General features: G+C 71.7%; 61 protein-coding genes (2 of these 61 cut by a window edge). 29 read left to right on the top strand and 32 right to left on the bottom strand.

Annotated features, from left to right (window positions below; all coding sequences use genetic code 11):
• From IE99_RS0120460 to IE99_RS0120445, 4 genes are all read left to right on the top strand, one after another.
• Positions 1-758: the 3' portion of a dihydrolipoyl dehydrogenase family protein gene (locus tag IE99_RS0120460; protein WP_245623286.1), read on the top strand. The gene continues 574 nt to the left of window position 1, outside the view; only the last 758 of its 1,332 coding nucleotides appear in the window; its start codon lies beyond the left edge, outside the window; its stop codon occupies positions 756-758.
• Between the two features lie 55 nt (positions 759-813).
• Positions 814-1,005 (top strand): hypothetical protein, encoded by a 192-nt coding sequence (locus tag IE99_RS0120455; RefSeq protein ID WP_030173143.1) that lies wholly within the window; start codon positions 814-816, stop codon positions 1,003-1,005.
• A 187-nt stretch (positions 1,006-1,192) separates the two neighbouring features.
• Positions 1,193-1,813, top strand: a complete 621-nt coding sequence (locus IE99_RS0120450; protein WP_030173140.1) for a TetR/AcrR family transcriptional regulator — start codon at positions 1,193-1,195, stop codon at positions 1,811-1,813.
• A gap of 92 nt (positions 1,814-1,905) precedes the next feature.
• A complete protein-coding gene (locus tag IE99_RS0120445; RefSeq protein WP_030173137.1) occupies positions 1,906-2,139 on the top strand; it encodes a DUF3107 domain-containing protein in 234 nt (77 codons plus the stop codon).
• A gap of 4 nt (positions 2,140-2,143) precedes the next feature.
• On the opposite strand, the gene IE99_RS0120440 is transcribed toward IE99_RS0120445, so the two are convergent.
• Positions 2,144-2,932: a hypothetical protein gene (locus IE99_RS0120440; protein ID WP_157610411.1), complete on the bottom strand. Its 789-nt coding sequence runs from the start codon at positions 2,930-2,932 to the stop codon at positions 2,144-2,146.
• Between the two features lie 418 nt (positions 2,933-3,350).
• Here IE99_RS0120440 and IE99_RS0120435 point away from each other — a divergent pair, with 418 nt between their 5' ends.
• Positions 3,351-4,961, top strand: a complete 1,611-nt coding sequence (locus IE99_RS0120435; protein WP_084219705.1) for a DEAD/DEAH box helicase — start codon at positions 3,351-3,353, stop codon at positions 4,959-4,961.
• A 13-nt stretch (positions 4,962-4,974) separates the two neighbouring features.
• Here IE99_RS0120435 and IE99_RS0120430 read toward each other — a convergent pair whose 3' ends face one another.
• Entirely contained in the window at positions 4,975-5,661 is a 687-nt protein-coding gene (locus IE99_RS0120430) for a glycerophosphodiester phosphodiesterase (RefSeq protein ID WP_030173129.1), read from the bottom strand.
• Between the two features lie 69 nt (positions 5,662-5,730).
• On the opposite strand from IE99_RS0120430, the gene IE99_RS0120425 reads away from it, so the two are divergent.
• On the top strand, positions 5,731-6,612 hold the full coding sequence (locus IE99_RS0120425) for an alpha/beta fold hydrolase (protein WP_030173126.1): 882 nt from the start codon (positions 5,731-5,733) through the stop codon (positions 6,610-6,612).
• A 198-nt stretch (positions 6,613-6,810) separates the two neighbouring features.
• Here IE99_RS0120425 and IE99_RS0120415 read toward each other — a convergent pair whose 3' ends face one another.
• Positions 6,811-7,311: an ATP-binding protein gene (locus tag IE99_RS0120415; RefSeq protein WP_051712888.1), complete on the bottom strand. Its 501-nt coding sequence runs from the start codon at positions 7,309-7,311 to the stop codon at positions 6,811-6,813.
• The gene (locus IE99_RS0120410) at positions 7,308-7,538 is read right to left on the bottom strand and encodes a hypothetical protein (protein WP_157610410.1); all 231 of its coding nucleotides are present in this window, start codon (positions 7,536-7,538) and stop codon (positions 7,308-7,310) included. The genes IE99_RS0120415 and IE99_RS0120410 overlap by 4 nt, the downstream gene beginning before the upstream one ends.
• 279 nt (positions 7,539-7,817) lie before the next feature.
• On the opposite strand from IE99_RS0120410, the gene IE99_RS0120405 reads away from it, so the two are divergent.
• From IE99_RS0120405 to IE99_RS0120390, 4 genes are all read left to right on the top strand, one after another.
• A complete protein-coding gene (locus IE99_RS0120405; protein WP_245623285.1) occupies positions 7,818-8,654 on the top strand; it encodes a helix-turn-helix domain-containing protein in 837 nt (278 codons plus the stop codon).
• A 29-nt stretch (positions 8,655-8,683) separates the two neighbouring features.
• Positions 8,684-8,944 carry a DUF397 domain-containing protein gene (locus IE99_RS0120400; RefSeq protein ID WP_084219704.1) on the top strand — a complete coding sequence of 87 codons (261 nt, stop codon included), beginning with the start codon at positions 8,684-8,686 and terminating at the stop codon, positions 8,942-8,944.
• Positions 8,941-9,423: a GNAT family N-acetyltransferase gene (locus IE99_RS0120395; RefSeq protein ID WP_030173110.1), complete on the top strand. Its 483-nt coding sequence runs from the start codon at positions 8,941-8,943 to the stop codon at positions 9,421-9,423. Before IE99_RS0120400 ends, IE99_RS0120395 begins: the two co-directional genes overlap by 4 nt.
• 213 nt (positions 9,424-9,636) lie before the next feature.
• The gene (locus IE99_RS0120390; RefSeq protein WP_030173107.1) at positions 9,637-10,281 is read left to right on the top strand and encodes a GNAT family N-acetyltransferase; all 645 of its coding nucleotides are present in this window, start codon (positions 9,637-9,639) and stop codon (positions 10,279-10,281) included.
• A 30-nt stretch (positions 10,282-10,311) separates the two neighbouring features.
• Here IE99_RS0120390 and IE99_RS0120385 read toward each other — a convergent pair whose 3' ends face one another.
• Positions 10,312-13,689 (bottom strand): DUF4132 domain-containing protein, encoded by a 3,378-nt coding sequence (locus IE99_RS0120385; protein WP_037559776.1) that lies wholly within the window; start codon positions 13,687-13,689, stop codon positions 10,312-10,314.
• A 163-nt stretch (positions 13,690-13,852) separates the two neighbouring features.
• On the opposite strand from IE99_RS0120385, the gene IE99_RS0120380 reads away from it, so the two are divergent.
• On the top strand, positions 13,853-14,761 hold the full coding sequence (locus tag IE99_RS0120380) for an oxygenase MpaB family protein (protein ID WP_030173101.1): 909 nt from the start codon (positions 13,853-13,855) through the stop codon (positions 14,759-14,761).
• Positions 14,762-14,860: 99 nt separating this feature from the next.
• Here the strand turns inward: IE99_RS0120380 and IE99_RS0120375 are convergent, their stop codons facing one another.
• From IE99_RS0120375 to IE99_RS0120360, 4 genes are read right to left on the bottom strand one after another with little or no spacing between them, the layout of a single operon-like run.
• Positions 14,861-15,739: a RecB family exonuclease gene (locus IE99_RS0120375; protein WP_030173098.1), complete on the bottom strand. Its 879-nt coding sequence runs from the start codon at positions 15,737-15,739 to the stop codon at positions 14,861-14,863.
• A 2-nt stretch (positions 15,740-15,741) separates the two neighbouring features.
• On the bottom strand, positions 15,742-16,449 hold the full coding sequence (locus IE99_RS0120370) for an MBL fold metallo-hydrolase (RefSeq protein WP_030173093.1): 708 nt from the start codon (positions 16,447-16,449) through the stop codon (positions 15,742-15,744).
• Positions 16,450-16,459: 10 nt separating this feature from the next.
• Positions 16,460-17,314, bottom strand: a complete 855-nt coding sequence (locus IE99_RS0120365; RefSeq protein WP_030173090.1) for a PHP domain-containing protein — start codon at positions 17,312-17,314, stop codon at positions 16,460-16,462.
• A complete protein-coding gene (locus tag IE99_RS0120360; protein WP_030173087.1) occupies positions 17,314-17,982 on the bottom strand; it encodes a DUF6758 family protein in 669 nt (222 codons plus the stop codon). The genes IE99_RS0120365 and IE99_RS0120360 overlap by 1 nt, the downstream gene beginning before the upstream one ends.
• A gap of 83 nt (positions 17,983-18,065) precedes the next feature.
• Here IE99_RS0120360 and IE99_RS0120355 point away from each other — a divergent pair, with 83 nt between their 5' ends.
• Positions 18,066-18,464 carry an NUDIX hydrolase gene (locus IE99_RS0120355; protein WP_030173084.1) on the top strand — a complete coding sequence of 133 codons (399 nt, stop codon included), beginning with the start codon at positions 18,066-18,068 and terminating at the stop codon, positions 18,462-18,464.
• Here IE99_RS0120355 and IE99_RS0120350 read toward each other — a convergent pair.
• Both IE99_RS0120350 and IE99_RS0120345 read right to left on the bottom strand, forming a co-directional pair.
• The gene (locus IE99_RS0120350) at positions 18,393-19,712 is read right to left on the bottom strand and encodes a CPBP family intramembrane glutamic endopeptidase (RefSeq protein WP_051712885.1); all 1,320 of its coding nucleotides are present in this window, start codon (positions 19,710-19,712) and stop codon (positions 18,393-18,395) included. The genes IE99_RS0120355 and IE99_RS0120350 overlap by 72 nt on opposite strands.
• A 54-nt stretch (positions 19,713-19,766) precedes the next feature.
• Positions 19,767-20,717, bottom strand: coding sequence for an HpcH/HpaI aldolase/citrate lyase family protein (locus IE99_RS0120345; protein WP_030173078.1), 951 nt, complete (start codon positions 20,715-20,717; stop codon positions 19,767-19,769).
• A 75-nt stretch (positions 20,718-20,792) separates the two neighbouring features.
• On the opposite strand from IE99_RS0120345, the gene IE99_RS0120340 reads away from it, so the two are divergent.
• A complete protein-coding gene (locus IE99_RS0120340; RefSeq protein WP_245623284.1) occupies positions 20,793-21,341 on the top strand; it encodes a hypothetical protein in 549 nt (182 codons plus the stop codon).
• A 9-nt stretch (positions 21,342-21,350) separates the two neighbouring features.
• On the opposite strand, the gene IE99_RS0120335 is transcribed toward IE99_RS0120340, so the two are convergent.
• Positions 21,351-22,238 carry an RNA polymerase sigma-70 factor gene (locus IE99_RS0120335; protein ID WP_051712908.1) on the bottom strand — a complete coding sequence of 296 codons (888 nt, stop codon included), beginning with the start codon at positions 22,236-22,238 and terminating at the stop codon, positions 21,351-21,353.
• Positions 22,239-22,293: 55 nt separating this feature from the next.
• On the opposite strand from IE99_RS0120335, the gene IE99_RS0120330 reads away from it, so the two are divergent.
• Positions 22,294-23,628: a magnesium transporter MgtE N-terminal domain-containing protein gene (locus tag IE99_RS0120330; protein WP_030173069.1), complete on the top strand. Its 1,335-nt coding sequence runs from the start codon at positions 22,294-22,296 to the stop codon at positions 23,626-23,628.
• Positions 23,625-24,116, top strand: coding sequence for a DUF1003 domain-containing protein (locus IE99_RS0120325; protein WP_037559775.1), 492 nt, complete (start codon positions 23,625-23,627; stop codon positions 24,114-24,116). The genes IE99_RS0120330 and IE99_RS0120325 overlap by 4 nt, the downstream gene beginning before the upstream one ends.
• A gap of 30 nt (positions 24,117-24,146) precedes the next feature.
• Here IE99_RS0120325 and IE99_RS0120320 read toward each other — a convergent pair whose 3' ends face one another.
• Complete coding sequence (locus IE99_RS0120320) at positions 24,147-24,623, bottom strand: MarR family winged helix-turn-helix transcriptional regulator (protein WP_030173062.1); 477 nt, start codon at positions 24,621-24,623, stop codon at positions 24,147-24,149.
• Positions 24,624-24,747: 124 nt separating this feature from the next.
• Between IE99_RS0120320 and IE99_RS0120315 the strand changes: the two genes are divergently transcribed.
• Entirely contained in the window at positions 24,748-25,887 is a 1,140-nt protein-coding gene (locus IE99_RS0120315; protein WP_030173058.1) for an Mrp/NBP35 family ATP-binding protein, read from the top strand.
• 69 nt (positions 25,888-25,956) lie between these two features.
• Here the strand turns inward: IE99_RS0120315 and IE99_RS0120310 are convergent, their stop codons facing one another.
• From IE99_RS0120310 to sigE, 5 genes are all read right to left on the bottom strand, one after another.
• Positions 25,957-26,307, bottom strand: coding sequence for a sec-independent translocase (locus IE99_RS0120310; RefSeq protein WP_030173055.1), 351 nt, complete (start codon positions 26,305-26,307; stop codon positions 25,957-25,959).
• Positions 26,308-26,498: 191 nt separating this feature from the next.
• Positions 26,499-28,406, bottom strand: a complete 1,908-nt coding sequence (locus IE99_RS29520) for a S1C family serine protease (protein ID WP_051712883.1) — start codon at positions 28,404-28,406, stop codon at positions 26,499-26,501.
• Between the two features lie 84 nt (positions 28,407-28,490).
• Positions 28,491-29,588 (bottom strand): sigma-E factor regulatory protein RseB domain-containing protein, encoded by a 1,098-nt coding sequence (locus IE99_RS0120300; protein ID WP_030173048.1) that lies wholly within the window; start codon positions 29,586-29,588, stop codon positions 28,491-28,493.
• Positions 29,585-30,385, bottom strand: coding sequence for an anti-sigma factor family protein (locus IE99_RS32760; RefSeq protein WP_211258872.1), 801 nt, complete (start codon positions 30,383-30,385; stop codon positions 29,585-29,587). Before IE99_RS32760 ends, IE99_RS0120300 begins: the two co-directional genes overlap by 4 nt.
• A gap of 113 nt (positions 30,386-30,498) precedes the next feature.
• On the bottom strand, positions 30,499-31,161 hold the full coding sequence (gene sigE / locus IE99_RS0120290) for an RNA polymerase sigma factor SigE (protein ID WP_245623283.1): 663 nt from the start codon (positions 31,159-31,161) through the stop codon (positions 30,499-30,501).
• 244 nt (positions 31,162-31,405) lie between these two features.
• Here sigE and IE99_RS0120285 point away from each other — a divergent pair, with 244 nt between their 5' ends.
• Both IE99_RS0120285 and IE99_RS0120280 read left to right on the top strand, forming a co-directional pair.
• On the top strand, positions 31,406-32,008 hold the full coding sequence (locus tag IE99_RS0120285) for an O-methyltransferase (RefSeq protein ID WP_051712881.1): 603 nt from the start codon (positions 31,406-31,408) through the stop codon (positions 32,006-32,008).
• Positions 31,987-32,667: a hypothetical protein gene (locus IE99_RS0120280; RefSeq protein WP_084219701.1), complete on the top strand. Its 681-nt coding sequence runs from the start codon at positions 31,987-31,989 to the stop codon at positions 32,665-32,667. Before IE99_RS0120285 ends, IE99_RS0120280 begins: the two co-directional genes overlap by 22 nt.
• A 67-nt stretch (positions 32,668-32,734) precedes the next feature.
• Here the strand turns inward: IE99_RS0120280 and IE99_RS0120275 are convergent, their stop codons facing one another.
• A complete protein-coding gene (locus IE99_RS0120275) occupies positions 32,735-34,198 on the bottom strand; it encodes a leucyl aminopeptidase (protein WP_030173033.1) in 1,464 nt (487 codons plus the stop codon).
• 112 nt (positions 34,199-34,310) lie between these two features.
• Entirely contained in the window at positions 34,311-34,478 is a 168-nt protein-coding gene (locus tag IE99_RS31370) for a DUF3117 domain-containing protein (RefSeq protein WP_083980698.1), read from the bottom strand.
• 158 nt (positions 34,479-34,636) lie between these two features.
• Between IE99_RS31370 and IE99_RS0120265 the strand changes: the two genes are divergently transcribed.
• Complete coding sequence (locus IE99_RS0120265) at positions 34,637-35,428, top strand: PaaX family transcriptional regulator (protein ID WP_030173029.1); 792 nt, start codon at positions 34,637-34,639, stop codon at positions 35,426-35,428.
• Positions 35,412-36,206: an enoyl-CoA hydratase-related protein gene (locus IE99_RS0120260; protein WP_030173025.1), complete on the top strand. Its 795-nt coding sequence runs from the start codon at positions 35,412-35,414 to the stop codon at positions 36,204-36,206. Before IE99_RS0120265 ends, IE99_RS0120260 begins: the two co-directional genes overlap by 17 nt.
• 24 nt (positions 36,207-36,230) lie before the next feature.
• Here the strand turns inward: IE99_RS0120260 and IE99_RS0120255 are convergent, their stop codons facing one another.
• A complete protein-coding gene (locus IE99_RS0120255; protein WP_030173016.1) occupies positions 36,231-36,806 on the bottom strand; it encodes a DNA-3-methyladenine glycosylase I in 576 nt (191 codons plus the stop codon).
• A gap of 9 nt (positions 36,807-36,815) precedes the next feature.
• The gene (locus IE99_RS30530) at positions 36,816-37,205 is read right to left on the bottom strand and encodes a hypothetical protein (RefSeq protein WP_157610408.1); all 390 of its coding nucleotides are present in this window, start codon (positions 37,203-37,205) and stop codon (positions 36,816-36,818) included.
• A gap of 160 nt (positions 37,206-37,365) precedes the next feature.
• On the opposite strand from IE99_RS30530, the gene IE99_RS0120245 reads away from it, so the two are divergent.
• Positions 37,366-37,671 carry a hypothetical protein gene (locus IE99_RS0120245; protein ID WP_051712878.1) on the top strand — a complete coding sequence of 102 codons (306 nt, stop codon included), beginning with the start codon at positions 37,366-37,368 and terminating at the stop codon, positions 37,669-37,671.
• Between the two features lie 9 nt (positions 37,672-37,680).
• Here the strand turns inward: IE99_RS0120245 and IE99_RS0120240 are convergent, their stop codons facing one another.
• From IE99_RS0120240 to dapE, 4 genes are all read right to left on the bottom strand, one after another.
• Complete coding sequence (locus tag IE99_RS0120240; RefSeq protein WP_030173010.1) at positions 37,681-39,003, bottom strand: alkaline phosphatase PhoX; 1,323 nt, start codon at positions 39,001-39,003, stop codon at positions 37,681-37,683.
• 118 nt (positions 39,004-39,121) lie between these two features.
• Entirely contained in the window at positions 39,122-39,715 is a 594-nt protein-coding gene (locus IE99_RS0120235; protein ID WP_030173008.1) for an LOG family protein, read from the bottom strand.
• On the bottom strand, positions 39,712-40,518 hold the full coding sequence (locus IE99_RS0120230) for an LOG family protein (RefSeq protein WP_030173006.1): 807 nt from the start codon (positions 40,516-40,518) through the stop codon (positions 39,712-39,714). Before IE99_RS0120230 ends, IE99_RS0120235 begins: the two co-directional genes overlap by 4 nt.
• Positions 40,519-40,550: 32 nt before the next feature.
• On the bottom strand, positions 40,551-41,609 hold the full coding sequence (gene dapE / locus IE99_RS0120225) for a succinyl-diaminopimelate desuccinylase (protein WP_030173003.1): 1,059 nt from the start codon (positions 41,607-41,609) through the stop codon (positions 40,551-40,553).
• A 35-nt stretch (positions 41,610-41,644) separates the two neighbouring features.
• On the opposite strand from dapE, the gene IE99_RS0120220 reads away from it, so the two are divergent.
• Positions 41,645-42,325 carry a 4'-phosphopantetheinyl transferase family protein gene (locus IE99_RS0120220; RefSeq protein ID WP_030173000.1) on the top strand — a complete coding sequence of 227 codons (681 nt, stop codon included), beginning with the start codon at positions 41,645-41,647 and terminating at the stop codon, positions 42,323-42,325.
• 68 nt (positions 42,326-42,393) lie between these two features.
• Here IE99_RS0120220 and IE99_RS0120215 read toward each other — a convergent pair whose 3' ends face one another.
• Positions 42,394-43,230, bottom strand: coding sequence for a 2,3,4,5-tetrahydropyridine-2,6-dicarboxylate N-succinyltransferase (locus tag IE99_RS0120215; protein WP_030172997.1), 837 nt, complete (start codon positions 43,228-43,230; stop codon positions 42,394-42,396).
• 44 nt (positions 43,231-43,274) lie between these two features.
• Here IE99_RS0120215 and IE99_RS0120210 point away from each other — a divergent pair, with 44 nt between their 5' ends.
• From IE99_RS0120210 to IE99_RS31365, 6 genes are all read left to right on the top strand, one after another.
• The gene (locus IE99_RS0120210; RefSeq protein WP_245623282.1) at positions 43,275-44,150 is read left to right on the top strand and encodes a hypothetical protein; all 876 of its coding nucleotides are present in this window, start codon (positions 43,275-43,277) and stop codon (positions 44,148-44,150) included.
• 72 nt (positions 44,151-44,222) lie between these two features.
• Positions 44,223-46,664: an EcoAI/FtnUII family type I restriction enzme subunit R gene (gene hsdR / locus IE99_RS0120205; RefSeq protein ID WP_030172991.1), complete on the top strand. Its 2,442-nt coding sequence runs from the start codon at positions 44,223-44,225 to the stop codon at positions 46,662-46,664.
• Between the two features lie 85 nt (positions 46,665-46,749).
• Entirely contained in the window at positions 46,750-47,352 is a 603-nt protein-coding gene (locus IE99_RS0120200; RefSeq protein ID WP_030172988.1) for a type IV toxin-antitoxin system AbiEi family antitoxin domain-containing protein, read from the top strand.
• On the top strand, positions 47,349-48,215 hold the full coding sequence (locus IE99_RS0120195; RefSeq protein ID WP_037559774.1) for a nucleotidyl transferase AbiEii/AbiGii toxin family protein: 867 nt from the start codon (positions 47,349-47,351) through the stop codon (positions 48,213-48,215). The genes IE99_RS0120200 and IE99_RS0120195 overlap by 4 nt, the downstream gene beginning before the upstream one ends.
• 5 nt (positions 48,216-48,220) lie before the next feature.
• A complete protein-coding gene (locus tag IE99_RS0120190) occupies positions 48,221-49,708 on the top strand; it encodes an HsdM family class I SAM-dependent methyltransferase (RefSeq protein WP_030172982.1) in 1,488 nt (495 codons plus the stop codon).
• The gene (locus tag IE99_RS31365; RefSeq protein WP_084219700.1) at positions 49,705-50,847 is read left to right on the top strand and encodes a restriction endonuclease subunit S; all 1,143 of its coding nucleotides are present in this window, start codon (positions 49,705-49,707) and stop codon (positions 50,845-50,847) included. Before IE99_RS0120190 ends, IE99_RS31365 begins: the two co-directional genes overlap by 4 nt.
• Before the next feature lie 52 nt (positions 50,848-50,899).
• Here the strand turns inward: IE99_RS31365 and IE99_RS31360 are convergent, their stop codons facing one another.
• The 3 genes from IE99_RS31360 to IE99_RS0120185 are packed head-to-tail and all read right to left on the bottom strand — an operon-like array spanning position 50,900 to position 52,135.
• A complete protein-coding gene (locus IE99_RS31360) occupies positions 50,900-51,094 on the bottom strand; it encodes a DUF397 domain-containing protein (RefSeq protein ID WP_245623281.1) in 195 nt (64 codons plus the stop codon).
• A gap of 2 nt (positions 51,095-51,096) precedes the next feature.
• Entirely contained in the window at positions 51,097-51,234 is a 138-nt protein-coding gene (locus IE99_RS31355; protein ID WP_084219699.1) for a DUF397 domain-containing protein, read from the bottom strand.
• Between the two features lie 19 nt (positions 51,235-51,253).
• The gene (locus IE99_RS0120185; RefSeq protein WP_030172979.1) at positions 51,254-52,135 is read right to left on the bottom strand and encodes a helix-turn-helix domain-containing protein; all 882 of its coding nucleotides are present in this window, start codon (positions 52,133-52,135) and stop codon (positions 51,254-51,256) included.
• A 149-nt stretch (positions 52,136-52,284) separates the two neighbouring features.
• Between IE99_RS0120185 and IE99_RS0120180 the strand changes: the two genes are divergently transcribed.
• Positions 52,285-52,482 carry a hypothetical protein gene (locus IE99_RS0120180; RefSeq protein ID WP_030172976.1) on the top strand — a complete coding sequence of 66 codons (198 nt, stop codon included), beginning with the start codon at positions 52,285-52,287 and terminating at the stop codon, positions 52,480-52,482.
• 163 nt (positions 52,483-52,645) lie between these two features.
• Here the strand turns inward: IE99_RS0120180 and IE99_RS0120175 are convergent, their stop codons facing one another.
• Positions 52,646-53,299, bottom strand: coding sequence for a JAB domain-containing protein (locus IE99_RS0120175; RefSeq protein ID WP_030172973.1), 654 nt, complete (start codon positions 53,297-53,299; stop codon positions 52,646-52,648).
• A 138-nt stretch (positions 53,300-53,437) separates the two neighbouring features.
• A protein-coding gene (locus tag IE99_RS29505) for a GmrSD restriction endonuclease domain-containing protein (protein ID WP_169744458.1) crosses the window boundary here: on the bottom strand, positions 53,438-53,834 show its end. The gene runs 1,181 nt beyond the window's last position; the window shows 397 of its 1,578 coding nt (coding positions 1,182-1,578); its start codon lies off the right edge, out of view — the gene reads right to left on this strand; it ends in the stop codon at positions 53,438-53,440.

The following is a 53,834-nucleotide window of genomic DNA, read 5'->3' as shown; positions in this document are numbered from 1 at the left end:
CCGAGGCGCCGTTCGCGGGCGACGTCCTCACGGGCGTGCTCCGCCGGATGGGCGTCGACCTGCGGCTCGGCGCCGCGCTGAGCCAGATCGAGCGCAAGGAGACCGGGCTGCGGCTCTGGCTGTCGGACGGCGGGACGATCGACGCCGACCGCGTCCTCGTCGCCGCCGGTCGGCGCCCCCGCGTCGAGGGCCTCGGGCTGGAGGAGCTGGGCGTCGCCCTGTCCCCCGGCCACGGGATCCCGGTCGACGGGACGTGCCGCGTCCCGTCCGAGAGCGGCCGGATCTGGGCCGCCGGGGACGTCACGGGCCTCGCCCGCACCGCGCACGCCGCCCGCTACCAGGCGCGCGTCGTCGTGGAGAACATCCTCGGCCGCCCCAGGGAGGCCGACTACCGGGCGATCCCGAGGGTCGTCCACACGACGCCCGCGGTGTACGCGGTGGGCATCGCGCCCGCGCAGGCGGAGGAACGCGGCATAGACCTGCTCACCGCCGGGTACGACCTCGCGGCGACGGCCCGGGCGGCGGTGGACGCCGACGACCGCGGCCGGGTGGAGCTGTACGCCGACCGGTCGCGCGGGGTGCTGGTCGGCGCCGCCGCGGCGGGGCTCCATGCCGAGGAGTGGATGAGCGAGATCGCGCTGGCCATCCGCGCGGAGACGCCGCTGAGCCTGCTCACCGACGTCGTCCACGCGTTCCCGACGTACGGTGAGGCGGTGGAGGCGCCCCTGCGGGAGCTGGCCGGGCACATGCAGACCTGACGGGCCGGCGCCGGGAGGCCGCGGCCGTGGACGAAGCTCTGGAAGGACGCGCGTGATGAGCGAGACCGAGAACGTTGACCAGCCACCCGTCCCCGACGACGCTCCCGAAGCGGACGCGGCCGAACAGCGCGCCCCCACGGAGGAGGAGGGCGCGGAGTGGCCCGACCACGTCCCGTTCGACGCGAACGAGGCCGACGCCGCCGAGCAGAGCCGGGAGATCCCCCTGGACGAGGACGACTACCGCTGAGATTCCCCTCCGCCGATCACCCGGAGTGCGACCGGGGAGGCCGACGTCGGAAATAGACTGACCTGGGCGAAGGAACGTCAGCGGTCGTTGTTAGTGACCAGCGAGGTTACCCGCGCGTAGGATGATGGGATCGTTTTCCCGCGACGGACACCCGGCCGTCGCGCCGACCGGTGATCGGAGAAGTGTGGTGACCGCGACCCCGGACGCCCGCCCCCGCGGCACGAGGCTGCCGCGAATGGCGCGCCGCAGGCAACTGCTCGGCGCGGCCCAGGAGGTGTTCGTCGCACAGGGGTACCACGCCGCGGCGATGGACGAGATCGCCGAGCGTGCGGGCGTGAGCAAGCCCGTCCTCTACCAGCACTTCCCTGGCAAGCTGGAGCTGTATCTGGCCCTGCTCGACGAGCACGCGGAAGCCCTGGTGCAGACCGTGCGCGGGGCCCTGGAGTCCACCTCGGACAACAAGCTCCGCGTCCAGGCCAGCATGCAGGCCTTCTACGACTTCGTGGCGGGCGACGGCGAGGCGTACCGGCTCGTGTTCGAGTCCGACCTGCGCAACGTCGCGCCCGTCCGGGCCCGCGTCGACCGCGCCAACCAGCAGTGCGCCGAGATGATCGCCCAGGTGATCGCCGAGGACACCGGCGGCTCCGCCGAGGAGGCGTTCCTGCTCGGCATGGGCCTGGTCGGGATGGCCGAGGTCAGCGCCCGCTACTGGCTGTCGCAGCACCGCGCGATCCCCAAGGAGACCGCCGAGACGATCATCGCCCGGCTCGCCTGGCGCGGCATCTCCGGTTTCCCGCGCACGGGCTGAGCCGTTCCTGGAGCGCCGGCGATCTCCGTGCCACCATCGGGGACGGGACGGCCCGCCGCCGGGCGGGCCGCGCCGGACGACGGGAGCATCGCGTGCAGGTTCGCATCGGCGTGCAGTTCGTGCCCAAGGAGCTCGTGGTCGACACGGCGGAGTCCGCCGACCAGGTCGAGCGGGCGCTCCGGGAGGCCCTGGCCGCGGAGGGCGGCGTCCTCGTCCTGAAGGACCGCCGGTCCGGCCGGGTCGTCGTGCCGGCGGACCGGGTCGGCTATCTGGAGATCTCCGAGGACGAGGAGCGCAGCGTGGGGTTCGGCACCCAGTACACGTGATCGCTCATTTCGCCTTGGCGGCGGCTTCGATCTTCGCGTAGAGGCCGGGGACGATCAGGTCCTTCACCTTGTCGTAGGGCGCGGTGAAGGCGAAGTTGTTGCAGTCGGTGCCGGTCGTCGACCAGATCAGCTCGATGCCCTGCGGGGTGAACAGGATCCCGGCGGGGGCGGGCGAGGCGATCGGGTCGCCGTCGCGCTTGCCGGGCGACAGGTCCGCGACCTGGGGCGGGTCGAGTTCGCAGTCCGCCCAGTCGTCCTTGGGGCCGCTGAGCCGCTCCCACAGCGTCTTCATGCCGGACGGGGTGAGGGCCGCGGAGGTGAGGACGTCCTTGGGGCCGAGTTCCTTGCCCGCCTCGACGTCCACCGTGACGGGGACGGTCGGCAGGCCGCCCTCCCCCTCGTAGCAGGGGATCATCTGGATCGCGTTGGCGGCCGACACCACCTCGCCGCGCAGCCCGAACCGCACCTTGGTCTGGATCGTGCTGGACCGGCCCTTGCACTCGGCCTTCTGCTCCGGCAGGAGCGTCGCGGCGGCCCAGTTCACCGCCCAGTCGAGGGGGCCGCGGAACGCCGCGTTGAGCCGCTTCGCCGCCGCCGCGTCCGCCATCCCGGTGATCTCGACACGCTCGGCGTTGTTGAGTTTGACCAGCTTGTCCGGGTAGGCGGTGTTGTCGCGCTGGACGATCGGCCCGGCCGCGGGCGTGTCCGCGCCGGAGCCGCCGGACGAGCATCCCGCCGCCGCGATCGCGGCGGCGGCCGCCACCGCCGCCATGCCCGTGATTCGTGCCCGCATCCGCCCCATCCTTCACAACGACCACCGGAACACCCCGCGATCTCGCGGAGATCCAAGGATGTCAGGGTTCGGCGGCGCCGGGAGCCCGGCCTTCCACTTCAAAGGATCTTCATCCCGCCGATTGTCCGGATGTGGCCGTCGCGGCGGTGCCGCCGGCCGGCCGCTCCGGAGGTCGTCCCGTCCCGGATAATCCCTGGCGGACGGGGCATGGAATACACCGGATCGCCCCGACGTTGGGACATGTGATCGGCTATTGGTGTAAGGAATCGATGGTCGGTACACTGCGTGGCGGAGTGTGACCGCACGCAGCCACAATGAGTGACTGCTTTCAACCCCTGACTGCGGTCGCCGAAGAATGTGACTGACGGCTGGTCCCTCCCGCGCGAGCGCGCGGCCATCGGCACGACCGGTGGGCCCGATGACGAGCCCGACCGGCACCGAGAGCCGCGCCGCACCCGGGAGCGTGGACCCCGCATATTGGAGGCTGGAAGCCCTGACTACCTTTCGTGACCTCGGGGTCGTACCCGAGATAGCCGACGCCCTCGCCGCAGAGGGCATCGTGGAAGCGTTCCCCATCCAGGAACTCGCCCTGCCGATCGCGCTGGGCGGGCACGACATCATCGGCCAGGCCCGCACGGGCACCGGCAAGACCCTCGCCTTCGGCGTCGCGCTCCTGCAGCGCATCGAGCACGGCGGCCGCGAGCCGCGCGCGCTCGTCGTCGCCCCGACCCGCGAGCTGGCCCTCCAGGTCACCGACGACCTCCTGGTCGCCGGCGGCAAGCTCGGCAGCCGCGTCCTGTCCGTCTACGGCGGGCGCGCGTACGAGCCGCAGATCTCCGCCCTCAAGGACGGCGTCGACGTCGTCGTCGGCACGCCCGGCCGGCTCCTCGACCTGGTCAAGCAGAAGCACCTCGACCTGTCCAAGGTCGAGATCCTGGTGCTGGACGAGGCCGACCGCATGCTCGACCTCGGGTTCCTGCCCGACATCGAGCGGATCATCGACCGGATCCCGGCGCAGCGGCAGACGATGCTGTTCTCCGCGACCATGCCCGGCGAGATCGCCGCGCTGTCGCGCAAGTACCTGACCCGCCCGACGAACGTCCGGGCCGAGTCCCACACCGAGTCCGAGGCGACCCCGCAGGTCGTCCAGCACGTCTTCCAGGCCCACCAGATGGACAAGCCGGAGATGGTCGCCCGCCTGCTGCAGGCGGAGGGCCGCGGCCTGAGCATGGTGTTCTGCCAGACGAAGCGGACCTGCGACCGCGTCGCCGCCGAGCTCGTCTCGCGCGGGTTCGACGCCGCCGCCGTCCACGGCGACCTCGGCCAGAGCCAGCGCGAGCGGGCGCTGCGCGCGTTCCGCAACGGCAAGATCGACGTGCTGGTGGCCACCGACGTCGCCGCCCGCGGCCTCGACGTCGACGACGTGACCCACGTCATCAACTACGAGTGCCCCGACAGCGCGGACACCTACGTCCACCGCATCGGGCGGACCGGCCGGGCCGGCAAGGAGGGCGTCTCGGTGACGCTCGTCGACTGGTCCGACCTCACCCGCTGGAAGCTGATCAACAGCTCGCTCGACCTGCCGTTCCCGGCGCCGGAGGAGACCTACTCCACCTCGCCGCACTTCTTCGAGGCGCTCGCCATCCCCACCGGGACCAAGGGCCGCCTGCCGAAGGACCAGCGCGGCGAGCGCGCCGGCCTGGCCGCCGAGGAGCTCGAGGACATCGGCGAGACCGGCAAGACCCGCAGCCGCGACGACCGCGCCGACCATGCCGACCATGCCGACCGTGCCGACAGCGACCCGGACGAGCGTCCGCGTCCGGCCCGCCGCAAGCGGAGCCGCAACCGCACCCGCGGGGGCAGGCCCGTGCAGGCGGGGCAGGCCGCCGCCGAGCCGGCGAAGCCCGCCGACACCGACTCCGAGCCCGCCGCCGACGCGGTCGCGACCGAGCGCAAGCGCAGCCGGAGCCGCCGCCGCACCCGCGGGGGCAAGCCGGCCGCGGCCGGCGAGACGCAGCCGACCGCCTGACCTCGCTGCGAGATCACGACCCCTCTCGTGATCTCGCGGCGCGCAAGGCCAATGCCGTCCCCGGGTGGTCGGTGATCAGCACCGCGACCCGGGGATCCGCCAGGAACCGCCGCATCGACGGCGCGGCGTTCACCGTCCAGATCATGGCGGGGAACCCGGCCCGCGCGCACTGCCGCAGCACCCCGGCCCGCGCCAGCCGGTGGTTGAGGGCGACCATGTCGGCGCCCGCCCGGCGGATCAGCCGCACCGGGACGAAGTCCCGGTGGGCGCCCCGTTCCCGCAGCCCCCGCCCCACCGACAGGGCCGTGGTGACCTGCGGGAACCGTCGTTTGATCTCGACCAGCGAGGAGATCTCGCGGGTCGTCACCACGAACCGCCCGGCCCCGAAGATGCGCAGCGCCAGCGCCACGGTCTCGTGCTCGCAGCCGCGCTCCTTGAGATCGAGATGCCCGCGCGCCCGCCCGGCGATCAGCTCCATGGCCTCGTCGACCCGCGGCAGCGGTGACAGCTCCCTGGCCCGCGCGTACGGGATGCGGCCGAGGTTCAGCCCCCCGATGTGGGGATCATGGTGGACGACGAGCCGCCCGTCGCCCGTCCGCCGGATGTCGATCTCCACGTACTCGGCCCCGGACGCCACCGCGTCCGCGAGGCCCGCGAAGCCCGCCTCGTCCCGCCGGTGGGCGGAGATCGCCGGTTCCACACCGTGGACGCTAGCACCCCGTTTCGTCCGTGGCCGACCCCGGACATCCGTTTAGTATGGTGGCCCTCCGTGAGCACGCCCCGGTTCCTGAGCCTGCCCCCCGGTGCCCTGCGGACGACGATCGAGACGTCCCGCGGCCCCTTCGCCGCCCTGGAGGCCCTTCCCGGGTCGGGTGTCGCCGAGCGCTGCCCCGCCCTCCTCGTTCCCGGTTTCACGGGCAGCAAGGAGGACTACATCGCCGTCCTGCAGACCCTCGCGTCGTCCGGCCGCCGCGTCGTGGCGATCGACATGCGCGGCCAGTACGAGTCCCCGGGTTCGCCGGACGACCCCGCCGCCTACACGCTGGCCGCCCTGGGCGAGGACATCACCGCCCTCATGGAGGCCCTCGGGCCCGACCCCGTCCATTTGGTGGGGCACTCGTTCGGCGGGCTCGTCACCCGCGAGGCAGTCCTCGCGGGCCGGGCGCGGCCGGCGTCCTTCACGCTGATGAGCTCCGGGCCGTCCGCCCTCACCGGCCGGTCCGCCGCGAAGGCCCAGGCGCTCCGCGACGCCCTCCCGGAGCTGGGCATGGCGACGATCTGGGAGATCTCCCTGGAACCCGGCTATGTCGGAAGCGGCGTCGCCGCCGACATCGTCCGGTTCCTGGAGGGCCGCACACTGGGCAACTGCGAGAACGGCCTGGTGCGCATGGCGGACCAGCTGCTGACGGCCCCTGACCGGGTGGAGGAGCTGGCGAAGTACGCGAAGGCCGAGCACCTGCGCGTGCTCGTCCTGTACGGCGAGGACGACGACGTCTGGTCCCCCGAGATCCAGGCCGCCATGGCGGAACGCCTCGAAGCGCACAAGGTCGTCATCCCGAGCGCCGCCCACTCCCCCGCCTGGGAGGCCCCCGAGACGACGGCGCAGGCCCTCCTCAGCCACTGGATCCAGTCCGAACGCGACCACCGCTGAGGCTTCAGAACCGGACGAAGTAGAACCAGAGCTTCCCGGCACCACCCTTGTGGGCGGACTCGCGGACGAGGAGCGCCGGCGGCGACACGGCCGCCCGCGCCGATGTACACCGATCGCGTCCTCCGTCAGGTTGACGTCACGATCCCGGCCGCTCCACAGCCCCTCACCGCTGACGGCGCCCTTCCGCCACAGCGGGCGTCAGCCGTCCCCGGGGTGGGCGGTACCGCTGGACGGAGCCGGGCACTCCTCACGCGTCCCGTCGTATCGGGCCTGTTCCGGGACGAGAGACGTCTGGTGCAGGGGGTCGGGGGCGTGCGCGATCTCGAACCAGACCCGGAGGCGCCCGTCGTCCAGCGCCTCGAAACCCCACGAACTGCTGAGCGCTCGCATCATCGGGATGCCCCGGCCGTGCTCGCCGCACGGGTCGTCCAGGTCATGCGGGACGGCCCCGCCGCCACCGTCGATGACCTCGACGCGGATGGTCCCCGCGCAGAGGAAGACGTCGACCTCCACGACATCGCCCGTCCCGTGCACGATCGCGTTCGTCAGCGCCTCCGAGAGCAGCAGGACGCCGTCGTCGCACACGCTGTGCTGCGGACCGAGAAGCGGTGCGAGCCGGCCCAGCAGCCACCGCCGGCCGTGCGCGACGTTCCGCTTCGTGGACGGGATGATGCACGTCCCCAGGTGATGGCGCGTCATCCCCCGTTCACCGTCCAGGCGATCCGCGCGGCCACACCGGGCACGTCGGCGGCGCCGGTGCACTGGTCACCGAACGCGTAGAGCCACCGCCCGTGATGGTCGACCGCCGCCACCCCGAGCCGCGCCCCCGGCCGCGCCGGATACGGAACCCACAGGACGGACTCGCCCCGCCGAGGGTTCTGCAGCAGGGACGCGCACCCCTCCCGTTCGCGCAACTCGTAACACATATGGGCGAGAAGCCCGAACCGCACCGAGTGCGGCGATTGCCCCATTGCCACCGCCTGGCCACCCTTCTCCGAGCACGCGCGCGGATCACGATGTCCAGACGACCTCAGTGATCGCGCTTCTGCCGTGCGTGATGAACGCTACGGTCAGAGTGTGCGCCGACACGGTGCGTTCTGCAACAAGAACAGACTGAACTATCGCAGTTTGGTTTGTTGATCTCCGACCGAGTCACCATGTAACGAGTAGGAAGGGACAAAGTGGCCACTCGCCGAAGCCCTACGGTGCGCAAGCGCCGCCTGGCCGCCGAACTGCGTCGGCTTCGCAAAGAAGCAGGTCTCACTCGCGAAGACGTGGCCGAACGCATCGGTTGCGCTCCAGTGACGATCACCCGGGTCGAAACAGGGCAGAGCGGGGCCCGGGTGGGTGAGGTCTCCCTGATGCTCGACGTCTACGGAGTCGTCGGGGACGAGCGCGAGGCACTGCTCCAAGTCGCCAAGGATGCCCGCAAACGCGGCTGGTGGCATTCCTACAGTGGCGCTATTCCATCGTGGTTTCAGGTCTACGTGGGCTTGGAAGAAGAAGCGACCTCAATCCAGGACTACCAACCGGAGGTGGTCCCCGGAATACTCCAGACCGAGGCGTATGGCAGGGCAACTTACCTAGCCGAGGCCGTAGTTCCCGTGGGACAAGAGATCGACCGGCAGATCAACCTTCGCCTCGAACGCCAAAAACGCATTCTAGAAGCCGACAACCCTCCAGACATGTGGTTTGTGATCAACGAAGCCGTAATACGCCGAAGCGTGGGCGGAATCACCGTCATGCAGGATCAACTCGACCACCTGGTGCGCCTGTCCCACCTACCCAACATCACCCTCCAGGTACTCCCGTTCACTGCAGGCGCCCATCCCGGAATGCAGGGAGGCTTCCGGATCCTGGACTTCCCCAACCCGGCCGACCCCGCGGTCGTGTACGTCGAGTACCGAAGGGGAAGCCTATTCCTGGAGAAAGCAGATGACGTGAGCAGTTATACATCGGTGTTCAATCACCTCAGAGCACAGGCCCTGAGCCGCACAGAGTCACGTGACCTGGTCATGGCCGCAGCTCAAGGTATTGCCTAATCGTCAACTCTGAGGAACAGTGGTCTTCCATGGACACGGCTAACATCACCTGGCGCACGAGCAGGCACAGCATTGGCAATGGCGGCGAATGCGTCGAGATCGGAACTTGGCGCAAGAGCAGCCGGAGCGCCGACGAAACCGACTGCGTGGAGGTGGCGGCGGGCGAGGCGCTGGTGCTGGCGCGGGACTCCAAGGACCCGGATGGAACCGTCCTGGCCTTCGGATCCGACGCATGGGCCGCCTTCCTCGGCACGGTGAAGAGCGGCCGGCTCGACCTCCGCTCCCGGTGACGCGAGCCACGCCGCCCGTCCCCGTCACGATCATCGAGGACGACCTCACCGGCCCGGAGATCATCCGCTTCTTGGAAGAGCACGTCGAGGAGATGCGGTCGATCACCCCGCCGGAGAGCAAGCACGCCCTGGACCTGGACGGCCTGCGCAAGCCCGACATCCGCTTCTGGACCGCCTTGGACCAGGGCACCATCGTGGGCTGTGCCGCCCTCAAGACCCTGGACGCGTCCCACGCCGAGTTGAAGTCGATGCGCACACGCCCCATCCGCAAACGCAGCGGCATAGCGACCCGACTGCTCTCCCACGTCCTACAAGAAGCCGAACGAATGGGCTTCACGCGGCTGAGCCTGGAGACGGGCTCAGCCGCCTTCTTCCACCCCGCCAGAAGTCTCTACGAGAAGTTCGGCTTCACGCCCTGCCCGCCCTTCGCCGACTACCGAGAAGACCCCCACAGCGTCTTCATGACAAGACGGCTCTAAAGTCAGCCACCGTCCGCGGACTTGCCGTCCGGGGACGTGAAAGTGATGCGTGCGGCCCCTGGCGCGACCCTCCCGGACACCGTTGCGCAGGAGTGTGGCGAGACGGCAGGCATCGCGCGACGGCTGGGCCGAGCGGGAGGTCGACGTCGCTGGTCGTGGCTATGGCCAACCCGTTGCCCTTTGCTGTAGATCTCGGGAATGAGCCGAGGCCCGATGGAAGTCCGCTCGTTCGTGGAGACCGACCGCGCAGAGCTGCGAGAACTGTTCGGTCGCGTCGGCGAGGGGTCTCCGACCGCCTCCCTGTGGGGACATCTGGACTCCGAAGCCGCCATCTACCTGATCCCCTACATGGATCTCGTACCGGAATCCCTGTTCGTCGCCACGGTCGATGGAGCGCTGGTCGGCTACCTCACGGGGTGCCCGGACAGCTCGGCGTTTCCGAGCGAGACCGAACGCATGACGCGGGCCATCAAGGAGTACAAGCTGGCGCTGCGGCCCAGGACCAGTGCCTTCTTCGGACGCGCCATGCTCGACAGCGTGTCGGCCCTTCTCCGGAGGGAGCCCACCGCGAAGGACTTCGACGATGATCGGTGGCCCGCCCACCTCCACATCAACGCGGCACCCGAGGCACGCGGAACCGGTGCCGCCGATGCGCTGATGAACCGCTGGCTGGAGCGGCTGACGAGAAGCGGCTCCCCCGGCTGCCACCTGCAGACCCTGGTCGAGAACACCCGTGCGGTGCGGTTCTTCGAACGTATGGGCTTCACCCCATATGGTCCGACGCCCCTGGTGCCCGGCTTGAGGTACAACGGCAAGCGCCTCCGCCAGCAGACGATGGTCTGGGACGCACCTCGATGAACCCGCATTTGAGGCGCGATCCGACGTTCCTCATTCCGAGCGCGATGCGTCGTCGGTCAGGCCGATCAGGTCGGTGAGGACTTCGGAGGTGGTGACCGGGTCGAGGTCGCCGAAGCGGAATGACGTGGGGGCGCCCTTCCTGTAGCTGTAGGGGGACGCGGCGAGCCTGACGTCGACGAGGCGCTGCGCGCCGCCGAGCATGTGGGAGTCGCCGACCGGGATGCCGGGGTCGAGGGTGATCACCAGGTGGCGGTCGGGGGCGACCTGGCGGGAGATCCACTGCTCGATGCCGGCGTCCATCGGGGCCCCGCGCTCCCAGCCGCGCCGGACCAGGCCGAGCAGGCCGCCGACATCGACCCACTCATCCTCGAACCGCGTGAGGCGTCCGGCGGCGCGCTCGTCCTGCGTCAGGCGGTGGACGGGACGGGCGAGCTGAGGGAACGACTGCAGGATCTCGTAGTCGGTGAACAGCTCCGTCCACTTCTTCAGTTCGCCGTCCAGGTCGACGGGGTGGGCGACGCGGATCTCCGCTGTTTCCGGGAGGAGGACGGTGTCGTCGTCGGCGTCGGCGAACGTGCCGTCCTCGGCGACGCGGAAGGAGATCGTGGTTCCGTCGAGCTCGGTGAGCCAGATCACGCGGCGGACGAGATGGCCGAGCAGCGGGTGCCGCACGAGCAGGTCGCCGAACTCGTTGAGCGGCCAGGTCTTGCGGGTCACCATGGCCTGTTCGAGGCGGCGGATCTGGTCTGCGGCGACCGTCCGCGCGTCCTTCTTCAACGCGGAGAACCGCTTGTAGGCGGCGGGGGCCAGCTCCGGGTCGTCCGTGGCGCCGGGCCGGGGCAGCGACTTGCGGAACGCGCCGTCCTCGTCGGCGACCGTCGGCCTCAGCAGCTCGTCGAACCCGATCGTGAACCGGCGCGGGCCGTAGTCGAGCGTGAGGGTGCCGGACGCGTCGAGACCGAAATCCGGGACGAGCCGGTCCGCGAGCCGCTCGGCGCTGAGCCCCAGCTCGGCGGCGAGTTCCTGGATCTTCTCCTGTGCGCGCGTGCGCAGGCCCTTGAACTTCACCCGCTGCGAGATGGAATGCAGGTGCATCAGCGCCGTCTCGGTGCCGATGCCGGCCAGGACGTCCAGGCCGAGGACCGCCTTGGCGTGGCCGCCGTCCCCCGGCCACGCCCGGATCACCGGGGTGAGCCGGCGGACCGTCCCGTCGTCGCCGGTCAGCGCGAGCTGGGTGAGCGCCCAGTTCTCCTTGGAGGGGGCGCCGCACGTCTCCCACCAGCGGAACAGCGTCCAGCCGAACTCGGCGAGGGAGGACGGATCGCACAGCTCCCGGACGACCCGGACGCCCGCGTACTCATCGCCGACCCTCGACATCGCCAGCATCGTCAGGACATGCCCGGCCGCCTCGTCCGGAAGTGCCCGCTCGCGGTCGCGCAGCAGGATCTGCGGCAGCATGCGCGGGGCCGCCCAGCCGGTGTCCGGGATGTTCTTGGGCAGGTCGTCCAAGGGGTCGGCGGCCAGCAGCGCCTCGATCGCGGCGGCGGCCGCCTCGCCGTGGACGCCCGCCGCCTCGATGATCGGCGCGGGCCCGTGCCGGTCGGCGATGAGGCGCAGGGCGGCCTCGGCGGCGCGGCGGGGCGGGCCGGGCTTGCCGAGCGCGTCCGGGATGAGGGCGGGCGCGGCGGCGGCGCCGTGCCGGCGGAACCAGGCGCGGGCCGTCCTGCCGCCGGCCTTGAGGCGGACGAGCCACTCCGCCATGGTCAGCGCGATCTCGTCGGTGAGCAGCGGCAGCAGGTACGGTCCGAGCTCGGACGGCCTGCGGCGGGCGAGGGCGAGGGCGGGTTCGCCGGCGTCCGCCCCGCGGCGCGCGACGAGCGGGCCCAGCCATTCGTGCGCATCCCACGGATCGTGGGGCTCCCAGCTCTTCAGCAGAGGGCGCACCAGCTCGTCCGGGCCCTTGAGCACGAAGGTCTTGCCCTCCCATGCGTAGGAGACATTCCCTGCGGCGAACTGCTCCGCCACCTTGTCGTGGTCGCATTCCCAGAGCCGCATGTGGCTGGGGAGCCGCGCCGCCCAGGTGTCACGTTCGCCCGGCCCCCAGGACACCGCGCGGGAGCCGGGCGCGGTCAGGCCGTTGATGACGACGGGCTTGGCCTTCTTGCGCGGGCGGGTCCACGGCGGCTCGGCCAGCAGGGGCGGCAGGTCGGCGGCGTGCGGAAGGCGCCGGTTCGCGTCCAGGATCTCCCGGATCTTCGCCTGCTGCTCGTCGGGGAGGTCGCGGGACACGTCCTCGGCGATATCCGGGTTGGCGCGGACGTGCGCGGAGAGCAGATCGGCGGCCTGGGGTGCGGCGGCCGCCGCCAGCAGCCGCATCGCGCGGGCCGGGAACCGCCGGGCGGCCACCACGAGGGCGGGTACGGTATCGGGCTCACCGATCCGGTCGAGGAGGGCCTCGAACGCCTCGTCCACCGGCAACCCGGCGAGGAAGTCCAGGATCATGCGAGTGGTGTCGGCGGACCGGCGTCCCAGCGCGCCGGCCAGCAGCGGCACCACCGTCGCGGGGCCGACGCCCTCGATCAGCGTCGCGATCACCTCGCGGTTGCACGTGGTGAAGAGCCCCAGCTTGAGCACCGCGAGCTGGTGCGGCCGTCCGAGCGCGCAGAAGGCCGTCCAGGAGTGCAGGCTTTCGCTTTTCACCCTATCGCGGTGCGCCAGCAGATGCTCGACCCATTCGTCCTGCGTCGGCGCAAGGTAGGCGGTGAGCAGCTCTTGCAGCGGGTGGCGCCGTGCCCCCGCGAGCAGCTCGACGGCTTCCTCGTAGACGTCGTCGGGAGCGACGGCGAGGCGCGTGCGCAGCGACCGGCCGCTTTCCGGGGTCAGCCACCAGTCGTCGCACCGGTCGTCCGGAATCCGGTGCCGGACGATGAGCGTTCGCAGTTCGGCGCGCCGTGATACCGCGGTCGTCAGTCTGTAATCGCCTGCGAACGCCGGGTTCTCCATCCGGATGCCGGCCTGCTCGGTGAAGGCGCGCACGGCGAACGCGATGCCGTGTCCGGCCACCAGGGCATCGGCGAACAGCAGGTCGGGCCGGGGTTCGGACCGCTTTGTCAGCCCGTTGAGCGGAAAGGCGAGGTGCGCGATCGCCGCCGCCCCCAGCGCACTGGACTCCCCACGCAGGTGGGCGCGCGCGGCGTCCGCGATGTCCGGCGCGGTGCCGGGCAGCGCGAGGATGTGCTCGATGTCGTCGCGGACACCGTCCACGAGCGAACGCACCCGCTCCGCCGCGCCCTCGATGAGCGCGGGCACCACCGGCACACCGTCCCGATCCCGCCGGGGATGGACGAGACGCCGCCACGCGTCCGGCATGACCAGGCTGTTCTCGTCGGCGCCCACAGAAGTGATCATGGGCCCACACCGTAGGGCAGCTCACCGACAAACACGACAGGAACCGGCAAAGGACCCACATCCGAGTGGTGCGAGTGAAGCAAGCCAGGGGCGGTGTCGCATCAAGATCGGGGTAATGACACACTTACCCCAGTTTGTCTCACGACGTACTGGTGAGGTGTTCATGAGCGCTACCGTCCAGCCCCCCGAGAGCGTCACCTGGCGGGTCCACATCGACAGGGCCATGTGGGTCGGAGGGGTGCGCAGCCTCATGCTGCAGGCCCTCCACCCCATGGCGATGTGGGGTGTGTGGCAGAACTCCAACTTCCAGGAGGATCCCATCGGGCGCCTCCAGCGGACGTCCGACTTCGTCGGGGTCGCCACGTTCGGGACGCAGGAGGAGATCGACTCCCTCGCCGCCAAGGTGCGGGCCATCCACCGCAGCCTCCGCATCCTCAACCACGACACCGGCAAGACGGAGCGGCTCGACCAGCCCGAGCTGCTGCTCTGGGTGCACTGCGCCGAGGTGTACTCGTACCTGGAGGTCGCCCGGCGGGCGGGGCTGCCGCTCACCGACGCCATGGCCGACAGGTACCTCGACGAGCAGCGCCAGACGGCGACCCATGTGGGGCTCCACGCGGAGGACGTCCCGGGCAGCGTCGCGGAGATGGAGGCCTACTTCGCGGACATGCGGCCGCAGCTGCGGGTCACCGAGGAGGCCGCCGCGACGGTCAGGTTCCTCATGTGGCCGACCATGCCGGAGAACCTCAAGTTCCTCACGCCCGGGAAGCCGGGCTACGCGCCGTTCGGCGCGCTCTGCTACTACTCGCTGCCCGACTGGGCGCGGAAGATGTACGGGGCGCTGCCGGAGGTCCCGCAGCCGGCGGTCACGGCGGCGCTGAAGTCGTTCCGGCTCGCCATGAACGCGATCCCCGAGCGGCTCCACGACTACGCGTTCGCGAAGAACACCCGCGACATGCTGGAGCGTGCCCGCCAGGGGCTCGCCGCGGAAGGCTACGACGTCGGCAAGGGCCTCTACGGCCTGCGCGACCCGCGGCGCTGGCCCGCCCGCACGCCGGTCGCGTCCCGCTGATCCTCCGCGCCCGTCGCGTCCGACCGCGTGGCGTGCTGCGCTCAGCCACTCCGTGAGCGCAACACGCCGCGCGGTCAGGCGTGTCCGCCGGGAGCGCGGTCAGGCGTCCACGGGGAGGGCGGCCCAGGGGTCCTTGCGGGGCGCCGCCTCACGGCCCTCCGGGCAGTGGCGGGCGAAGTCGCACCAGGCGCACAGGTTGCCCGGCCGGGGCGGGAAAAGCTCGTCGTAGGGGGCGTGGTCCGGGGCGCCGTCGCCCCGGCGCGGCTTCGGGACGCGCTTGCGGTAGGCGTCGTCGGCCTCGGACGCCTCCGCGGCGATGCCCTCGGCGCGGCGGATGTGGCGCTGGAGCGTCTCGTCCGTGTGCTCCCAGACGGCCACCTCGCCCGACGGGAGGTGGTGCAGCTCGACGCGCCGGCAGGGGCGGCGCAGGACGCGGGACGACGCCACCGCGTAGATCGCCAGGGCCAGCGAGCCGCGCGCGTCGTCCGGGGTCAGGGGGCGGCGGCCGGTCTTGTAGTCGACGACGACGAGCTCGTCGCCGCGGGCGTCCAGGCGGTCGATGCGGCCCGAGACGGCGATGCGGTCGGTGCGGGCGGCGACGGTGCGCTCCACCCCGACGGGCTCGTCGGACGGGTCGATGCCCGCGACGTAGCGCTCGACCATCTCGCGGGCCCGGTCACGCCATTGCGACGACTGGGCCTCGTCACGGAAGCCGTCGGTGAGCCAGCCGCGCACGAGCAGGGAGCCGGCCGCCTCGGGCGTCCGTTCCGCCAGGGGCAGGCGCCACCAGGCGGCCAGGGCGTTGTGGACGCTCGCGCCGACGCTGTTGTGCGCCCACGGCGGGCCCTTCGGCGGCATCGGACGGTCCAGGTAGGCCATGCGGTACCGGCGCGGGCAGTCCAGCCACGTGTTCAGCCGCGACGGCGTGCACGCGTACAGCCGCTGGGGCATCCCGTCGAAGCCCAGCTGCTCCGCCATGGCTACTCGTCGTTCTCGCGCGCCAGCGCGCCCCAGGTCTCCCAGCGGGCGTCCTCGTCGCCGACCGTGGTCTCCTCGCCCTGGGCCGGGAGGACGCGCAGGTCCTTCGGCAGGGGGGTGATCAGGGCGCCGATCGAGTTCAGCTGCTTGCGGAGGTCCTCGTACTCGCCGCCGATCGAGCCGGGGCGGCCACGGTGCAGGGTGTCACCCGAGAACAGGACGCCGAGCTGCTCGCTGATGACGCTCACGCTGCCGGGGGTGTGGCCCGGCGTGTGGACGATCTCCAGCTGCGCGTCGGCGATCTCGAAGACGCCGCCGTCCTCGAGCCAGATGTCCGGTTCGAGGGAGCGGAGGGCCTTGGCGTCGTCCTCGTCGTCCTCCTCCTTGGCGAGGCGGCCGAAGTAGTCGCGCCACAGGAGGCGGTCGGCGCGGTGCAGGGCGATCGGCGCCCAGTAGTCCTCGTCCTCCTCGCCGGCGGCGGCGACCTCGAGGACCACGCTCAGGCGGTGCTCGTTGGCGTCGGTCAGCAGGACGGCCAGGATCTCGCGATCGGCGACCTTCTCCAGAACCGCCTCGGCGTCGAAGGCCGGGTCGATCACGATGACCTCGGACTCGTTGCCGACGATGTAGGTGTTGCTCTCGACGTCGTGTTCGGTGTCGTCCAGGGTGAGCTTCCCCGACGTCGTCACCTGTTCGATGCGCGCGTCCACGCCACGCACCCTACCGCGCTTCGGGACGGAGGGGCGCGGTCCCGGACGCGGCGTCCCGCAGCGCCTCGTACGCGGCGGGATCGGTGGTCTCGGCGCCGAGCCGGTCGCCGGTGAGGGCGCCGTGGTCGTCGCTGGAGCCGGTGGCGAGAAGGCCGAGGCCGGACGCCAGGCCGCGGAGGCGGGCGCGGTCCTCGGGCGCGTGGTCGGGATGGTCGATCTCGACACCGGTGAGGCCGGCGGCGGCGAGCTCCGCGATGAGGTCGTCGCCGAAGGCGTGGCCGCGGCGGCGGGCGCGGGGGTGGGCGAGGACGCACACTCCGCCGGCGTCCCGGATGAGCCGGACCGCGTCCAGCGGGTCCAAGGCGTGCCGGGTGATGTGGGCGCGGCCGCCGTGCCCGATCCATTCGGGCGTGAACGCGTCGTCGACCGTCGCGACGGCGCCGGCCTCGACCATCGCGCGGGCGATGTGGGGGCGGCCGACCGCCTCGCCCCGGGCGAGGGCCGCGACGGCGTCCCAGGTCACGTCCACGCCGAGTTCCCGCAGCCGGACGACCGTGGCGCGCGCCCGGTGGACCCGGTCGTCCCTGATGCGCGCCAGTTCGGCGGCGAGGCCGGGGTGGAGCGGGTCGAAGAAGTACCCCAGCATGTGCAGGCTCCTCCCGTCCTGCTTGCAGGAGAGCTCGATGCCGGGGACGAGCGTGAGGCCGTCCGGGAGCGCGGCCGCGGCCTCGGACCACCCCGCGGTCGTGTCGTGGTCGGTGAGCGCGACGACGTCGAGGCCCTTCGCGCGGGCGCGCCGCACGACCTCGGCGGGCGGCCGGGTGCCGTCGGAGACACTGCTGTGCGCGTGGAGGTCGACCCGCATCAGGGCTTCGCGTCGGGTCGCGCGTCGAGGAAGGGGCTGTACGCGCCGTACGGCAGGTCGAGCTCCATGCCGGGTTCGCGGAGGTCCAGGAGGTTCTGGGGCTCCAGCATCAGGACGCCCGCCTCGGCCGGCCACAGGATCACCCACAGCCAGTTGCCCATCGCCTCGCCGACGTAGGCGGCGCGGTCGGGTGCGGAACCCACGGCCCACATCGGGACGCAGTGCCCGGACGTGGCGGCGGGGCCGCTTCTGACGTCGAGCTTCACGTGCGGCGGGTCGCCGTCGAAGCCCTGGCCCGGGTCGGGGCCGTCCAGTCCGGCGTAGTGGGCGCCGAGGCCGATGCCCGGCTCCTCCGCGATCACCAGCATGTCGGCGGGGCCGCTGAGCAGGCCGGGCCCCGACAGCGCGACGACGGTGGCGCGCGCGCCGGTGCGCTCGTCGCCGGCGGTGGCGAAGCCGGTGATCAGCCAGCCGCGGGGCAGCGGCCAGGGCGTCCAGACCGGCACCCGGGCGTCACGCAGGACGGCGGAGAGCCCCTCGGCGCAGGGGCGCCTGGGCGGCTGCCAGGGTAGGACGGCACCGTGGACGCCGCAGCTCCAGTCGCTCGACCAGAGGTTCGGCGCGTGCAGCGGACCCGCGCATCGCGGGCATGTCGGCTCCGCCCTCATGATTACCCACACTGCGCGGAGGCCCGGTGCCCCGTCAAGGTCGGCCGGGCAGCCGGATGCAAAAGGGGGACAAAATCGGGAAGATGAGAATTCGTTGCGTCGGCGGGATCGTCCGCGATGGAGCCGGGCGGCTGCTGCTCGTCAGGAGGGCGAATCCGCCGGCGGCGGGCCTGTGGTCCGTGCCGGGCGGACGGGTCGAGCCCGGCGAGGACGACGGAGCCGCCGTCGCGCGCGAGCTCCGGGAGGAGACGGGCCTGGAGGTGTCCATCGGCGCGTTCGTCGGAACCGTCGACCGCGACGGTCCGGGCGGGATCGTCTACGAGATCCACGACTACGCGGCCACGGTGACGGGCGGCGCCCTGCGGGCGGGCGACGACGCGGCCGACGCCCGGTGGTTCGCGCCCGGCGAGCTAGGAGATCTTCCCGTCGCTCCGGGCGTCCTCGACGCGCTCAGGCTCTGGGGTGTCCTCGGCGGGGACTGACACCGGGACGGAAACGTCCTCGGCCGGCGGCGTCACCGTCCGCACGCCGCACCGGCGGGCCAGCACCAGGACGCCCGCCGCGAACAGCACCATGGGCACGATGTCCGCCACGACGACCTGCCAGGGGACGTCGCCCTGCTCCACCTCGAGATCACCGACCCCCGCGGGCAGCAGGAACGCGATCCAGTTGTTGAACACGTGCAGGGCGATGGCGGCTTCCAGCCCACCGGTGCGGACCGTCAGCCACCCGGCGATCGCACCGAAGAAGAAGATGTCGAGGATTCCCCAGCCGGTGTAGCCGTGCAGCGAGGTGAACAGCGCCGCGCTGATGACGATGCCCGGCCACGGGGTCCCGAACACGGCGCCGAACACCCGTCCGACCCTGCCCTTGAGGTTCTCCAGGGTGCAGGCGCCGATGCCCTGGATCAGCCAGCCGCGGAACACGTACTCCTCCGCCGCCGCCTGGAACGGCACCAGCAGAACGATCGTGACCATCGGCATGAGGAATCTGGCCCACCCGACCCAGTGCTCGTCGCCCCCCGACGTGTCGTCGGTGAGCGAGGCCACGATGAGGCTCGTCACGTACGCGGCGGCGCAGTACCCGATCGCCAGGACGGAGCAGACGCCCAGCCAGCGGCGGCGCAGGCGCCCGGTGACCGAGGACAGGGTCCCCGGCCGGCGCCGCTGGACCCACCGCGCGACGAGCAGCGTGACGGGGAGGAACAGCGCGAGCGTCCCGAGGTTGAAGGCGAGGTCGACGGTCTCGTCCCCGGTGATCGTGTCGCCGTCGCCCGACTCCGGGATCCCGCCCGTGGCGATGACGACGCCGACGAAGACGACCACCATCAGCGCCATCGAGAGGGCGAAGCCGCCCGCCACGATCGCCAGCGAGCCGACGAGCGGACGCCACCAGCGGTGCACCGCCGTCCGGGCCATCCGGTGGTACGGGACGCCGGGCTCGGTGTCCACCGTCCATGGCCGCTTCTCCTGCGGCTCTCCGTAGATCCCGTAGCGCCCCTGGTACGGGCCGGGCGGGTACGGGTACGGGTGCGGGTGCGGCGCCTGCGCCTGCGGCGGCACGTACGGGTGCGCGACCTGCGGCGGCACGTACGGGTGCGCGCTGGACGGCGGCGCGTACGGCTGGGCGGGCCCCGGCTGCGGAGGGTCCGCCGGGGCCGGGGGGGCGGCGGGGCGGTCGAGTTCGGGGTCGACCGGAGCCCAGCCGTCATCGTTCCCGGGTTCCGGCACGCCTCGCCCCTTCCGCAGGTCCGTTGGTGAGAGTCATCGTAGGGGTCCTGCGGCTCAGGACGGCGCGGGCGGCTCGAACCGCTTCGTCCGCGCCAGCCCGGCGGCGCGGCCCTTCGCGGCGATGACGAGGGCCATCTTGCGGGACGCCTCGTCGATCATCTCGTCGCCCAGGGTGGCGGCGCCGCGGCCCTCGACGCGGGTGCAGTGGTCGTAGGCGTCGAGGATCAGCTCGGCGTGGTCGTAGTCGTCCTGGGACGGGGAGAAGACCTCGTTCCCCGCCTCGATCTGGGACGGGTGCAGGACCCATTTGCCGTCGAACCCGAGCGCGGCGGAGCGCCGCGCGGCCCGGGTGAACGCGTCCACGTCCCGGACGTTGAAGTAGGGGCCGTCGATGGCCTGCAGGTCGTGCGCGCGGGCGGCCATCAGGATGCGCATCAGGATGTAGTGGTAGGCGTCGCCCTCGGTGTAGCCGGGCGGCTGCTCCCCCACGACGAGCGTCCTCATGTTGATGGACGCCATGAGGTCGCCCGGTCCGAACACGAGGGACTCCAGGCGCGGGGACGCGGCGGCGATCGCGTCGATGTTCACCATGCCGCGGGCGTCCTCGATCTGGGCCTCGATGCCGATGCGGCCGACGGGGTACCCCATGGCCTTCTCGATCTGGGTGAGGAGCCGGTCGAGCCACTGGACGTGGGTCGCGTCCGACGCCTTCGGCAGCAGTATCGCGTCGAGGTTCGCCCCGGCCCCCTCCACGACCTCGATGACGTCGCGGTAGGCCCAGTGGGTCTCGAGGTCGTTGATCCGGACGGCGCGGATCCTGCCCGTCCAGTCGCCCTCGTTCAGGGCGGCCACCACGGTCCTGCGGGCGCCCTCCTTCGCGGACGGCGCGACGGCGTCCTCCAGGTCGAGGAAGATCTCGTCGACGGGGAGCCCCTGGGCCTTCTCGATGAAGCGGGGGTTGCTGCCGGGGACCGCGGAATGGGCACGGTGTCGGAGACGCCGAATGGGCACGGTGTCGGAGACGCCGAATGGGCACGGTGTCGGAGACGCCGAATGGGCACGGTGTGAGAGCCTGCGGGGATGGGTGAGCTCAACGGCGGCGGGCTGGACACGGGCGGGCTGGACACGGGCGGGGTGAACATGGCGCTCGTGGAGGAGGCGGCCAAGAAGTCGGGCCTGCTGTGGCTGGACGTGCCGGGGCTGCCGCAGCCGCGCGCGGCGTGGCATGTGTGGCACGAGGGGTCGGCGTACGTGCTGACCGGCGGGGAGGGCGAGCAGCCGCTGCCGGGGCTGCCGGAGGCCGACCAGGTGACGGTGATCCTGCGCAGCAAGGACAAGGGCGGCAGGCTCGTGTCCTTCGTGGCGGACGTCGGGCGGGTCGAGCCCGGCACGGAGGCGTGGGACGAGATCGTGCCGGTCATGGCGAAGGAGCGGCTGAACGCCGCCTCCCACGAGGGGCAGGTGGAGCGGTGGGCGACCGACTCCTACGTGATCCGCCTCACCCCCGCCGCGCCCGCGGTCCAGGCGCCGGACGGCTACGCCACCGTCCGCCCGGTGCCGACGCCCGCGACGACGGCGGGGCCGCCGCCGAGGATGATGGGCGGCAAGAAGCGCCGCGTGGACCGCTGAGCCGGCGCGCTACACCACCAGGTCGCGCCCCTCGGCGATGGACCGGAGCTTGTCGGGGTTGGAGACCAGGTAGACCGCGCCGACGCGGCCCGTGCCGTCCACGTCGAGGGTGAGGGCCACGATGGGTCCCTCCGGGCCGTCGATCACCACGCCGGGGGCGCCGTTGACGTCCACGACCCGGAACCGCTGGTCCTCGGCCCGCACGCCCGCGTAGTCCCGGCCCGCGATCGCGGCGAAGAACCTGCCGACCTTGGCGGCGCCGTGGATCGTGCGGCGCGCCGCGCGGACCTTGCCTCCGCCGTCGCTCCACAGCGTCACGTCCGGCGCGAGGACCTCCATCAGCCGGTTGATGTCGCCGCCGACCGCCGCGTCGATGAACCGGTCGGTCGCGGCGCGGCGCGCGGCGCCGTCCGCGGTGTAGCGGTGGCGGCGCGCCTCGACGTTCCTGCGGGCCCGGGTCCCCAGCTGCCGGACGGACGCCTCCGAGCGCTCGAGCGTCCGCGCGATGTCCGCGTACGGGAATCCGAAGACGTCCTTCAGGACGAACACGGCCCGCTCCAGGGGGCTCAGCGTCTCCAGCACGACGAGCATCGCCATCGACACCGATTCGGCGCGCTCGGCGTCCTCCGCGACGTCCGGGGAGGTGAGCATCGGCTCCGGCAGCCACGGCCCCACGTACGTCTCCCGCTGGACGCGCGCCGACCGCAGCCGGTCGAGCGCGACGTTCGTCGTGATGCGGACGAGGTACGCCTTGGGGTCGGCGACGCCGGACCGGTCGGCGGAGGACCAGCGCAGCCACGCGTCCTGCACGGCGTCCTCGGCGTCGGCGGCGGTGCCGAGCATCCGGTACGCGACCGCGAACAGCAGGCCGCGGTGCTCCTCGAAGATCTGCGTCACATTCACGACGGTACGCGTCCCGGGTCAAAAGGGAGATCATGGGTACGGTCGGCACATGAGCGGAGCCACCTCGCGCGTGTTCATCGCCCGGCTCGCCGGGGTCGCGGTGTTCGACCCGGCGGGCGACCAGATCGGCCGGGTGCGGGACGTCGTGGTGTCGCTGCGGATCGCGCCGCGCCCCCCGCGCGTCCTCGGGCTGGTCGTGGAGGTCGCGCCGCGGCTGCGCCCGGTGTTCGTGCCGATCACCCGGGTGACGGTGTTCGAGGCGGACGCGATCGTGTTCGACGGGCGGCTGAACGTCCGGCGGTTCCACCAGCGCGACTCCGAGACCCTCGTGATCGCGGAGCTGCTCGACCGGACGGTACGGATGGTCGGGACCGGTGAGATGGTCTCGGTCGTCGACGTCGCGATGGAACCGACCCGCACCCGTGACTGGCTGGTGAACAAGGTCGCCGTCCGGGTCCGGCGCGGCGGGGGCCGGGGCGGCGGGCGCGGGCTGCGGCGGCGCGGCGAGAGCCGCATCGTCGACTGGGACGCGGTGGAGGGGTTCGCCGCCGTCGAGCACGGGCAGGGCGCGGCCGGGCTGATCGCCGCGTTCGGCCAGATGAAGGCCGCCGACCTCGCGAACATCGTACACGAGCTGCCGGAGAAGCGGCGGACGGAGGTCGCGGCGGCGCTCGACGACGAGCGGCTCGCGGACGTCCTGGAGGAGCTGCCGGAGGACTACCAGGTCGAGATCCTCGGCAAGCTGGAGGTGGACCGGGCCGCGGACGTCCTGGAGGCCATGGGGCCCGACGACGCGGCGGACCTGCTCGGCGAGTTGCCCACCGAGCAGCGGGAGCGGCTGCTGACGCTGATGGAGCCGCAGGACGCGGCGCCCGTGCGGCGGCTGCTGACGTACGCGGAGGAGTCGGCGGGCGGGCTGATGACGACGGACCCGGTGGTGGTGCCGCCGGACGCGACGGTGGCGGAGGCGCTCGCGCAGATCCGCAACCCCGACCTCAACCCGGCGCTGGCCGCGCAGGTGTACGTGTGCCGCCCGCCGACCGCGACGCCGACCGGCCGCTTCCTCGGCACGGTCCATTTCCAACGGCTGCTGCGGGAGCCGCCGCCGACCCTCGTCTCCGGGATCGTCGACAACGAGCTCGACGCGCTGCGCCCGACGATGTCACTGGAGGCGGTCGCGATGTACTTCGCCTCCTACAACCTGGTCGCGGGGCCGGTCGTGGACGAGAACGGCCATCTGCTCGGCTCCGTGACCATCGACGACGTGCTCGACCATCTGCTGCCGGAGGACTGGCGGGAGGCCGTGATGGACGCGGCCGGGGCCGCCCCCCACCTGCCGGAACCGGATCCTGAGGAGGAGGCCCTCCGGGGGACGACGCCATGACGACGACACGCCTGGACCAGCCGCGGGAGATCCGCCGCACCCTGATGCCCCGCCCCCACTACGACCCGGAGTCGTTCGGGCGGCTCTCCGAGCGGATCGCCCGGTTCCTCGGGACCGCCCGGTTCCTCGTCTACATGACCTGCTTCGTGGCCGTGTGGATCTGCTGGAACCTCATCGCCCCCGCGTCCCTGAAGTTCGACCCGTACCCGTTCATCTTCCTGACCCTGATGCTGTCGCTGCAGGCGTCCTACGCGGCGCCGCTGATCCTGCTGGCGCAGAACCGGCAGGACGACCGCGACCGCGTCCAGTACGAGCAGGACCGGACGCAGAACGAGCGGTCGATGGCCGACACCGAGTACCTCACCCGGGAGATCGCCGGGCTGCGGCTGGCGCTCAACGAGGTCGTCACCCGCGACTTCCTGCGCTCGGAGCTCCAGCAGATCCTCAAGGATCTGGACGGCAAGGACCAGCACCCCACGCTCTCCTGAGCCCCCGCGGACAGGCCCCGGTGGACGGGCCTAGTGGACGGGCAGGGGCTCGTCGGCGAGCTTGTCGAGGAGCCGCCCGAACGTGCGCAGGTCGTCCTCGTCCAGGCGGCTGAGCATGTGGTCGCGGACGCCTCGCAGGTAGGTGGGGGTCGCGGCGTCGAGCCGGGCCCGGCCCGCCGGGGTGAGGACCGCGAACAGGCCCCGCGCGTCGCTCACGCACGACTCGCGGCGGACCAGGCCCTCGCGCTGCAGCCGGTCCACGAGCCGGGTCAGGCCGCTGCGCGACAGCAGCACCCGGTCGGCGAGGTCGTTCATGCGGAGCCGCCCGTCCGGTGTCTCCCCGAGGTGCGTCAGCACGTCGTAGGAGCCGAGGGCGAGGTGGTGCTCGGCCAGCAGGTCGGCCTGGAGGTGGCGGGAGATCTGCACCTGGGCGCGGAGCATCGTCCGCCACACGGTGAACTCGGCGGCCGAGAGGGCGCTGGACGACGGGCTGGACGGCGCTGTCACCCCCCGATCGTACGGCGCCGGACCCGCCCGCGCGACGACCGCGCGCCCCGCCCGTGACCTGCGGCACCTGTGATTCCCCCAACCTGGGTCGCAGGCACCGCCCGGCGGTCCATACCATGGACGCATGCCCACCCAGTTGACGACCGAGCAGGTGACCGCGGCCCTCGCCACGGTGATCGACCCTGAGATCCGCAAGCCCATCACCGAGCTCGACATGGTCAAGAACGTCGACATAGCCGAGGACGGCACCGTCGGCGTCGGCATCTACTTGACCGTGGCCGGGTGTCCCATGAAGGACACCCTGCGCAAGGGCGTCACCGAGGCCGTCTCCCGCCTCGACGGCGTGACGTCCGTCCAGGTGGAGCTGGACGTGATGAGCGAGGAGCAGCGCAAGGACCTGCAGACCAAGCTCCGCGGCGGCGAACCGGCCAAGGAGATCCCGTTCGCCAAGCCGAACTCGCTGACCAAGGTGTACGCGGTCGCGTCCGGCAAGGGCGGCGTCGGCAAGTCGTCGGTCACCGTGAACCTCGCCGCGGCGCTCGCCGCGCAGGGCCGCAAGGTCGGCGTCGTCGACGCCGACATCTACGGCCACTCGGTGCCCCGCATGCTCGGGGTCCAGCACCCGCCCACCAAGGTCGCGGACATGATCATGCCGCCGTCCGCGCACGACGTGAAGGTCATCTCCGTCGGCATGTTCACCGCCGGGAACCAGCCGGTGGTGTGGCGCGGGCCGATGCTGCACCGCGCGCTGCAGCAGTTCCTCGCCGACGTCTACTGGGGCGACCTCGACGTCCTGCTGATGGACCTGCCGCCCGGCACCGGCGACATCGCGATCTCCGTCGCGCAGCTGCTGCCGTCCGCCGAGATCCTCGTCGTGACGACCCCGCAGCAGGCCGCCGCCGAGGTCGCCGAGCGGGCCGGCGCGATCGCCGCCCAGACCCACCAGCAGGTCGTCGGCGTGATCGAGAACATGTCGTACCTGACGTGCGCGCACTGCGGCGAGCGCCAGGACATCTTCGGCTCCGGCGGCGGCCAGAGCGTCGCCGACGCCCTGACGAAGACGCTCGGCACCCGCGTCCCCCTCCTCGGCCAGGTCCCGATCGACCCGCGCCTGCGCGAGGGCGGCGACGAGGGCACCCCGCTCGTCCTCGCCGACCCCGACGCCGAGGCGGCCAAGGAGCTCCGCAAGATCGCCGACTCGCTCGGCGGCCGCAGCCGCGGCCTGGCCGGCATGTCCCTCGGCATCTCCCCCAAGGGCCGATGACCGGCACCGCGTGACAGTACGGCAGAGGCCCCGTCCGATCGGACGGGGCCTCTGCCGTACGGGCCTCGATCAGGTGGCCTCGCTGTCGAACGGGGGGCGCTCACCCGATTCCAGGGCGCCCGCCGGGGCCGTCGCGTAGGACGGCTCGTCCGGGAAGTGGTCGCCGTTCGCGGTGTAGGGGTCGTCGTCCTCGAAGAGGTGCTTGCGGACGAAGGTCTTCGGGTTCAGGTCGGTCAGGTCGAAGTCCTTGAACTCCGGGCCGAGGCCCGCCTGGAGGTCGGACTTGGCGCTGTTGGCCATCGTGCGGAGCTGCCGGAGCGTCCGGCCCAGCTGCCCGGCGGCCTGGGGCAGCTTGTCGCCGAAGATGACCAGGGCGAGCACGACGAGAACCGCCATCTCGCCGAGTCCGACGTCGAACAAACCGTCCTCCAGAGAGCCGCGCCCGGGGCCCGCGCCGACCGGACGCTCACAGCGTATCCCCATGTTCCGGGCGCGGGCTCCGCATGACCGCGTCCCGCATGATCCGTTCACCCTCCCGACATGATGCGAGGGCGATACGGCGCGGGGCCGGGCCGTGATTTCGGCCCGGCCCCGCATCCGCGTCGTCGCGGTCAGTTCGCGGCGGCGAGGGTGACCTCGACCGTCGCCTCCCTGCCCCCGCGGACATAGGTCACCACGACCTTCTCGCCGGGGGCGCGGCTGCGGATCTGCGCGGCGAGGTCGGCCGGGCCGTCGATCACGTGGTCGCCCAGCTTGGTGATCACATCGCCGGGCTTCAGGCCCGCGCGCTCGGCCGGGCCGCCCTTGACGATCGGTTCGATCCCGTTCTGTGAACGCTCGGCGATCTTCACGCCGGGGCCGGCGAACGTCTGGTCCATGCCGATGCCGATCTGGGCGCGGCGGGCGGAGCCGGTCCGGATGATCTCCTCCGCGACCCGCTTGCCCTGGTTGATCGGGATCGCGAAGCCGAGCCCGATGCTGCCGCTCGGAGTGTCGCCGCCGAGGCCGCGGCTGCCGAGGGTCGCGATCGCGGTGTTGATGCCGATCACGCGGCCCTGGCCGTCGACGAGCGGGCCGCCGGAGTTGCCGGGGTTGATCGCCGCGTCGGTCTGGATCGCGTTGAGCACGGACGCGTCGCCGCCGTTCTCGCCGCCCGTCGGGACGGCGCGGTTCAGCGAGCTGACGATGCCGGTGGTCACCGATCCCTGCAGGCCGAGCGGGGAACCGATCGCGATGACCGGGTCGCCGACGGCGATCTTGCTGGAGTCGCCGACCTGGAGGGCGGGCAGCGAGTGCTGGCCCTCCGGCTTGAGGACCGCGACGTCCGAGCTGGGGTCGGTGCCCTTGATCGTGGCGGGGAGCGTCTTCTTGTCGTGGAAGACGATCTGGATCTGGCCGTTGCCGCCGGCGCCCTCCACCACGTGGTTGTTGGTGAGGATGTACCCGCCGTTGACGATGAAGCCGGTACCGGCGCCGCCCTCGCCGTTGCCGCCCTGCACCTTGATCATCACGACGCCGGGCAGGACGCGCCGCGCCACCCCCGCGACGGAGTCCGGCGGGCGCGCGGGCACCTTGGTGTCGCCCTCGGTCCCGCCGCCGAGGCTGACCGGGCCGCCGTCGTCCTCACCGCCGGTCGCGATGACGCCGATCCCGGCGCCGACGGCGCCGGCGACCAGCGCCACGATCAGCGCGACCGCGGCGAGCAGCCCCAGCCCGGGGCCGCCGCCGGAGGACGAGGGCGGCGCGGGCACGGGCGCCCAGTTCGGGCCGCCGGGCGGCGGGCCGCCGAACGCGCCCATGGGACGCGGGCCGGCGCCGGGCGGCGGGCCCATCGGCGCCTGCGGCGGGCCCATCGGAGCGGGCGGCGGACCCATCGGGCCGCGTCCGGGCGGCGGGCCCTGGTGGTGCGCCTGCCAGCCGTACGGGGCGCCGTGGGCGCGCGGGTCGTCGTGATGGGGGACGAATCCGGGGCGGGGCCGCCCGTCGTCCGGGCCGTCCGCGCGGAGCGGCTTGTCCAGCGCCACGGGAGGCGGCGGCTGGGGCATGTCGCGCGGCGACACGTCCTGGAGGGGCACCTCGCGCGGCCCGTCCGGCGGCGCGAACCCCCCGGCGACCAGCCGGTCGCCCGCGTCCCGGTCGGCGGGGTCGTCGCCCGCGGGGAACGCCTCACCGTCGCGCGCACCCGGGTCACCGGGACCCGGGTCGGCCAGTCCCAGCCCGGCCAGGCCGGCATCGGCGCGCCCCGGTCCACCGGGACGCTCCGCCGCCTCGTCGGCGTCCTGCGGTGTGCTCCACGACCCGGCGCCCGGCTCACCTGCGGCGGCTTCGCCGTCGGCCCGCTCACCGGCGTCCGGGAGGGTGTTCCATGTCCCGCCGGAGGCCGGCTCGGCGGGGTCGTCCACCGGGAGCCCCCGGTCGGTCACCGTCTCGGGAGGAGCGACCGGCTCGGCCCGTTCGGCCCCCGCGGCGTCCTGATCCTCAAGCCGCCCCCCGGCCACCCCGCGGTTGTCTTCCGTCATCCCCATCTCTCCTGCCGAGCATGGTTCTCCATCATCCCTGCCCATGGTGCCCAGTAAGGCATGTGGCGAGCATAAGACCCCGACTCAGTCGAAAGGACCGGCCGCCGAGCCTATCCGGCGCGCCCCCCGCGTGACACGGGTCCAGAACGACGTCCTGTCACGGGACAGCTCCGCGGCGACCGCTACCGCCGTGCTCGGCGGCGCGTCCGTCACGACGGTGTAGACGTATCCGCCGCCCGCCGCGACCGCCCAGCGGCCGAGGGACTCGCGGCGGAACACCGTCCGGCCCCGCCGCTCGGTGCGCCGCCAGCCGCCCGCCGCCGTCATGGCGCGCTCGTCGAGGCCGCCGCGCTGCACGAACACCGACACGGCGGCGAGCCCGTCGGAGTAGCTGAGGTGGACGGCGCCGCGCGCGCCCCGGCGGGCGTCGTAGCGGCTGAGCCGGCCGGGCAGCTCGTCGGGGACCGGCCAGCCGTCGGCGCGCATGGCCGCGACCTCCGCGCCCGTCAGTTCGTCCGGCCACATCGACAGGGTCGTCGCGGAGTTCGGGACGACCTGCTCGTCGAGCCGGCCGGAGCCGCGCCCGGACCCGCCGGCGAGGGCGGGCACGACCCGGGGCGCGCCGAGGCCGAGGCGGATCTCGGTGAAGCCGGACGCGACGACCCTGCGGCCGGTCGCGTCGATCAGCTCCCGGTACAGCATCAGGCCCGTGTCGGCGTCGATCCAGAACCGCCCGGCCGGGGTGCCGTCGGCGCGGCGGGCCTCGACGACCCGGGCGCGGCGGCCGCAGATCGCCGTGTCTCCGGCCCGCACCACCGAGTAGTTGCGGGTCAGCAGGGCGAGCGTGGCCGCCGTGAACCCGGCGGTGTCGCCGGTCGCGGCGCTGTCGGGGTAGGCCCCGGCGCCCGCGTCGCCCTCGTACCGGACCACGCCGCCCGGCGTGTGCGCGACCGCGGCGTGCGACGTCACGGCCCGGCCCCGGTTCCAGGTGGTGAGGAAGCGGCGGCCCTCGTACGGAACGCGGCGCGCGGCGTCGGCGGCGCCGCGCAGCAGCCCCACGGCCCCCGGGTCGCTCGGCGCGCGGCGCGCGGGCGCGGGCTCGCCGGCGAGCGCGCCGGCCAGGGCGAGGAGCCCGGCCAGGCCGCAGGCCAGGAGCGCGCGGCGGCGGTCGCGTCCGGTCACGGCCCCGTGGAGGCGTGCAGCCGCGCGGCCGGGTCGGTCAGGGGGTCGGTCAGCGGGTCGGTGAGCGGCGCGTCCCCGGTCGTGAGGGCGTGCTCGATCGCGAACCGGTCGAAGGCGGGCGTGACGGCGGGCGCCTCCTCCCGGCCGCCCGCGCTGTAGGAGGCGGCGCCCAGCCCGATGAGCAGGGAGGCGGCGCCGGCGACGAGGTAGCGGGACCGCGGACGGTGCTGCGCGAGCCCGCCGGCCGCGGCCGGGCGGGCCGCCGGACGGTGGGTGCGCGGACGCCCCACCGGGGACGTGCGCGCGGGGCGGCCGGACCGCACCGGGCGCGAGTGGGACACGGCGGACGGCATGGGAACGGGATTCGGCACGACGAGATCGGGCCGCGTCACCCCGGCGGCTCCCGGATCGCCCGCGCCGGGCCCGGAGGGGTCCCGGCCGGCGCCGCGGGGAGCGGACGCGCGGCGATCGTCCGCGCCGAGGTCGAAGGAGGCCGGGTCGAGACCGGCGGCATCCAAGCGGGCGGCGTCGACGGCGGCGGGGTCGGAAGAGGCCGGGTCGCGAAGGTCGTCCGCGCCGACGGCCAGGAGGCGGGACATGAAGTCGGCGGACGGGCGCTCCTCGCCGCCGGGGGCGGAGGCGCCGAGGCCGCGGAGGCGGCCCTTCAGCCGCCGGAGCTCGTCGGCCTCGGCCCGGCACTGGGCGCAGCCCGCGAGATGGGCGAGCACGCGGTCGCGCTCCTCGTGTCCCAGCTCACCGTCGACCAGAGCGGTCAGACGCTCCCCCAGACAACTCACGCGGCTCCCTCGTCCATCCGTTCCGGTCACGCGGGGTCCCTGCGCCCGCGCGGTCAGCTCAGTCCTGCTTCGCTCGGTCCTGCTCTACTCGGCCCGGCTCCGCTCGGTCCCGCTCAGCTCGGAGCGGCTTCCGGCGCGGGCCGGGCATGTCCATTGTCCGCCGCCCGGAAACCGTTGCGCGTACCGGGGCGGCGGCGGGTCGGCGCGCGGTGCTCCAGCGCGGTGCGCAGCTGGGCGCGTCCGCGGTGGATCCGGCTGCGGACGGTGCCGAGCTTCACCCCGAGCGTCGCGGAGATCTCCTCGTACGACAGGCCCTCGATGTCGCACAGCACGACGGCGGCGCGGTACTCGGGCGGCAGCGCGTCCAGGGCAGCCTGGACGTCGGCGTCGAAGTTGGTGTCGTCGAACGCCTGCGCCGGGGTCGGCTCGCGGCCCTGGAGGCGTTCGGCGGCGTCGTCGGCGAGCCCCTCGAAGCGGATGCGCTGGCGGCGCCGCGCCATGTCGAGGAACAGGTTGGTGGTGATGCGGTGCAGCCAGCCCTCGAACGTCCCCGGCGTGTAGTTCGCCAGGGAGCGGAACACGCGGACGAAGACCTCCTGGGTGAGGTCCTCCGCGTCGTGCTGGTTTCCGGTCAGGCGGTAGGCGAGCCGGTAGACGCGGGTGGAATGCTCCCGGACCACCTCGTCCCACGACGGCGGTGCCCATTCGGCCTCGGGTGCGTTCGCGCGCGCGTCGGCCCCCGCAGCCCCTCTGAGACTCAGTGCTGCGACTCCCATGGTGCCGGGCTGTTCCTCTCTGCTGGACCAAGGCGGGCGCCCTGGAACTCGCCGTACGGCACGTCCCGTACTGGCACGGTCACGCCTGGGCTGGGGCGGTTGAGGACCGACGTGTTCGACGTCCTTTAGAACGCGCTGGGACGCGAGTTGGTTCCCCGTCAGCGATATGGTCTTTCCAGCATGAGCCAGGCGGGGGTCCCGCGAGGAGGCAGCCATCGACGCCATTCAGGCCACCGCGGCCTACGTGGAGGAATACCTCCCCGAAGACGAGCCGCTGCTGAACGCGCGGCGGCGCGGGGAGGAGATCGGCGCGGTGCCGATCGGCCCGGCGGGCGGGGCCGCGCTGCGCTTCCTCGCTACCCTGATCGGCGCCCGGACGGTCGTCGAGGTCGGCACCGGCTGCGGGGTGTCCGGCATCTGGATGCTCCGCGGCATGGCGAAGGACGCGGTGCTCACCAGCGTCGACATCGAGCCCGAGCACCAGCGGCTGGCGAAGCAGGCGTACCGCGAGGCGGGCCTCGGCGGCACCCGCACCCGGATGATCATCGGGCCGGCGCTGGAGGTGCTGCCCCGGCTCACCGACGGCGCCTACGACATGGTGTTCTGCGACGCGGTGAAGCAGGAGTACCCGCAGTACCTGGCGGACGCGCTGCGGCTGCTGCGCCCCGGCGGCGTCGTCGCGTTCGACAACGCGCTGTGGCACGACCGGGTCGCCGACCCCGACCGGCGCGACCCCGACACCGAGGCGATCCGCGAGGTGCACCGGATGGTCCGTGACGACGAGCGGCTCGTCCCGCTGCTGCTTCCCGTGGGCGACGGCCTGCTGTGCGCCGTGCGGACGGCCTGACCGTGTCCGGCCCGCCCCGTCCCGGCTCCGAGACCCCCGGTTCCGACACCACCGGTACGGGGACCGCCGAGCCGGACGCGTTCGCCGTCCGCGACCGGATCACGTGGCGGGCGGCCGGGCAGATCATCGCGCTGCTGATCCTGTTCGCGGCGTCGGCGGCGTTCGTGTCGGGCGGCGTGATGGGCGGCGCGGACGTCGGCGGCGTGGCGTTCACGCTGCTCGGCGTCGCCGGGCTCGCGCTGTTCGGCGCGGGCCTGCTCATGGCGGCGGGAGGCGTCGTCGCGCGGCGTCCGGTGCTGGAGTTCTCCGCCGACGGCGTGCGCCGTCCGCCCCGCTGGCCGGTTCCGCTCCGGAGGGCGCGGACGCTCCCGTGGGACGACGTCGCCGCGATCGCGGCGCTGCGGCGCGGCGTGCCGGGCGGTCGCCGGGGCGAGCTGGACTACGTGGTCTTCCTCCCGACCGCCGAGCTGGCCGAGATGGCGCGGACGGCGGAGCGACCGGCGCTGGTGACGCTCACGATGCGGGACGTCCCGGCGACCGCCGCGGCCGTCCCGTGGTGCTTCGCGGTCGGGCCCGGCTGGGACGCGACACTCCCGCAGATCGTCAAGCGCGCCCGGCGGCACCGGGCCGTCCCGGTGATCGACCGCCGCGGCAGGTGATCGACCACCGCGGCGGGTGACCGAGGCCGGCGGCCGACCGGCCCGGGTGGGGCGTCCCGTGATCGGGTCAGGCGGGTGCCAGCCAGTCGAGGAGCAGGCGGGTGCCGTAGCCGGTCGCGCCGCGGGTGATCTCGGCGTCGTCGGACGTGGCGCGTCCGGGACCGGCGATGTCGAGGTGCGCCCAGGAGCGGCCGCCGACGAACTCGCGCAGGAACAGGGCGGCCGTGATGGAGCCGGCGCCGTAGCCGCCGCGGCCGATGTTGTTGATGTCGGCGACGTCCGAGTCGAGCGCGGGACGGTAGTCGTCGACGAGCGGCAGGCGCCACAGCGGCTCCCCCGCGCGCGCCCCCGCCTCGGTGAGCGCGGCGGCGAGGGCGTCGTCGGTGGCGAACAGGGCGCCGTGGCGGAGGCCGAGCGCGACCTTCGCGGCACCGGTGAGCGTCGCCACATCCACGATCACGTCGGGGTCCAGCTCGGCGTCGGCGTAGGCGAGCGCGTCGGCGAGGACGAGCCGGCCCTCCGCGTCGGTGTTGAGGACCTCGGACGTCGTGCCGCCGTAGTGCGCGATGACGTCGCCCGGCCGCATCGCGGACCCGGACGGCATGTTCTCCGCCGCCGCGACCAGCCCCGTCACGCGGGCGCGGACACCGAGGCCGCGGAGGGCGCTCATGACCGCGAGGACGACACCGCCGCCCGCCATGTCGGTCTTCATCGTCTTCATGCCCTCGTTGGGCTTGAGCGAGAGGCCGCCGGTGTCGAACGTGATGCCCTTGCCGACGAGGACGACGTGCCTGTCCGGCGTCCCGTCCGGGATGTGGGAGACCTCGATCAGGCGGGGCGGGCGCGCCGAGCCGGCGCCCACGGCGAGGATCCCGCCGAAGCCGCCGTCGGCCAGGTCCCTCTCGTCGCGGACGCGGACGGTCAGCCCGCCGCCCTCCGCGATCCGCCGGGCCTCGGCCGCCAGCCAGGCCGGGTCCTTCTCGCCGGACGGGGTGTTCGCGAGGTCGCGGGCCAGCGCCGCCGCCGCCGCGCGGGCCGTCCCGCGCTCGATCGCGGGGGCGTCGGCCTCCGGACCGGCCTCCGTCAGCACGGCCAGGGTCGCGAGGGGCTGCTTCCCGCTCGGAGAGCCGATCTTGAAGGTGTAGGACGCGAGCAGCGCGCCCTCCACGAAGGCGGCGAGGTCGCCCGCCGGGACGCCCGCCACGAGGGCCGTGCGGCCCCTGCCGCGGCGCGCCAGCGCCGCCCCCGCCTTGCGCAGGTCGGCCGGTTCCGCGTCGCCGACCCCGTACAGGAGCAGTTCGCGGACGCGGTCGCCCACCCGCACCTGGGTGGCGGTGATCTCGCCGGGCTCGCCCTTGGCCCGGTGCAGGTCGAGCAGCTCGTCCAGCGTGAACGGCAGACCGGACGCGACCTCGGCGGCGGGCGCCACGGGGCCGGACCGGACGGGCACCGCCACCACCTCGGCCCCGAGGTCGGCGGCCGTCCGCGACACGGTGCCGCCCGCGCCGCGCACTCGGGTCTCGATGGGCATGGTGGTGCTCCCCCTGATGTCGCTCTGAATCGTTCCGGACGCGGCATTCGCCCCCAGGAGACGGCAATGGCCCCGGCGGCTCCGCCGGGACCGTCACCGAGGGCGGGCGTTTCTAGCCCACGACGTCCTTGAGGGCCTCGCCGAGCTCCTTGGCCTCGTCGGCGGACAGCTCGACCACGAGACGGCCGCCACCCTCCAGCGGGACCCGCATGACGATTCCGCGTCCCTCCTTGGTCACTTCGAGCGGACCGTCTCCCGTCCGCGGCTTCATCGCCGCCATGCGTGCATCCCCTTCCTGCCGTTAGGGCCGCGTGGGGCCTCCGGGCACCGTTGGCCGCGTGGCCGCCTGTCGCATCCGCGTCATCAGTAGTGGTCCATTATCTCGTCTTCCGGGCGCGAAGTGGTAACGATCAGCCTCCAGATCGGAAGACTGGTCGCATGAACGCTCGTTCGGCGCTGTTCGATCTGTACGGGGACCACCTCCGCGAGCGGGGCGGAAAGGCCCCGATCGCCGCGCTGGTGCGCCTGATGGCGGCGCTCGGCATAGCCGCCCCCGCCGTCCGTACCGCGGTGTCGCGGATGGTGCGGCAGGAGTGGCTGGAGCCCGTCCGGCTGCCGCGGGGTCCCGGGTACGCGCTCACCCCCCGCGGCCTGCGGCGGATGGACGACGCGGCGCAGCGCGTCTACCGGGACCTCGGCCCCTGGGACGGGCACTGGCACGTCCTGGTGGTCGAGCGCGTCCGGGACCGGGCGCGCCGCGACCGGCTGACGGCGGGCCTCGCCTACCTCGGGTACGCGCGGCTGGACGAGGCGACCTGGATCGGGCCGCGGGCGTCCCCGGAGCTGGATCCGCTGCTCGCGGCGGAGTCCGTCCGCGCGGAGCGGTTCCGCTCCGCGTACGAGGGCGACCCGCACGGGCTCGTCGCGCGGGCCTGGGACCTGGACGGCCTCGCCCGCGCCTACGAGCGCTGGCTCGCCGGCGCGCAGGCAGCGCTCGCCGCCGCGCCGGAGACGGACGAGCAGGCGTTCGCGCAGCGCAGCAGGCTCGTCCACGAGTGGCGCAAGTTCCTGTTCAGCGACCCGGGCCTGCCCGCCGAGCTGCTGCCCGCCGGCTGGCCGGGGACGCGGGCGGCGCGGTTCTTCGACGCGCGGGCGGGACTGCTCTTGCCCGCCGCCTCCCGGTTCGTGGAAGGTTGCCTGGGAGGATGTGACGATGAGCCACGCGACTGACACCGTCCTGTACGACGTGACCGACGGTGTGGGAACAATCACACTGAACCGGCCCGCCTCGATGAACTCTCTGACGGGTGAGGCCAAGGACGCGCTCCGCGCCGCCGTGGAGCGGGCCGCCGCCGACGACACGGCGCGGGCGGTGATCCTCACCGGGGCCGGCCGGGCGTTCTGCGCGGGCCAGGACCTCCGCGAGCACGCCGACAACCTCGCGGCGGGCAAGGGGCTGGACGACACCGTCCGGCGCCACTACAACCCGATCGTGCTCGGCCTCGCGGGTATGGCGAAGCCGGTGGTCGCGGCCGTGAACGGCGTCGCGGCGGGCGCCGGGATGTCCCTCGCGCTGGCGTGCGACCTGGTGGTCGCGGCCGACACCGCGAAGTTCACGACGGCGTTCACGGGCATCGGCCTCGCGCCCGACAGCGGCATCTCGTGGACGCTCCAGCGCCTCGTGGGCCGCGCCAAGGCCGCCGAACTCCTTCTGCTCGGCGGCACCCTCAAGGCCCAGGACGCCCTCGACCTCGGCCTGATCAGCCGCGTCGTCCCCGCCGACGAGCTCGCGCCCGCCGCCGTGGAGCTGGCCCGCCGCCTCGCCGAGGGCCCCACCGCCGCCTACGCCGCGGTGAAGTCGGCCCTGGACACGGCCGCGTCCGCCACCCTCGCGGACGCCCTCGAACGCGAGGCCGTCCTGCAGGACGAATGCGCGGGGACCGCCGACCACCAGAACGCCACCGAGTCGTTCCTCAAGAAGGAGCGCCCGACGTTCCAGGGCAGGTAGAGGAGGTTCGGCGGCGGCCGGGGGTCAGCGGTAGGCGCCCCGGCGGTGGCAGTCGGCGAGATGGTCGTCCACGAGGCCGCACGCCTGCATGAGCGCGTAGGCGGTCGTGGGGCCGACGAACCGGAACCCGTTGCGCTTCAGCTCCTTGGCGAGGGCCTTCGACGCGTCGGTCCACGCCGGGACGTCGGACATGTCCGCGCGGGGCGGGGTGCCGGGGTCGGCGTACCTCCAGGCCGTCGCGGCGAGGCCGCCGGGCAGGTCGAGGGCGGCCCGCGCGTTCGCGACCGCCGCCTCGATCTTCGCCCGGTTCCGGACGATGGACGCGTCCGCCATCAGGCGGTCGACGTCGTCCGGGCCGAACGCGGCGACCTTCGCCATGTCGAAGCCGAGGAACGCGGCGCGGAACCCCTCGCGCTTGCGCAGGATCGTCAGCCACGACAGGCCCGACTGGAACGCCTCCAGGCAGAGCCTCTCGTACAGGCCCTGGTCGTCGCGGACCGGGCGGCCCCACTCCTCGTCGTGGTAGGCGATGTACTCGGGCGTCGACAGGCCCCAGGGGCAGCGGGCGAGGCCGTCCTCGCCCTGGATCGCGGTGCTCACCGCATCTGTCTACAGCACGCCACCGACAGGACCGGTCTCGCCGGTCTCCGGCTCCGGGACGTCGAGGTCCCGCGACTCCTGCTCGCCGGCCTCGAGTTCGCGCAGGTGGTGGTGAAGCTCGTTCACCCGGTGCTCCAGGTCGGCGATGCGGAGGTCGCGCTGGGACAGCTCCGCCGCGAGCCGCCGCACCACCTCGTCGGCGACGTCCGTCTGGTAGCCGATCAGGCTGTGGGGCAGCCGCAGGTACGCGACCTCCATCCCCATGACCGGCCGGTCGTCGGGCAGCGGAGACGGCGGGTGGTCGGGACGGACCGCGGCCAGCTCGCCGCCCCGCCCCATGGCGAGCGCGACGACGGCGCCCAGCACGGCGAGGCCGGCCAGGACGACGACCACCATCACGATCCTGCTCCCCTCTGTCACGCGCCGGGCGGGGACGCGCCGATCGGTGCCGTCCTCGACCGCACCGACCGCGCCATGCCCGACCGCACCGATCGTGCCATGCTTGACCGCATGGGGGTGCACGCACGGTGTCGGTTCGGATGAGACGGTGGCGGTTCAGATGAGCAGGGTCCTGCCACCGGACGCGCCGGTTCCGGACGGGGCCGTGGACGCGGGCACCGCGCCCCCCGCGGACCGCGTGGCGCGGCTCGCCGCCTCAGGGGACGCGGTGCTGGTGACGCTGGAGACCGCCGAGACGGGCCCCGATCCGGGGCTCCTCGCGGCGGCCTCCGTCTACGCGTGGCTGGGCGCGAGCGTGTTCCGCGCGCCCGCCGCGCAGGCGGACGGGCTGCGCCAGGTCCTGGACATGGTGGCGTCCATCAAGGGGGCCCGCCCGCCCGCCGCGACCCGCAGGGGCCTCGCCTAGGACGGGGCGTCAGCCGCGCAGGCGGTGCCAGGGGCCCGTGACGGCGAAGGTCGCGCCGGGGCCGGACTGGCGGTTCGCGAACAGCGTGCGGCCGTCCGGGGAGAACGTCACACCGCAGAACTCGCTGTCGTTGGCGGCGTTGCGGGCGAACGCGAACGGCTGGTTCCGGCGGTTGGTGCCGATGAGGTACTGCTCGCCGTCGCCGTCCTCGGCGAGGATCACGCCGCCGCCGTACGGGGAGACGGTGATGTTGTCCGGCGAGTCGAACCGGCCGCCCGGCTTGAACACGAGCTCCAGCTCGACCGTCCGGGTGCGCGGGCAGTACGTCCAGACCTGGCCGGCGTGGTCGGCGGCGGCACCGGCGCCGGTGTCGGAGTAGCTCGCGACGAAGTACGCCTTGCCGCGGCTCCACCAGGCGCCCTCGAGCTTCTGGCTGCGGGTGATCTGCTCGTCCTCGTACTGCTTGCGGATGGAGGTCTGCTTCGCCGACGGGTCGGCGACCTTCACCCAGGTGGCGCGCAGCCGCGTGCCCGGCTCCTGGACGGCGGACAGGTCCTTGACGCCCGGGACCCGCAGCGCCTCGAGGGTGCCGCCCGCCATGTAGGCGTGGTAGCCGCTGCGGTGGTGGCGGGGCGTGAACCGGTAGAACAGCCCGAACGGCTTCGACGCGTCCTCGGTGAGGTAGCAGATGTTGGTGTGCGGGTCGACGGCGACGGCCTCGTGGGCGAAGCGGCCGAGGCCGGTGAGCGGCTCGGGCCTGGTCCTGCGGCCGGTCGGGTCGACCTCGAAGACCCAGCCGTGGCTCTTCGTCTGGCCCGTGAAGCCCTCGGTCTCCTCGCAGGTCAGCCAGGTGCCCCACGGGGTGCGGCCGCCGGCGCAGTTGACGGCCGTCCCGGCGAGGCTGACGTACTGGGAGACCAGGTCGCCGTCCCGGTCGACCTCGAGCGTGGTGGTGCCGCCGTACGCGGCCGGGTCGTAGGTCCACTCGGGACGGGCGACGGCCTTGGTGCCGCTGCCGCCCTGCTCGTGGTTGCGGACGAGGCGCGTCCGGCCGAGGCGGCCGCCCGGGTAGGTCGCCATGCCGTCGTGCTTGCCGGGGACGACGACGCCGTCGGAGATGGGGTCGCCCTCCACCGACAGGACCTTGTAGGAGAACCCCTTGGGCAGGTCGAGCACGCCCTTGGGGTCGGGGATCAGGGGACCGTACCCGAACGCCTCGCCGGTGTCGGCGCCGGCGGAGGTCTGGAAGATCGAGTCGAGGCTGCCGGCGAGGGCGATGGACAGGGCGCCGGCCGCGCCGCCCTTGACGACCCCGCGACGGGTTACGGACATGGGCACTCCTTGGGCACACGTGATGGAATCGAGCGTGAGCCTGGTCCGCGCCCCTGAACCGGCGGTGAACGGTGCCGTGCGCACCGGGAAACCCCCAGGACAATCTTGGTCCGGGGGGTCACAGCTCCGCTTCGGCGAGGTCCTCGTGGGTGGCCTGGATCTTCGGCTGGGACCGCTCCAGCAGGTCGAAAGCCTCCGTGACGGACGCCGTCCAGCCGATCGCGTCGAAGATCTTCGGACGGACGAACCCCTGCTCGGCGAGCCCTGCCATGAGCTCCTTCAGCGGCGCGTACACCCCGGTCGGGTCGAGGATCACGACCGGTTTCTCGTGCATGCCGAGGACCCGGGCCGTCCAGATCTCGAACAGCTCCTCCAGCGTCCCGATGCCGCCGGGCAGGACGAGGAACGCGTCGCTGCGGGCGTCCATCTCGCCCTTCCGGGACCGCATGTCGGGCGTGACGATCAGTTCGTCGTTGTCCTCGTCGGAGACCTCGACGCTGACGAGGCCCTCGGGGATCACCCCGACGGTCCGGGCGCCGCCGGCCCGCGCCGCCCTGGCGACCGCGCCCATGCACGACACCTGCGCGCCGCCGCTGACGAGGCCGTGGCCGCGCCGGGCGAGCTCGGCCCCGACCTGCGCCGCGAGCTCGACGTGCACCGGGTCGATCCGGCTGCTGGACGCGCAGAACACGCAGACGGCGAGGCCCGTCACTCGGCGTCCGCCCCGCCGTCGGCGGTCGCCTGCTGGGACTGCGCCTCGAGCATCGCCTGCTCCGCCTTGTGGTGGGCGTCCACGATGATCTGGACGGCCTCGGCGGGGTCGTCGGTGACGTGGAAGAGCTCGATGTCGTGCGCGGAGATCTTCCCGGACGGGAGCATCACGGCCTTGACCCAGTCGAGGAGCCCGCCCCAGAACGCGCTCCCCATCAGCACGATCGGGAACCGGGTGATCTTCGTGGTCTGGACGAGGGTGATCGCCTCGAACAGCTCGTCCAGGGTCCCGAAGCCGCCGGGCAGCACGACGAACGCCTGCGAGTACTTCACGAACATCGTCTTGCGGACGAAGAAGTACCGGAACTCCAGGCCGACATCGATGTAGTCGTTCATCTTCTGCTCGAACGGCAGCTCGATGCCGAGGCCGACCGACAGGCCGCCGTTCTCGTCACAGCCCTTGTTCGCCGCCTCCATGATGCCCGGCCCGCCGCCGGTGATCACGGCGTAGCCCGCCCCGTGCAGGCGGGCGCCGATCTCGACGCCGAGCTCGTACTCCTCCGAGCCGGGCTTGGTGCGGGCGCTGCCGAACACGCTGACCGCCTTCGGCAGCTCGGCGAGCAGGCCGAAGCCCTCGACGAACTCGGCCTGGATGCGCAGCACCCGCCACGGGTCGGCGTGCAGCCAGTCGGACGGGCCGCGGCTGTCCAGCAGCCGCTGGTCGGTGGTGGTCTGCGGCAGGGCCCTGCCGCGCAGGGTCGCCGGGCCCTGGCGGTGCGTGCGGTGGTCGCTCTCGGAGGTCATGAGCCCAACCTAGCCCGGCCGCGGCACCGTTTTCACGAGGTGAGCCAGGCCCGCATCCGCCGCTCCGCGTCGATGATCAGCGGGATCTCGGCGTACTCGTCCTTCGTGTGGGCGAGGGTGGGCTCCCCCGGTCCGTAGTTGACGGCGGGGACGCCGATGCCGGAGAAGAACGCGACGTCCGTCCAGCCGAGCTTCGCGCGCACGGCGGCGCCGCTCGCCGCGGCGAACGCGGCGGCGGCCGGGTGGGTGAGGCCGGGCCGGGCGGGCGGCGACATGTCCACGACGGTCACCTCGAAGCCGTCGAAGATTCCCCGAAGGTACGCCTCGGCGTCGGCGGGCGACTTGTCGGGCGCGAACCGGTAGTTCACCGTGACGACGCATTCGTCGGGGATGACGTTCCCCGCGACGCCGCCCCGGACGAACACGGCGTTCAGGCCCTCGTGGAACTCCAGCCCGTCCACGACCGGACGGGTCGGCTCGTAGGCGCGCAGGACGTCCAGGATCGCGCCGGCGGTGTGGATCGCGTTGGACCCCATCCAGGCCCGCGCGCTGTGCGCCCGCTCGCCCTTCGCGGTGACCTCGACGCGCATCGTCCCCTGGCAGCCGCCCTCGATGAGCCCGCCGGTCGGCTCCATCAGGACGGCGAAGTCGCCGGCGAGCAACTCCGGGCGGGCCTCGCTGAGCCTCTTCAGCCCGTTGTGGACCGCCTCGATCTCCTCGCATTCGTAGAACACGAACGTGACGTCGCGTGTGGGCTCCGGAACGGTCGCCGCGAGCCTGAGGGCGACCGCGACGCCGCTCTTCATGTCGGACGTCCCGCACCCGTACAGCCGGTCGCCCTCCACACGGGACGGCAGATTGCCGTTCAGCGGCACGGTGTCGAGGTGCCCGGCCAGGACGACGCGTTCGGCCCGCCCCAGGTCCGTCCGCGCCACGACGTTGTTCCCGACGCGGACCACGCTGAGATGGGGCAGCGCCAGCAGCGCCTCCTCCACGGCGTCGGCGAGACCCTTCTCGTTCTTGCTCACCGACTCGATGTCGACGACCGCGGCCGTCAGGTCCGTCACGTCCGAGAACAGATCAAGGCGCATGGGCACCAAGGCTATCTATCATCGCGTTCGTGGAGATGCCTGCGCTGGAATGCGCCGTCCATTGGGCCCGCCCCGCCGACGGGCCCGAGATGCGCGCCCTGCTGGACGAGCGCGAACGCGACCGCTACGAGAAGTTCCTCCGCGCGGAGGACAAGGCGCGCTTCGTGACGGGCCGCTTCCTCGCGCGCAGCGTCCTGGCCGACCGCACGGGCCTCGCGCCCGACCGGATCCGGTTCACCACGGACTGCCCGCTCTGCGCCGGCACCCACGGCAAGCCCCGCCTGCCGGGCCACGACCTCGACTTCTCCCTGTCCCACTCGGGCGACCGGGTCGTCCTGGTCCTGGTGGAGGGTGCCGAGGTCGGCGTTGACGTGGAGCGCGAGAGCGACCGCGACATCGTCCGCCTCGCGGAGATGGTCCTCACGGAGCCCGAACGCGAGGCCCTCTTCGCGATGCCGGATCGCCGCCGCGGCTTCCACACCTACTGGAGCCGCAAGGAGGCCCTCCTGAAGGCCACCGGCCACGGCCTGGCCGCCCCGATGACCGCGATCCACGTGTCGCCCCCGGACGCCCCCGCGGAGGTCCTGGCCTGGCACGGCGAAGCGGCGGCGGCCGAGGTCCGGCTGGCGGACCTGACACCGGGCCCCGGCTACGCCGCCTCCGCGGCCGTGCTGACCTCCCGGCCGCTGAAGATCACCGAGACTCCCTTGGCCTGAGCCCCGGCCGGCGGCCGGGGGCCGTGCGGCCGGGGCGCCCCGGCGGCACGACCCCCCCCCGCCGGGAGTCAGGTGTTGACGCCGTGGTCGCGGAGGATGTCGTTGAGCTCGGCCTTGTCGTGGCGCCGGCCCTCGTCCAGGCGCTTGAGGATCAGGACGGCCGGGAGGCCGAACGTTCCGCCCTTGAACTCTTTGTAGCGGGTGCCGCCGACGGCGACGCACCAGTCGGGGATGCGGCCGCGGGAGATCTCCTCGCCGGTCTCCACGTCGATGACCGGCATGGACGCCGACAGGTTCGTTCCGGAGCCGACGACCGCGCCCTTGCCGACACGGGCGCCCTCGACGATCATCGAGCGGCTGCCGATCATGGCGCCGTCCTCGATGACGACGGGCTTGGCGTTCGGGGGCTCCAGCACGCCGCCGATGCCGACGCCGCCGGACAGGTGGACGTCCTTGCCGATCTGGGCGCAGGACCCGACGGTCGCCCACGTGTCGACCATCGTGCCGGAGTCGACGTAGGCGCCGATGTTGGTGAACGACGGCATCAGCACGACGCCGGGCGCGAGGTGCGCGCCCCAGCGGGCGATGGCGCCGGGGACGACGCGGACGCCGTCCAGCCGCGACTTGAGCGGGATGCGGTCGTGGTACTGGAAGTCGCCGACCTGCGCGCGCACCATGCCGAGGACCTTGAAGCTCAGCAGGATCGCCCGCTTGGCCCGCTCGTCGACGACGACCTCGTCGGTCGCGGGGTCGATGAAGGCGACGCGGGCCTCGCCGGAGTCGAGCTGGTCGACGGCGGCGACGATCGCGGCGCGGGCGTCCGCGTCGGCGGGGGTCAGGTCGGCGCGCCGCTCCCAGAGCGCGTCGATGTCGCCGGAGATCGGGCTGGTGAACGTTTCGGTCATGGCTCTGGAGCTTACTGGTGGGCATCTGCCGGTACCGTCGTCGCGTGGCTGTTTGGTCGAGGTTGCGGACGCGGGCGGTGGAGCGGTCCGGTGGTGGCCGCCGGTGGCGCTGGGCCGCGGTCGTGTCGGCGGTGGTGATCGTCCTCGGGGTGGGCGGGTACGTCGCGTTCCAGCGCGCCCGCCCGTACCTGCACGGGTCGGCGTGCGAGGTGCGGACGGCGGCGGGCAAGATGCAGCTCAGCCTGGAGCAGGGCGCGAACTCGTCGACGATCGCGGCGGTGGCGTTCCGCAAGCAGCTGCCGGAGCGCGCCGCGGTGATCGCGTACGCGACGGCGATCCAGGAGTCGGACCTGCGGAACCTCGCGGGCGGCGACCGCGACTCGGTCGGCATGTTCCAGCAGCGCCCGTCGCAGGGCTGGGGCACCCCCGCCCAGCTGCGCGACCCCGTCCAGTCCACGAGCAAGTTCTTCGACGCGCTGGTCAAGGTGAAGGACTACCTCGACCGCGATCTGCACGACGCGGCGCAGCGGGTGCAGCGCAGCGCGGACGGCGACGCCTACGCGCAGCACGAGGCGAACGGCCGGCTCCTCGCCCGCGCGTTCACGGGCCGGGAGACGGGCGCGGCGCGCTGCTGGTACCCGCCGAACAAGCGGACGGCGGCGCGTCGCGCGGAGGCGGTCCGGGAGATGCGGCGCGCGTTCGGCGGCCGGCTCCAGGTGGCGGACGCGGGCGGCCACAGCGCCGTCCGGGTGTCGAACGCCCGGTCGGGCTGGGCGGTCGCGGCCTGGGCGATGACGCACGCGCAGGTCTACGGCCTCACCGAGGTCCGCCACGCGGGCCTGCACTGGGAGGCGGACGCGGGCCACGACGGCTGGACGAAGGACCCCGGAGCCCCTTCCGGCCAGGTCGTCCTGCGCTGACCTACATGACCAGATCACCGACGTGGGCCGATTGCCCGGAATGTGTCGGACGCCTCCAGTAAAAAGGAAGGCGTGACGTCGAGATTTCAGGACCCCCTTGAGGACGAGACCTGTCGCGACTTCGTCCTGCCGGCATTGGACCGCGCCGGATGGGACGAAGACCGGATCACCCCCCAATACCCCATCAACCGCGGCCGGATCCGCGCGACGGCCCGGCGCCACCGCCAGGAGCGGCCGCTGAAGGCCGACTACCTGCTCGAGTACTCGGACGGCCTGCCAATCGCCGTCGTCGAGGCCAAACGCTCCCGCCGGGACCCGGCGGACGGCTACGAGCAGGTCAAGCGGTACGCCGAACTGCTCGACGTCCCCTTCGCGTACACGACGAACGGCCGGCGGACGCTGGAGATCGACAACTTCACCGGTCTGGTCACCGAGATCGACGCCTTCCCCAGCCCTGAGGAGCTCTGGACGCGCTACCGGGAGGGCCGCGACCTCACCGACGACAAGCGCACCGCGCTGGCCGCGGCCCGGCTCAACTCCGCCGTGCGCAACTGGGACGGCACCCCCAAAGAGCCGCGCTACTACCAGCGTGTGGCGATCAACCGGACGGTGCAGGCCATCGCCCGCGGCGACAACCGGATCCTGCTCGTCCTCGCCACCGGCACGGGCAAGACCCTCGTCGCCGCGCAGATCGTCGCGAAGCTGTGGAACGCGGAATGGCCCGGCGGCCGCCGGCCCCGCGTCCTGTACCTGGCCGATCGCAACATCCTCATCGACCAGCCGAAGGACGACTATTTCAAGCAGATGTTCGGGGAGGCCGTCCACAAGCTCGGCGGCGGCGACGCCAAGACCGGGCGGAACATCTACCTCGGGCTCTACCAGTCGCTCGACAGCAGCCGCGACGCGGAGAGCCTCTACCGGCAATTCCGACCCGACTACTTCGACCTCGTGATCGTGGACGAATGCCATCGGGGCAGCGCGACCGAGGGCTCGCAGTGGCGCGCGATCCTGGAGTACTTCTCCCCCGCCGTGCAGCTCGGGCTGACCGCCACGCCGATCAGCACCAAGGACGCCGACACCTACCACTACTTCGGTGACCCGATCTACGAGTACTCCCTGGCGCGCGGCATCGAGGACGGCTTCCTGGCGCCCTACCGGGTCCGCAAGGTGCGGCTGAACGTCGACATGACCGGCTGGCGCCCCGACCCCGGGCAGCGCGACCTTCTCGGCCGGGAGATCCCGGACAAGCTCTACGGCCCCAAGGAGTACGAGCGGATCCTGGCCATCCTCGACCGCACCGAGGAGGCCGCCCGTTACCTCACCGAGTACCTGCACCGGACGAACCGGATGGGCAAGACGATCGTGTTCTGCGCGAACAGCGATCACGCCATGCGGATGACGACAGCCCTCCACAACGCCAACGCCGACCTCTCCGCCCGGTACGGCAGCAAGTACGTGGTCCGGATCACTGCGAAGGACGGAGATCCCGGGCGCGAACTCCTGGACGAGTTCAGGGAGGTGGAGACCGAGGTCCCCGTCATCGCGGTGACGTCACGGTTGCTGTCCACAGGTGTGGACGCCCCGACCGTCCGCAACATCGTGCTGTTCCGCGGCATCAAGTCGATGCCGGAGTTCAAGCAGATCATCGGACGCGGCACCCGGCTGTTCCCCGAGGACGGCAAGTTCTCCTTCGACATCATCGACTTCGTGGAGGCGACCCGGCTGTTCAACGACCCCGGGTTCGACGGCCCGCCGATGCGGGTCGTCCGGGACGAGACCGACGAGCAGGGCAGCATCGTCGACTCCGTCAACGAGGACGTGCCCGGCGCGGATGAGGAGTCCGTCGCCGAACCGGGAGACGGCTTCGTGCAGGAGGACGGCGGGTCGCTGCCGCCGCTCGTCACCGACCCCGCCGAGGTGGACGACATCCAGGCGAGCCCGCGCACCTTCTACGTGGACGGCGTCCAGGTGACCCCGTGGGGATCCGCCCTGTACGTATCGGAACCGGGCAGCGGCGGCGGGCTGCGGCTGGTCGAGTCCGAGCAGTTCGTCCGCGGCCAGATCCTGAAACTCGACCTTGAGCCGCATCAGCTCCTCGGGCAGTGGGCCGGCGTGAAGAGCAGGGCGACGCTGCGGGAGAAGCTCGACGAAAGCCACATCACCGCGCAGGACCTCGCGGAGTGGGCGGGACGTCCCGACGCCGACACGATCGACCTGCTGCTGTACCTCGCCTGGGAGCTGCCCCTCCTGTCGCGCTCGGAGCGCGCCCGCCGAGTCGCCACCCGCCACAGGGAGTTTCTCCAGTCGTTCGCGCCCGAGGCCCGCAAGGTGCTCGATAGGGTTCTCGACCTGTACGCGGCTCGCGGCGCGGAGGAGCTGGAGATCCCGGCGTTGCGTTCCGGTGCTTACGCCGACCTGGGCAACATCCTCGAGCTTTCGAAGCGCTTCGGCGGACGCGAACAGCTGGTCGGGGCCTTGGACGAGTTGAACGCCCGCGTCTATGACGCCTCGTGATACTCAAGCTCGACTTTAGTTTCATGCAGGCATCCTGCACGAAACTAAAAATGACTATAAGGATGAAGGGCGATAGGGTGGCTCTGTGCGGCAGCGAGAAGAAGAACCCCGCGCCCGGCTGTGGCGCCGGGCCGCGCAGCAGCGCGGGTACTTCACCGCTGCCCAGGCCCTGGAGGACGGCTACTCCTACCAGTCTCAGCACTTCCATGTGCAGCGCGGCAACTGGACCCGCGTCGACCGTGGCGTCTACCGCTTCCGCGAGTTCGCCGACCTCCCGGCCGACGAGAACGATCACCTGGTCCGCTGGACGCTGTGGAGCCGCGGCCGCGGGGTGGTCTCGCACAGCACCGCCCTGGGCGTGCACGACCTCGGCATCGCGAACCCCGCCGAGATCCACCTGACCGTCCCGCCGGGTTTCCGGCAGCGAGATCCCGCAGTCGTGGTGCATCACGCAGACCTGTCACCAGACGGCATCGAAGAGCGCGAAGGGTTCAGGGTGACGACCCCGGTCCGCGCCATCGCGGAGTCCGCGGCCGACGGCCTCGACCAGGACGCGATCGACTCCGCCGTCGCGGACCTCCTCGACCGGGGCGCCGCAACCCGCGGACAGCTTCTGCGAGCAGCCCAGCATCTTGGCGCACGTGCCGAACTCGCCGTCACTCGGGCCTTCCAGGCGGAACGAGCATGAAGCGGTACAAGACCTCGGTGGATCTCCGGCGCGCGCTCGAAGCGCGCCTCAAGCAGCGCGCCGAGGAGACCGATACCGACCTCAACCGCCTTCGCCGCGTCGCCGTGTTCGACCGCATCGCCGCGCGCCTGTCGGAGGCCGACCAGCGATGGGTGGTCAAGGGAGGCACCTCTCTCGAGTTCCGGCTCGGCGTCCGGGCCCGCGCCACGAAGGACCTCGATCTCGCGCTCCTGGACGGCCCGCTCGACGGTGACGACCTGCGCGACATCCTGATCGAAACACTCGCCGCGGACGCGGACGGCGACGGCTTCGTCTTCACCGTCACGCGGCCCACTCCTCTGGACGCCGACGCGGCCGGACGTCCAGGCTGGCGGTTCTCTGTGGAGAGCTCGCTGGCCGGCCGCACATTCGCCCAGATCCGTCTGGACGTCGTCCTGCGGGCGGAGGAACTGGCGGCCACGGAGCGGATCACACTGCCCGGCGTGCTGTCCTTCGCCGACATCCCACCGCGCACGATCGAGTCCGTCGACCGGCGCCAGCACTTCGCGGAGAAGCTGCACGCACTCACCCGGGACTACGGCGTCCGGCCGAACACCCGCGTCAAGGACCTGGTCGATATCGTCCTGCTGATCGAGGACGGCCTCCCAGCCGACAAAGCGCTGATGGACGTGGTGCGCCACGTGTTCGCCGTCCGAGCCACCCATCCCGTACCGGTGGACATCCCCGCACCTCCGCCCATGTGGGCTACGGACTATCCGAAGCTCGCCGAGGACCTCACTCTCACCGAGCCGGAGCTCGCCCCCGCGCTCGACCTGCTCGGCTCCTTCTGGGCGCGAGCACTCACCACGGAAACGGAAACCTGAACGACATGGCGAAGGCGAAGAAGCAGGACACCAGCTCCCGCGCAAGGCTCGGCGCGGTCATCAAGTCGGCGCGGGACATCATGCGCAAGGACGCCGGCCTCAACGGCGACCTGGACCGGCTGCCCCTGCTGTCCTGGCTGCTGTTCCTGCGCGCCTTCGACGCCTTGGAGCAAGAACGCGAGTTCACCGAGGACGACCACTACCGGCCCGCCATCGAACCCGAGTACCAGTGGCGTACCTGGGCGGACAACGAGGACTTCACCGGCGCGGATCTCCTCAAGTTCGTCAATGACGAACTGCTCCCGTACTTGAGCGGGCTCAAGAGCGCCGAGAAGGGCGACCCGCGCAACGTGCTCGGCCAGGTCTTCGACGGCGTCCAGAACCGCATGGCGTCCGGGTACCTCTTCCGCGACCTGGTCAACCAGATACGGAAGATCGACTTCACGTCCAGCGACGACATCCACACGATGGCGTACCTGTACGAATCGCTCCTCAAGGAGGTTCGGGACGCGGCCGGCGACTCCGGCGAGTTCTACACTCCCCGCCCGGTCATCCGCTTCATGGTCGAGCAGACGTTCCTGGAACTCGGCGAGTCCATTCTTGACCCGGCCTGCGGCACCGGAGGCTTCCTCGTCGAGGCCTACACGGAGCTGTCGAAAGGCAAGAAGCTAGGCATCGTCCACGAGACGAACCTGTGGCGGAACTTGCGCGGCATCGAGAAGAAGCCGCTGCCGTACCTGCTGTGCATGATGAACTTGATCTTGCATGGAGTGACGGAGCCCAGCATTCTGCACGCCAACGCGCTGCAGCTCATGCGGGACGAGACGGGACCCAGCAGCCAGGTACACGTCATCCTCACCAACCCGCCCTTCGGCGGAGAGGAGGAGGCGTCGATCGCGAAGTCGTTCCCCCAGGGCTATCAGACCCGTGAGACGGCTTGGCTGTTCCTCCACGAAGTGATTCGCAAGCTGAAGCCGAACGGCCGCTGCGCGATCGTCCTTCCCAACGGCGCTCTCTTCGGCGAAGGCATCGGAACGAAGCTCCGGAAGAAGCTCCTGGAAGAGTGCAACCTGCACACTGTCGTGCGTCTTCCCCAGGGCATTTTCGCTCCCTACACCCAGATTCCCGCCAACCTGCTGTTCTTCGAGAAGACCGGCCCCACCAAGGAGACCTGGTTCTACCAGATCGACCCGCCCGAGGGCTACAAGGGCTACGCGAAGACCAGGCCCATGCGCTACGAGGAATTCGCAGAATGTGCCGACTGGTGGGGCGGCAAGGACCGCGCCGACCGCGCAGAGACCGACAACGCGTGGCGTGTACCGATCGCAGACATCGTCTCCGCCGAGTACAATCTCGACGTCCCAAGACCCAACACTGATGATGACCTTTCACATCGGCCGCCAGCAGAACTTCTCAAAGAAATGATCGCAACTGAACGCGAGATCTTGGAGTTGCTCGTCTCTCTGCAGGGTGACATGGAGTCTGAGCGATGAAGCTGCCTGAACGCCCGCTCGGCGACGCCATCCGACTCGCCTCGACCAGTGTGACAGTGCTGCCAGACGAGGAATACCGGATCGCCGGCATCTACAGCTTTGGTCGGGGCCTGATAAAGAGGCCTACGATTCGGGGCACGGAAACGTCATACTCAACACTCACACGCCTGCAATCCGGGCAGTTGGCGATGAGCAAGCTTAACGCCTGGGAAGGCGCGATCACCTTAGTTCCTGAAGAGTTTTCCGGTGCTCATGTCTCTCCTGAATACCCAGTTTTTGACATTAACGAGGAGATTGCCGAACCATCCTACATCGCACACCTCGCCAGTTGGCCCACGTTGTGGGACCGCCTTACCCCACGTGGTTCAATGGTACGCAGGAAGCGGACCACTCCCTCAGCACTCATGGGAACCATCGTCCCCATGCCGGATCTGGACGAGCAGCGCCGCATCGCCACCCGACTGGATACAGCGTTCGCCAAGGTCAGCGAAGTCGAAGAGGCGCAAGCCTGTCGCACCAAGTTGAGCAGTGCCTTCGCAGAATCAACCATTAGTAGCGCACTAGAACAGGCGAACACTTCGGCAAAGGTTGGCGACATTATGACATTGACCCGCCGACCTGTTTCACCCAATCTCAATGAAGACTACCGGGAGATTGGAATACGCTCCTTTGGGCGAGGAGTTTTTCACAAGGAACCCCTGAAGGGTGAGACTCTCGGCAATAAAAGGGTGTTCGCAATCAAGCCCGGCGATCTGCTCTTCAGTAATGTGTTTGCCTGGGAAGGCGCGGTGGCGTTGGCGGGAGAATCAGAGGAAGGATTTATCGGCAGCCATCGTTTTATGACCTATCGGGTCAACGAAACGGTCGCCGATTCCTCATATCTGCGCCACTATTTCACCTGCCGACATGGGCTCGAGGTGATCCGGCGCGCTTCCCCGGGATCCGCTGGTCGCAACCGAACGCTCGGCATCAAGAATTTTGAGTCACAACTCATCCCACTGCCCAAATTGGAGATCCAGCAAGAAACGGGCCGCAGGCTCGATGAGATCAGCAATGGACTTTCCTTCGCCAGCAGCGCTGATATCACCAATTCCCTTCGTCCATCGCTGCTGAATACCGCATTTGATGGGCGACTCTGAATAACCCAAAGTAGCCACGACCGTCACGTGATCGTCGCTTCTGATCTGTCAATTAAAGCGAACGGAGTTGGACGAGCATCGACTGGTATGCGATGGGCGCAATACAAAGAACCGATCCATTTGGGTCCTTGGAGTCCCGGATCGACACGCTGGTCGGTGTCGCGGCAAGCTCGACGCACTCGCCACCAGATCCGCCGCTGTAGCTACTCTTGCGCCACCGCCATTCATCCGCGCGTGCAATTTTCAAGATTACCCCTCACAAATGCTGCGCAGCAGGCGCCGCGCCTCCGGAAGGGTGAGCGCGAAAACCGGGCCTTCCGAGTCCTTGGAGTCACGAACCAGGACACGACCCGGCAGCGCGGCGAGCTCAACGCATTCGCCGCCCATGCCATCGCTGTAGCTGCTCTTACGCCACAACAGAACCGACTGACCCACCTGATTCACGGGTGTACACCTCACGCGCTCGGCTCATGAACTCGATGGATTCGCCCCGACTGAGGGCCTCCCCCATCACTGTGTTGAAATGTACCCCGGCCGTGAAGGTCTCGTCTCGCTTCTCGGTCATGGAACTGATGGCTCCCGACTCCACGTAGATGAGGTCCGGCCCCTTCTCGAAGCTCAGCACAATGAAGCCGCCTGCCAAGACGGCGGGCGTGACCCGGGTGAAGGGCATGATCAAGATTCGGACGTTGGGCAGCCGGGCCATGCTGATGAGGTGGTCGATCTGGGCCGCCATGACCACCGGCCCGCCGACCGGGCGGCGGAGCGTCGACTCGTCCAGGACGAACAGGGCCTCCAGCGGTTTCGCGCGCTTGAAGATCGCCTGCCTCTCGATCCGGACGGCGACGCGGGCGTCCAGGGTCTCCGCCGGTTCGCTTTCGTCCATGATGCCTCGTGCGTAAGCCTCGGTCTGAAGGAGACCGGGCACGATCTGGGCCGCAACGCACCGTATGCCGATGGCCTTTGCTTCCCGCACGCGGTAGTTGTCGAAGCTCGGACGAAGCGCGCGGCGCTGGCCGGCGCGGCGGAGGGCGGTGTGGATGCGGCGGAAGTGGCCGTCGTCCTCCTCCCAGCCGTCCGTCTTGAAGTAGGTGTCGAGGTCGAGCGCGACCTGTTCGGGGACGGGCTTGTCGGACTGTTCGAGCTGGCACACCCACTGCGGGGTGCAGCCGAGGGCCTTGGCGAGGTGGTTCATCGAGAGGTTCGCGCGCTGGCGGAGGCGGCGCAGCTCCGCGCCGAAGTGGGTTCGGAGGACGTCCGGGTCGGTGTCGTGATCGGGGCGGGTCACGTGAACCTCCGGCACTCGGTTGACGGGGGGCCGAACTGGTTGATGGCCGGTTGATGGAGCTTCGTAGCCGAGCGTAATCGCCGCCGAGCAGGCTGTCCCTCGATTCGAGAAGGCCGCTGACGTACCGGCCTCGGAAGGGACACGACTCCATGAAGAACACGGCGACGACGCGGATCGAGCAGGACTACCCCGGATGGCTGGTGTGGTTGTCGGCGCGCGGCGAGCACTGGGGCGCGGTGAGGCGGGACATGAAGTCCGACCTGCCGCGCACGATCATTGCCGACTCCGAGGACGAGCTGCGGGAAGCCCTGGCCCGCGAGCCGGTGTCCGCCGAGCCGAGCACGTGAACTCGCTCGCCGACCTCCGCCACTGGATCCCGGGATCGCAGCTCTGGTACGGCCCCTACACCGGATCGTGGTGGGCGTACCTGCCGGGCCGTCCCGGCCGTCTGATCGAGGCTGCCACGCCGGACGAACTGCTGAGGAGGCTCGCGCCGCTGGCAGCGTCCATTCAGAGCACCCGGGCCCAGTCGGTCTCGGTCAGGACGAGGTGGCCGATGAACCGGAGCCCAACCGTCTCGGCTCCCTCACACAGCAGGCGGGTCACCTGAATATCGGCCGCACTCGGCTCAAGGCGTCCGCTGGGGTGGTTGTGGGCGACACCGAAGCGCACCCCGCCGACCGCGAGCACGGTGCTCAGTACGTCCCGTACCGGGATCAGGCTGCGGTCGGCGGCGCCCTCGGTCAGCGGCACGACGCGCAGGACGCCCCCGTTCCCGTCGCAGGCGACCACCACGACCCGCTCATGCCGCAAGCCGCACAGGAACGGCGCGGCCACGGCGGCCAGATCGGCAGAACCGCAAATCGTGCGCCGCTCTGTTCCGCGGGTCGCTCGGCGTGCGAGCTCGAACGCCGCCGCGACCCTGGCCGCCTTGGCCGGCCCGACACCCGGCAGCGTCTTCAGGACGTGCGGATCGGTCCGGGCCAGGGCGGCCAGCCCACCCCTGGCGTCGATCAGCACCGCCGCGAGCTCGATCGCGTCCCGTCCGGGCAGGCCCGCCCCCAGAACGAGGGCGAGCAGTTCCCGCTCCGACAGCGCCTCCACCCCCAGCCGCAGCAGGCGCTCCCGCGGCCGATCTCCCTCAGCCAGATCCTTGACGCGCATCAGCACCTCCGCCCTCAGGAGAGCAGGCGGCACCGACAAAGGAGCGCAGACGTGCAAGGGCGCCGGTCGACCAGAGCCGGATCGTGGCGACATCGTCGCGGTAACGCTGAACGGAAGACCCCTCTTGGGGATCGGTGCTCAGTCGTCGGTGTCGGTGTCCATAATCTCGACTGCCTCCAGGTGGCGGGCCACCTCAGGGTCGAGAGGCGTGGCAGGCCGGCCGGTCACGCGTCCGCCCTGAGCGAGCTCCAGTGCCCATGCCAGGATCGTGTCGCCACGAGCGGCCAGGAAGGACTGATAGTCGCCGGCCATCGCGGCGTCGAATGCCTGCGGCGAGATCAGGAGGCTGTCGAGGCGGGCACGGATCTCCTCTTCGCCGCTGAAGTCGATCTCGTCCTGGAGGTAGGCCGCCGGCGGCTGGTCGCTGACGGCCCGGTTGCTGATCGACGTCAGCATGACGATGTTCAGCAGCGAGTTCGCCCGCTCCAGGGCGAAGCCGCCCCGTGTGAGCCACGCCTTGGGGAAGAAGTGGTGA

The organism is Spirillospora albida (genome assembly GCF_000718255.1).
GTDB classification, from domain to species: domain Bacteria; phylum Actinomycetota; class Actinomycetes; order Streptosporangiales; family Streptosporangiaceae; genus Spirillospora; species Spirillospora albida.
The sequence above is the reverse complement of the archived record's forward strand: the minus strand, read 5'-3'. Positions and strand labels throughout refer to the sequence as shown.

What these genes read in the sequence shown, in the direction of transcription:
- IE99_RS0120260 (WP_030173025.1), top strand. Translation starts at nt 35,412, where the DNA reads ATGAGCCACGCGACTGACACCGTCCTGTACGACGTGACCGACGGTGTG.
- IE99_RS0120385 (WP_037559776.1), bottom strand. Translation starts at nt 13,689, where the DNA reads ATGATCACTTCTGTGGGCGCCGACGAGAACAGCCTGGTCATGCCGGAC.
- IE99_RS29520 (WP_051712883.1), bottom strand. Translation starts at nt 28,406, where the DNA reads ATGACGGAAGACAACCGCGGGGTGGCCGGGGGGCGGCTTGAGGATCAG.
- IE99_RS0120190 (WP_030172982.1), top strand. Translation starts at nt 48,221, where the DNA reads ATGGCGAAGGCGAAGAAGCAGGACACCAGCTCCCGCGCAAGGCTCGGC.
- IE99_RS0120410 (WP_157610410.1), bottom strand. Translation starts at nt 7,538, where the DNA reads ATGTGTTACGAGTTGCGCGAACGGGAGGGGTGCGCGTCCCTGCTGCAG.
- IE99_RS0120400 (WP_084219704.1), top strand. Translation starts at nt 8,684, where the DNA reads ATGGACACGGCTAACATCACCTGGCGCACGAGCAGGCACAGCATTGGC.
- IE99_RS0120275 (WP_030173033.1), bottom strand. Translation starts at nt 34,198, where the DNA reads ATGCCCATCGAGACCCGAGTGCGCGGCGCGGGCGGCACCGTGTCGCGG.
- IE99_RS0120315 (WP_030173058.1), top strand. Translation starts at nt 24,748, where the DNA reads ATGCCCACCCAGTTGACGACCGAGCAGGTGACCGCGGCCCTCGCCACG.
- IE99_RS0120415 (WP_051712888.1), bottom strand. Translation starts at nt 7,311, where the DNA reads ATGACGCGCCATCACCTGGGGACGTGCATCATCCCGTCCACGAAGCGG.
- IE99_RS0120215 (WP_030172997.1), bottom strand. Translation starts at nt 43,230, where the DNA reads ATGACCGAAACGTTCACCAGCCCGATCTCCGGCGACATCGACGCGCTC.
- IE99_RS0120220 (WP_030173000.1), top strand. Translation starts at nt 41,645, where the DNA reads ATGCCTGCGCTGGAATGCGCCGTCCATTGGGCCCGCCCCGCCGACGGG.
- IE99_RS31370 (WP_083980698.1), bottom strand. Translation starts at nt 34,478, where the DNA reads ATGGCGGCGATGAAGCCGCGGACGGGAGACGGTCCGCTCGAAGTGACC.
- IE99_RS31365 (WP_084219700.1), top strand. Translation starts at nt 49,705, where the DNA reads ATGAAGCTGCCTGAACGCCCGCTCGGCGACGCCATCCGACTCGCCTCG.
- IE99_RS0120435 (WP_084219705.1), top strand. Translation starts at nt 3,351, where the DNA reads ATGACGAGCCCGACCGGCACCGAGAGCCGCGCCGCACCCGGGAGCGTG.
- IE99_RS0120195 (WP_037559774.1), top strand. Translation starts at nt 47,349, where the DNA reads ATGAAGCGGTACAAGACCTCGGTGGATCTCCGGCGCGCGCTCGAAGCG.
- IE99_RS31355 (WP_084219699.1), bottom strand. Translation starts at nt 51,234, where the DNA reads ATGGGCGGCGAATGCGTTGAGCTCGCCGCGCTGCCGGGTCGTGTCCTG.
- IE99_RS0120340 (WP_245623284.1), top strand. Translation starts at nt 20,793, where the DNA reads ATGGGTGAGCTCAACGGCGGCGGGCTGGACACGGGCGGGCTGGACACG.
- IE99_RS0120440 (WP_157610411.1), bottom strand. Translation starts at nt 2,932, where the DNA reads ATGCGGGCACGAATCACGGGCATGGCGGCGGTGGCGGCCGCCGCCGCG.
- IE99_RS0120330 (WP_030173069.1), top strand. Translation starts at nt 22,294, where the DNA reads ATGAGCGGAGCCACCTCGCGCGTGTTCATCGCCCGGCTCGCCGGGGTC.
- IE99_RS0120375 (WP_030173098.1), bottom strand. Translation starts at nt 15,739, where the DNA reads ATGGCGGAGCAGCTGGGCTTCGACGGGATGCCCCAGCGGCTGTACGCG.
- sigE (WP_245623283.1), bottom strand. Translation starts at nt 31,161, where the DNA reads ATGGGAGTCGCAGCACTGAGTCTCAGAGGGGCTGCGGGGGCCGACGCG.
- IE99_RS0120240 (WP_030173010.1), bottom strand. Translation starts at nt 39,003, where the DNA reads ATGTCCGTAACCCGTCGCGGGGTCGTCAAGGGCGGCGCGGCCGGCGCC.
- IE99_RS0120325 (WP_037559775.1), top strand. Translation starts at nt 23,625, where the DNA reads ATGACGACGACACGCCTGGACCAGCCGCGGGAGATCCGCCGCACCCTG.
- IE99_RS0120175 (WP_030172973.1), bottom strand. Translation starts at nt 53,299, where the DNA reads ATGCGCGTCAAGGATCTGGCTGAGGGAGATCGGCCGCGGGAGCGCCTG.
- IE99_RS0120455 (WP_030173143.1), top strand. Translation starts at nt 814, where the DNA reads ATGAGCGAGACCGAGAACGTTGACCAGCCACCCGTCCCCGACGACGCT.
- IE99_RS0120265 (WP_030173029.1), top strand. Translation starts at nt 34,637, where the DNA reads ATGAACGCTCGTTCGGCGCTGTTCGATCTGTACGGGGACCACCTCCGC.
- dapE (WP_030173003.1), bottom strand. Translation starts at nt 41,609, where the DNA reads ATGCGCCTTGATCTGTTCTCGGACGTGACGGACCTGACGGCCGCGGTC.
- IE99_RS0120360 (WP_030173087.1), bottom strand. Translation starts at nt 17,982, where the DNA reads ATGAGGGCGGAGCCGACATGCCCGCGATGCGCGGGTCCGCTGCACGCG.
- IE99_RS0120355 (WP_030173084.1), top strand. Translation starts at nt 18,066, where the DNA reads ATGAGAATTCGTTGCGTCGGCGGGATCGTCCGCGATGGAGCCGGGCGG.
- IE99_RS0120245 (WP_051712878.1), top strand. Translation starts at nt 37,366, where the DNA reads ATGAGCAGGGTCCTGCCACCGGACGCGCCGGTTCCGGACGGGGCCGTG.
- IE99_RS0120230 (WP_030173006.1), bottom strand. Translation starts at nt 40,518, where the DNA reads ATGACCTCCGAGAGCGACCACCGCACGCACCGCCAGGGCCCGGCGACC.
- IE99_RS0120365 (WP_030173090.1), bottom strand. Translation starts at nt 17,314, where the DNA reads ATGCGGGTCGACCTCCACGCGCACAGCAGTGTCTCCGACGGCACCCGG.
- IE99_RS0120180 (WP_030172976.1), top strand. Translation starts at nt 52,285, where the DNA reads ATGAAGAACACGGCGACGACGCGGATCGAGCAGGACTACCCCGGATGG.
- IE99_RS0120380 (WP_030173101.1), top strand. Translation starts at nt 13,853, where the DNA reads ATGAGCGCTACCGTCCAGCCCCCCGAGAGCGTCACCTGGCGGGTCCAC.
- IE99_RS0120390 (WP_030173107.1), top strand. Translation starts at nt 9,637, where the DNA reads ATGGAAGTCCGCTCGTTCGTGGAGACCGACCGCGCAGAGCTGCGAGAA.